The 55835-nt window shown below is 50.3% G+C and carries 37 protein-coding genes, 1 tRNA gene and 1 pseudogene (1 of these 39 running past the window's edge); 22 read left to right on the forward strand and 17 right to left on the reverse strand.

Annotated elements, in window-relative coordinates; translation table 11 throughout:
* A protein-coding gene (locus ABEB26_RS14110; protein WP_345722673.1) for a LamG-like jellyroll fold domain-containing protein crosses the window boundary here: on the forward strand, window positions 1–9337 show its 3' portion. It extends 3731 nt beyond the left edge of the window; 9337 of the gene's 13068 nt are visible here — the last part of the coding sequence; the start codon falls outside the window, past its left edge; its stop codon occupies window positions 9335–9337.
* 314 nt (window positions 9338–9651) lie between these two features.
* Here the strand turns inward: ABEB26_RS14110 and ABEB26_RS14115 are convergent, their stop codons facing one another.
* Window positions 9652–10509: a hypothetical protein gene (locus ABEB26_RS14115; protein WP_345722674.1), complete on the reverse strand. Its 858-nt coding sequence runs from the start codon at window positions 10507–10509 to the stop codon at window positions 9652–9654.
* A 243-nt stretch (window positions 10510–10752) separates the two neighbouring features.
* Window positions 10753–12990 carry an ATP-binding cassette domain-containing protein gene (locus ABEB26_RS14120; protein ID WP_345722675.1) on the reverse strand — a complete coding sequence of 746 codons (2238 nt, stop codon included), beginning with the start codon at window positions 12988–12990 and terminating at the stop codon, window positions 10753–10755.
* Window positions 12991–13289: 299 nt separating this feature from the next.
* Between ABEB26_RS14120 and ABEB26_RS14125 the strand changes: the two genes are divergently transcribed.
* From ABEB26_RS14125 to ABEB26_RS14135, 3 genes are all read left to right on the forward strand, one after another.
* On the forward strand, window positions 13290–14021 hold the full coding sequence (locus ABEB26_RS14125) for a MerR family transcriptional regulator (protein WP_345722676.1): 732 nt from the start codon (window positions 13290–13292) through the stop codon (window positions 14019–14021).
* Between the two features lie 169 nt (window positions 14022–14190).
* Window positions 14191–14469 carry a hypothetical protein gene (locus tag ABEB26_RS14130; RefSeq protein ID WP_345722677.1) on the forward strand — a complete coding sequence of 93 codons (279 nt, stop codon included), beginning with the start codon at window positions 14191–14193 and terminating at the stop codon, window positions 14467–14469.
* A gap of 27 nt (window positions 14470–14496) precedes the next feature.
* Window positions 14497–14730, forward strand: coding sequence for a hypothetical protein (locus ABEB26_RS14135; protein ID WP_345722678.1), 234 nt, complete (start codon window positions 14497–14499; stop codon window positions 14728–14730).
* 68 nt (window positions 14731–14798) lie between these two features.
* On the opposite strand, the gene ABEB26_RS14140 is transcribed toward ABEB26_RS14135, so the two are convergent.
* Window positions 14799–16226 carry a nitronate monooxygenase gene (locus tag ABEB26_RS14140; protein WP_345722679.1) on the reverse strand — a complete coding sequence of 476 codons (1428 nt, stop codon included), beginning with the start codon at window positions 16224–16226 and terminating at the stop codon, window positions 14799–14801.
* Window positions 16227–16409: 183 nt separating this feature from the next.
* Here ABEB26_RS14140 and ABEB26_RS14145 point away from each other — a divergent pair, with 183 nt between their 5' ends.
* Both ABEB26_RS14145 and ABEB26_RS14150 read left to right on the forward strand, forming a co-directional pair.
* The gene (locus ABEB26_RS14145) at window positions 16410–16946 is read left to right on the forward strand and encodes an inorganic diphosphatase (protein ID WP_345722680.1); all 537 of its coding nucleotides are present in this window, start codon (window positions 16410–16412) and stop codon (window positions 16944–16946) included.
* Window positions 16947–17169: 223 nt separating this feature from the next.
* Window positions 17170–18207: an HAF repeat-containing protein gene (locus ABEB26_RS14150; protein ID WP_345722681.1), complete on the forward strand. Its 1038-nt coding sequence runs from the start codon at window positions 17170–17172 to the stop codon at window positions 18205–18207.
* Between the two features lie 3 nt (window positions 18208–18210).
* Here the strand turns inward: ABEB26_RS14150 and ABEB26_RS14155 are convergent, their stop codons facing one another.
* The 3 genes from ABEB26_RS14155 to ABEB26_RS14165 are packed head-to-tail and all read right to left on the reverse strand — an operon-like array spanning window position 18211 to window position 22018.
* Entirely contained in the window at window positions 18211–19266 is a 1056-nt protein-coding gene (locus ABEB26_RS14155; protein WP_345722682.1) for an ABC transporter ATP-binding protein, read from the reverse strand.
* Window positions 19250–20827, reverse strand: coding sequence for an ABC transporter permease (locus ABEB26_RS14160; RefSeq protein ID WP_345722683.1), 1578 nt, complete (start codon window positions 20825–20827; stop codon window positions 19250–19252). The genes ABEB26_RS14155 and ABEB26_RS14160 overlap by 17 nt, the downstream gene beginning before the upstream one ends.
* Before the next feature lie 51 nt (window positions 20828–20878).
* Window positions 20879–22018: an iron ABC transporter substrate-binding protein gene (locus ABEB26_RS14165; RefSeq protein WP_345722684.1), complete on the reverse strand. Its 1140-nt coding sequence runs from the start codon at window positions 22016–22018 to the stop codon at window positions 20879–20881.
* 391 nt (window positions 22019–22409) lie between these two features.
* On the opposite strand from ABEB26_RS14165, the gene ABEB26_RS14170 reads away from it, so the two are divergent.
* The 3 genes from ABEB26_RS14170 (at window position 22410) to ABEB26_RS14180 (ending at window position 27703) form a co-directional block, all read left to right on the forward strand.
* A complete protein-coding gene (locus ABEB26_RS14170; protein WP_345722685.1) occupies window positions 22410–24116 on the forward strand; it encodes a hypothetical protein in 1707 nt (568 codons plus the stop codon).
* A 71-nt stretch (window positions 24117–24187) separates the two neighbouring features.
* Window positions 24188–25714: a hypothetical protein gene (locus tag ABEB26_RS14175; protein ID WP_345722686.1), complete on the forward strand. Its 1527-nt coding sequence runs from the start codon at window positions 24188–24190 to the stop codon at window positions 25712–25714.
* A gap of 333 nt (window positions 25715–26047) precedes the next feature.
* Window positions 26048–27703, forward strand: coding sequence for an FAD-binding dehydrogenase (locus tag ABEB26_RS14180; protein ID WP_345722687.1), 1656 nt, complete (start codon window positions 26048–26050; stop codon window positions 27701–27703).
* A gap of 60 nt (window positions 27704–27763) precedes the next feature.
* Here the strand turns inward: ABEB26_RS14180 and ABEB26_RS14185 are convergent, their stop codons facing one another.
* From ABEB26_RS14185 to ABEB26_RS14195, 3 genes are all read right to left on the reverse strand, one after another.
* Window positions 27764–28726, reverse strand: coding sequence for an NAD(P)-dependent alcohol dehydrogenase (locus ABEB26_RS14185; RefSeq protein ID WP_345722688.1), 963 nt, complete (start codon window positions 28724–28726; stop codon window positions 27764–27766).
* A gap of 22 nt (window positions 28727–28748) precedes the next feature.
* Entirely contained in the window at window positions 28749–29507 is a 759-nt protein-coding gene (locus tag ABEB26_RS14190) for a DUF4386 domain-containing protein (RefSeq protein ID WP_345722689.1), read from the reverse strand.
* Window positions 29508–29611: 104 nt separating this feature from the next.
* Window positions 29612–32215, reverse strand: a complete 2604-nt coding sequence (locus ABEB26_RS14195) for a winged helix-turn-helix domain-containing protein (protein WP_345722690.1) — start codon at window positions 32213–32215, stop codon at window positions 29612–29614.
* Between the two features lie 335 nt (window positions 32216–32550).
* Between ABEB26_RS14195 and ABEB26_RS14200 the strand changes: the two genes are divergently transcribed.
* Complete coding sequence (locus ABEB26_RS14200) at window positions 32551–32973, forward strand: DUF4345 domain-containing protein (RefSeq protein WP_345722691.1); 423 nt, start codon at window positions 32551–32553, stop codon at window positions 32971–32973.
* Window positions 32974–33146: 173 nt separating this feature from the next.
* On the opposite strand, the gene ABEB26_RS14205 is transcribed toward ABEB26_RS14200, so the two are convergent.
* The gene (locus ABEB26_RS14205) at window positions 33147–33605 is read right to left on the reverse strand and encodes an META domain-containing protein (protein ID WP_345722692.1); all 459 of its coding nucleotides are present in this window, start codon (window positions 33603–33605) and stop codon (window positions 33147–33149) included.
* Window positions 33606–33752: 147 nt separating this feature from the next.
* Here ABEB26_RS14205 and ABEB26_RS14210 point away from each other — a divergent pair, with 147 nt between their 5' ends.
* From ABEB26_RS14210 to ABEB26_RS14230, 5 genes are read left to right on the forward strand one after another with little or no spacing between them, the layout of a single operon-like run.
* On the forward strand, window positions 33753–34103 hold the full coding sequence (locus ABEB26_RS14210; RefSeq protein WP_345722693.1) for an STAS domain-containing protein: 351 nt from the start codon (window positions 33753–33755) through the stop codon (window positions 34101–34103).
* 20 nt (window positions 34104–34123) lie between these two features.
* On the forward strand, window positions 34124–34876 hold the full coding sequence (locus tag ABEB26_RS14215; RefSeq protein WP_012188972.1) for an anti-sigma factor antagonist: 753 nt from the start codon (window positions 34124–34126) through the stop codon (window positions 34874–34876).
* 5 nt (window positions 34877–34881) lie between these two features.
* On the forward strand, window positions 34882–37869 hold the full coding sequence (locus tag ABEB26_RS14220; protein WP_345722694.1) for a SpoIIE family protein phosphatase: 2988 nt from the start codon (window positions 34882–34884) through the stop codon (window positions 37867–37869).
* Between the two features lie 11 nt (window positions 37870–37880).
* Window positions 37881–38723 (forward strand): SDR family oxidoreductase, encoded by an 843-nt coding sequence (locus tag ABEB26_RS14225; protein ID WP_345722695.1) that lies wholly within the window; start codon window positions 37881–37883, stop codon window positions 38721–38723.
* A gap of 10 nt (window positions 38724–38733) precedes the next feature.
* Window positions 38734–39369: a class I SAM-dependent methyltransferase gene (locus ABEB26_RS14230; RefSeq protein ID WP_345722696.1), complete on the forward strand. Its 636-nt coding sequence runs from the start codon at window positions 38734–38736 to the stop codon at window positions 39367–39369.
* Window positions 39370–39458: 89 nt separating this feature from the next.
* Here ABEB26_RS14230 and ABEB26_RS14235 read toward each other — a convergent pair whose 3' ends face one another.
* Window positions 39459–42242, reverse strand: a complete 2784-nt coding sequence (locus ABEB26_RS14235; protein WP_345722697.1) for a glycoside hydrolase family 9 protein — start codon at window positions 42240–42242, stop codon at window positions 39459–39461.
* A 226-nt stretch (window positions 42243–42468) separates the two neighbouring features.
* Here ABEB26_RS14235 and ABEB26_RS14240 point away from each other — a divergent pair, with 226 nt between their 5' ends.
* The 3 genes from ABEB26_RS14240 (at window position 42469) to ABEB26_RS14250 (ending at window position 46068) form a co-directional block, all read left to right on the forward strand.
* Window positions 42469–43671, forward strand: coding sequence for a PP2C family protein-serine/threonine phosphatase (locus ABEB26_RS14240; RefSeq protein WP_345722698.1), 1203 nt, complete (start codon window positions 42469–42471; stop codon window positions 43669–43671).
* Window positions 43672–43674: 3 nt separating this feature from the next.
* Window positions 43675–44520: an AraC family transcriptional regulator gene (locus tag ABEB26_RS14245; protein WP_345722699.1), complete on the forward strand. Its 846-nt coding sequence runs from the start codon at window positions 43675–43677 to the stop codon at window positions 44518–44520.
* 120 nt (window positions 44521–44640) lie between these two features.
* A complete protein-coding gene (locus ABEB26_RS14250; protein WP_345722700.1) occupies window positions 44641–46068 on the forward strand; it encodes a DHA2 family efflux MFS transporter permease subunit in 1428 nt (475 codons plus the stop codon).
* Between the two features lie 45 nt (window positions 46069–46113).
* On the opposite strand, the gene ABEB26_RS14255 is transcribed toward ABEB26_RS14250, so the two are convergent.
* The 3 genes from ABEB26_RS14255 to ABEB26_RS14265 all read right to left on the reverse strand — a co-directional run bounded on the left by ABEB26_RS14255 (window position 46114) and on the right by ABEB26_RS14265 (window position 50143).
* Complete coding sequence (locus ABEB26_RS14255; RefSeq protein WP_345722701.1) at window positions 46114–46998, reverse strand: dihydroxyacetone kinase subunit L; 885 nt, start codon at window positions 46996–46998, stop codon at window positions 46114–46116.
* Between the two features lie 162 nt (window positions 46999–47160).
* Entirely contained in the window at window positions 47161–49392 is a 2232-nt protein-coding gene (locus tag ABEB26_RS14260) for an SPFH domain-containing protein (RefSeq protein ID WP_345722702.1), read from the reverse strand.
* Window positions 49393–49540: 148 nt separating this feature from the next.
* Window positions 49541–50143: a hypothetical protein gene (locus ABEB26_RS14265; protein ID WP_345722703.1), complete on the reverse strand. Its 603-nt coding sequence runs from the start codon at window positions 50141–50143 to the stop codon at window positions 49541–49543.
* 262 nt (window positions 50144–50405) lie between these two features.
* Here ABEB26_RS14265 and aspS point away from each other — a divergent pair, with 262 nt between their 5' ends.
* From aspS to ABEB26_RS14285, 4 genes are all read left to right on the forward strand, one after another.
* Window positions 50406–52190, forward strand: a complete 1785-nt coding sequence (gene aspS, locus ABEB26_RS14270; protein ID WP_345722704.1) for an aspartate--tRNA ligase — start codon at window positions 50406–50408, stop codon at window positions 52188–52190.
* A 110-nt stretch (window positions 52191–52300) separates the two neighbouring features.
* The gene (locus ABEB26_RS14275) at window positions 52301–52687 is read left to right on the forward strand and encodes a hypothetical protein (RefSeq protein WP_345722705.1); all 387 of its coding nucleotides are present in this window, start codon (window positions 52301–52303) and stop codon (window positions 52685–52687) included.
* 48 nt (window positions 52688–52735) lie between these two features.
* Entirely contained in the window at window positions 52736–53134 is a 399-nt protein-coding gene (locus tag ABEB26_RS14280; RefSeq protein ID WP_345722706.1) for a FixH family protein, read from the forward strand.
* Window positions 53135–53242: 108 nt separating this feature from the next.
* A tRNA-Gly gene (locus ABEB26_RS14285) sits at window positions 53243–53317 on the forward strand.
* A gap of 313 nt (window positions 53318–53630) precedes the next feature.
* Here the strand turns inward: ABEB26_RS14285 and ABEB26_RS14290 are convergent.
* The 3 genes and pseudogenes from ABEB26_RS14290 to ABEB26_RS14300 all read right to left on the reverse strand — a co-directional run.
* Window positions 53631–54377: an RNA-guided endonuclease InsQ/TnpB family protein gene (locus ABEB26_RS14290; protein ID WP_345722707.1), complete on the reverse strand. Its 747-nt coding sequence runs from the start codon at window positions 54375–54377 to the stop codon at window positions 53631–53633.
* A gap of 657 nt (window positions 54378–55034) precedes the next feature.
* Entirely contained in the window at window positions 55035–55262 is a 228-nt protein-coding gene (locus ABEB26_RS14295; RefSeq protein ID WP_345722708.1) for an alpha/beta fold hydrolase, read from the reverse strand.
* A 156-nt stretch (window positions 55263–55418) separates the two neighbouring features.
* Window positions 55419–55713: pseudogene (locus ABEB26_RS14300) on the reverse strand (VOC family protein); the annotation flags it as partial.
* Between the last annotated feature and the right edge of the window lie 122 nt (window positions 55714–55835).

The raw sequence follows: 55835 nt of genomic DNA on the forward strand, positions 1-55835 counted from the left end.
GATTACGACTGGTGAGGGCGGCAGCATCGCGCTCACGGTCTATGTGGCCTATACCCTCGCCAGCACGATTATCACGGTCTTGATGTTTGCCTTGGAATATGTGCCCGGCATCGGTCAAGTCTTTTCGTTCCTCTTTTTGATGGTCTATTTTGTCGATGGGATTTTAGCGATTTTTGGCGTGCGCACGGTGCAAGATCGTATGACTGAAGCGCTTGCCAAGTTGCTCTACGATGTTGATATTGTGATTAAGAATATGGATTCCTCGGATCGCTTACAGATCGATATTGTGGATCGCAGTTTGGCTGAGCCTGAAGCGGGCTTTGTGGTCTCCAACAGCATCACCTACACCATGCGCGTGACCAATACGTTGCGGTATGGAACGCAATATTCAGCATCCGATGCCAACAAAGCTTCGTTCCTGTATACCCTCGACGATGAGCCAGTTGATTATCACGATCAAATTAGCAAAGGCGATATGCGCGGCGATTGGGATGCGATTGGTGGGCGCAAAATTCGCTTGAGCAAAACGATTGTTTCGGTCGATGCTTTGGATTTAGATCGGGTTGGCACGGGGATTAATCGCTCGTTCGATGGCTTGCTCTATTTGAATGAAGCCTATCAACTGCCCTACACTGGTTGCTGGCTTGATGCCTTCAGTTGTAGCACCGAAACCTTTGGCGGCTCCAGCGAATTGAATATTGGCGCAAGCGAAACGCTGGATATACTCCCATCCACGCTGAGCGAATTCTATGCAATGGAGTGGAATGATCGCGGCCAGTTGAGCTTCCCCAGCCAGCGCGATCACGATGGCGATGGCTTGTTCAGCGTTGCTGCGGGCGGAGTTGACCCCGATGATTTGACCCGCGATGCTGATGCTGATTTGTTACTCGATACCTACGAATTGGCGCAGGGCACTGATCCTGAAGCAATCGATACTGATGGCGATGGGCTTGATGATGCCCGCGAATTGACCCTTGGCACCAACCCATTGCTCAACGATAGCGATGGCGATGGGCTTGATGATGGCACTGAAAGCGCAACTGGTTGGCTGATCAGCTACAGCGATGATTCGGGCAATCGCAGTTATACCCGGGTTTGGTCAAACCCCAATGTTGGCGATATTGATGACGACGGCTTGAACGATTTGCAAGAATTCGTGTATGGCTTCAACCCGTGGGTTGCCACCGATGCCTCGTTGATTGATACCTTGGTGCAATTTGCCGACATGGACGTGAGCGAGAGCGATGCCGCCGCAGTCTTGCTACGGCTTGAGGAAAGCGCCGATGCAAGCGTATTTGCCAATAGCGCTAGCACCAGCAATTTTAGTTGTGGTAGCACGTCAACCTGCCCAATCGCGGCCCAACCTGGGCGGTATGGCAATGCGGCCACCTTCGATGGTGTAAACGATTATCTCCAAACGAGTGTGAGCCTCGCGCCAACAGCCTATACCCAAGCAGCCTGGGTTTATCCAACCAGCTCTGATAGCAACTTCCATGGAATTGTAGGTTATCATGGCGGGATTCTGGCACAACGAGCACCCAGCATCTACATGTTTCAAGCGGGACGAGTGCAAGTTGGCTTCGGCGATGGGACGAATTGGAATAGTTTGTCAACCAGCGGAGTGGTGCTAAGCAGCAATACCTGGAGCCACATCGCTACGACCTTCGATGGCACGACCATGCGGTTGTACATCAACGGGGTTGAGCAAGCCAATTCGGTAGCTGCCGCTGGCAAAGTTCCCTATCCCATCAGTACCTTGCGAGTTGGTCGAATCGATAACTATTTTCAAGGTTCAATCGACGAAGTAAACTTGTTTGATCGGGCGCTCTCGGCTAGTGAGGTGGTGGCGCTCAAAGATGGCCGCTACAATCCGAATGATTTGGTTGTGCAGCCAGGCGCGGCCTTGAGCTATTCAACCAGCGTCAGCAATACCCTGGCAGCTCAAGGCATTCATGGTCAACTCATTGGCACGACCAGCGCTAGTGACCCGCTGCTAGCCCAACCAAAAATTGCCTTACGTTTTGAAGAGAGCGATCGCAAGAGCGGTTTTAGCCCAGCTTCCGGCGAGAGCGAAGCCGCGACCTGTGTTGGCATAAGCTGCCCTACCAGCGACTTGGTAAGCGGCACTGATCGCTCAGTGGCCTTCGATGGCGTTGATGATCAGCTTGCGATTGGCACGCTGGCGTATGAAAATGCCTTTCAAGCCTCAACCTTCTCGTTCAAAGTCAAATTGAATGCGCTGCCTAGTGCTGGCAAAACCATGAGCTTGATCGCAACTGAATCAACTCAGGCCTATGGGTTGAATGCTTCAGTCAATAGCAGTGGCAAGTTGGTTGTTGGATTAAATGATGTTAGCCCAAGTTTGACTGGCGTTATCACCATGGCCACCAATACCTGGATTACAATCACGATTAATGTTAATGATAAGCAGTTGCGGGTTTATCAAAATGGCACGCTCGATAGTGGGCTGAATAACAATGTGCGCTTGCGCTTAGTGGTTGGCGCTGGCAAGTTGGGCAATAGCATCGATGGGGCTAGCCCGCTGCATGGCAATCTCAACGATATCAGCATTATCAACAATAATGCTGAAACCGTGTTTGCGCTTGGTTTTGATGAACATAACACCAGCAGCCTGCGCACCAGTTTTGCCAACACTGCCAGCGGTGGTAGCATCGTAACCTGTGCCTCAACCGCAACCTGCCCAAGTTTGACCGCAGGTGCGACCAACGAAGGTCTGCTTTTTGATGGAACCGATGATTATTTGCCTTTGCCCGCAGCGGTAAGTAGCGCGGCTGGCACTAGCGGCTCATTCAGCTTCAAACTGAAATTGAGTGCCTTACCAGCCAGCGGCTCTTATTATTATTTGCTTGATAATGCTTGTTCTAGTTCAGGCGGAGCAGGCTACTGTTTACGAGCCTATATCGACTCAGCAGGCTTGGTCACATTTGGCTTGATCAACCGAACGTCGAGCAGCGTGGCGTTTGGCCCATTCTCGACAACTGCTTCTGGTGGGTTTAGCGGCAAACTTGGTAGCTGGGTTACCGTGACAATTAGCTGGAGTTTGGCGGCAGCGGCTGGCGCAACCAGCAATTTCGCAATCGCCACAACCCATAATGGCACCACCACCACCGCCACCAGCAGCGGCACCAGCACCTACTGGCCATTGATCACGACCGATAGCAATGCGCGGTTTGGCCGCCGCGTTGGTGGCACATTGCCGCTCAAAGGTGCGCTCGATGATTTGGTGGCAACCAGCTATAACCTGAGTTTTGATCAACCAGCCTTCAATGTTGAGCAAATTAATCAGGTTAACGATGGGCGGGTCGCAGATTGTGTTAGCTTCTACAGTTGCCCCGCAACGAACAGCGCTGGCAAATTTGGCGCAGCCCTTAACTTCGATGGTAGCGACGATTATTTGCTGCTTGATCATACAGTTGCCGATGATTTTACGATCGCTTTTTGGATGCAATCGAGCCAAGCCACGGGCAGCGCTAGCGCTTGGTGGCAAGGCAATGGCTTGATCGATGGCGAAGTTGCTGGTAATGCCAACGATTTTGGCATCGCCCTTGGTGATGGCGGCAAAATCTTGTTTGGGGTTGGCAATCCTGCTGCTGGCGATACAACTCTCAAAGGTGGGAGTGTCGCCGATGGCGCTTGGCATCATGTGGTGGCGACCCGGGTCAAGCAAACTGGGGCAATGCGTTTGTATGTTGATGGCGTGCTAGTCGCTAGTGGCACAGGCAACACTGCTAGTCTGAGTGCGCCGCCCTATCTGCGCATCGGCATGATCCAAACTGGCTACAATGCCTATGCTGGCTTGCTCGATGAAATTGTGATTGTGCCAGCAGCGGTTGATTTGGCTGGTGCTCAATTGCTGATGCAAACCACCTATCCAATCATCGACATCGCCGAAGATGTGACAACCTTCCAACTGAATGCGCTTTCGGCCAGCAGCATCAGTGCCATCGCCAACGTCAGCAGCAACGCAGTCACCAGCCGTCATACATTTACCCACGAAGTTGAGGCAGCGATTGATTTGCAATCGGCGATTGATTATCCGGTGACTGATAGCAACGCTGCCAACTTGCCGATCTTACTGCCGTTCGAAGAAGTGCCAGGCGAAACCAACTTTAGCAACTATGGCACAGTCACAGGCTATAGCCAAAACAACGAAATGAAATCGCCAACCTGCTATAGCTCAATTGGCTGCCCAACCGCTGGCTTGCCTGGGGTAGATGGCCGTGCCGCCTACTTCAATGGCAGCGGCGATTGGCTGAGCTGTACGTATTCAGGGGTTTTGGGCTTGCCCTGTGCTTGGAACGAGGTTAATATTCGCACAGTGGCCGCGTGGGTCAAAGCAGATCGCGGCACAATCGCCGATTTCCGTGGCTCGATCGGGGCCAACGGAATCGAGTTGGATTTCAATAGTTTCAAGGTGACCGTCAATAGCACCACCTATCGAATTGCGATCGACTTGCCTGAAAATGAATGGGTGCATGTTGCGGCTACGGTTGATATGACCAGTCGAATTGCCAACGTTTATGTCAATGGAGCCTTGTATGGCTCGACCAGCCTTGGCAGCACTGGCACATACAGCGGTAGTTTCCCATCGATCGGCGCAAATCGAGCTGGAACCTTTGGCAACCTTGGAGCTGATGGCGATTTCTTCCATGGCTATATGGATGATCTGCGCGGCTATACCGTAACCCTCTCAGCAAGCCAAATCAAACAACTCTACAGCGAATCAGCTCCGGCCATGGCCTTTACGTTTGATGCTGATGCTAGCAGTGCCAGCACGGTGATCGATACCTCGGTCAATCGTTATGCTGGCGGGTTGCGCGGCTCAGTTTGTAACACCGTCACCCTGAATTCAGCCGATTTTGGCAATTTTGGCGCTGCTGGCATTAATATTCGCTTGGAGAGTACTGATCAACTGATCTTGAGTATGCCGCTGATCACAACCGCAGTGCAGCAGTTGAATCTTAACCTGCCAATTTGTGGTATCGATAGCCTCATTATTGAAGAAATTGCCAGCAATGGCACAACTTCGAATTATGGCGCGGTTAGCCTGAATGCGGCAAACTCGGGCACAACCTTCAACGTCAATCTTGGCCCATATCCAATTGACCATATTGTGCTGAATTATAGTTATGCCACGCCGACCAGCAGCAGCGCCCCCAGTCTGACCGCTGGCAAAATTGGCCAGAACATGACCTTTGGTGGTTCAGGCGTGATCGAAGTCCAAAGTCCAACTGCTATTTCAGCCCTCACCAGCACATTTACTCTGATGGGCTGGATCAATCCCGATGATGTTGCCGGCTTCCAGCAGTTGATCGCCAGCGGCACGGATGCCACGAGCAATAATGGGTTTAGCTTTGAACTGAACGACGATCTGTTGCAATTCAAAACCTTGGGAGTCAAAACCTACGCCAGCAGTGCCAGCGTGCGAGCCGGAATCTGGCAGCATGTAGCCTTGGTCTTCGATAGCAATTACGATGCCTTGTTCTATATTAACGGTACATTGCAACAAACGATCGATGGCTCTGCGGTCGCCAAGGCCAATAGCGACGATCCAACCTATATTGGCGGTAGCGCTAGCCCAATTGGCGTATTGCAAGGCTTTTTCCGTGGCCAACTCGATCAGCTAGCAATTTACGACCGCCAAATGACCACAGGCGAAATCTATAGCATCTATTTGCGCGATTTACGCTGGTATAGCGCCCGTAGCACAGTTGAACTTCAAATTGATACTGATGCGCCAGTCATCACCTTGCTTAGCGCTGCCGATTATCTGGCAAACCAACCAACAACCTTGGTGGTATCAACAATCGATGCGACTTCCGGCGTGCGCTTGCTTGATGTTGGAGTCAAACAGCCCAATGCCAGCAGCTACACCTGGTCGAGCGCTGGCCTGTGTGCCGAATCGCTCAGCGTCGCGAGCAATGCTGCTTGGTGCTACAACTTTGATCCAACCACTTTGGGCGGGGCAGGCAATTATAGTTTGCAATTCCGCGCTGTCGATGCCGTCGGCAACCAAACAATCTCACCAGCCTATAGCATGAGCGTCGATACCACTGCCCCGAATGCCGCTAGCAGCTATAACGAAACCTGGCAACAACTCAATGCCAGCAGTACTGATGAGCTTGCTTGGACGGTGGCACTCAACGGAACTGTCAGTGATCCAGGCAGCGGCATTGATCCAAGCTCAGTCCAACTAAGCCTGCTCGATAGCAGCGGAGCCTTGGCTGGGCTTGATCAAGCCCAAACTGCCACGGTGAGCGGCAATACCTGGAACATCAATTATGGCTTTGCCAACAAACGTCCATCTGGTCGCTATAGCCTAAGCCTCAGCGCTACCGACATGGTCGGTAATAATTGGTCGGGAATCGTTGGCAGTATCGTGCTTGATGGGCGTGCTCCCAGTATGCAGCTTGATCCAAGCATGCTCACATCACGGATTATCAGCACAACCCCAAATCTGAATGGCTTGCTGGTTGAGCAACCAGCTTGGGGCAGCGAAGTCGCGGCCTTCCACTTTGCCGAAGCCAGTGGCGCAACCAGCTTTAGCGATTACTCGGATACCAATCTGGCAGCTACTTGTAGTGCAAATGCCTGCCCAAGCGGTGTAAGTGGCCTCTTTGGCCGAGCGCTCAACTTCGATGGTAACAACGATAGCCTGACGATTGCCAGCACTACAACCCTTGATTTGAGCGTGGCAAGTTTCAGCGTGTGGGTCAAACCAAGTTGGGTTTCAGGCACATTGGGCTATACGCCAACGATTTTGGCCCAAAGCAATGCTAGCAATAGCAATTGGCGTTGGCAAATGAGCGCCGATTACCGCAGCATGCAATTAACCAATGGCAGTTCAATCACCAGCTTGCCACTCACCTTGGCCGCCAATCAATGGTCGCACGTGGCCTTAGTGCAAGCAGGCGATCGCTGGACTGGCTACTTGAATGGAGTTGCAATTGGCACGATCGAGCAAGCGTTTGGCTCAAACACTGGTTTGCCACTGCACATTGGCTCAAATGGCACAAGTCAGTTTTGGGCAGGCCAACTTGATCAACTAACGATCTACGAACGTGATTTATCGGCGGCTGAAGTCTATGCCTTGGCCCAAAACAAGGTCGCAGGGGTCAGCAAAGCGCAAGTTTGGCTAGCTCCCGACGAAACGATGCTACCAGCTAGCCCGTTGATCAGCTACGATTTTGCTGAAGTGCGTGGCGCAACCAGCTTTGCCGATGCGAGTGGCAATGGCCATGCAGCAACCTGTAGCAACTGTCCAATTGCCACCAATGGCTGGACTGATGCTGAGGCACTGAGTTTTGATGGAGTTAACGATGGCCTGAGCGCCACGATTACTAACAATCTGAGCTTGGCAAACTTTACCCAAGCAGCTTGGATTTATTCAACTGCAACCGATAATGGCTATCATTCAGTGATGGGTTATCAACCAGGCACGCTCAATCAGCATCGCCCACCAAGCATCTATATTACCCAGAAAACGCGCATTCACGCTGGGTTTGGCGATGGCAGCGTGTTCACATCATTGGAAACTGGCTCCGTCCTAACGCCTAATGCTTGGAATCACATCGCAACAACCTTTGATGGTCAAGTCTACCGTGTCTATGTCAATGGCACGGCAGTTTATACCTCGACGGCCAGCGCTGGTCGCACGCCCTATCCGGTTTCCAAGCTAGAGATTGGTAAGGCTGATACCTATTTCAAAGGCGCGATCGACCAAGTGCGCATCTATGATCGAGCACTTTCGGCCAGCGATATTGGGTTGTTGGCTTCAAGCTGGACGAATGCCAGCCTGAGCGAGACAAATACTGCTAGCGCCGATTGGAGTTATCAAATTCCTAATGGCTTGCAAGGCTTGTACAAACTGAGTTTGCGCGGCACCGATACATTCAGCAACACCGAAAGCATTACCACAATTTGGCGTGGGATGCTCGATAGCGTTGCACCTAACGTCTCGATTAGCGCTACGCATCAAGGCGGTGGCTTTGCTGCCTCAACGGTTTACACCATTACCGCCAGTGACATGTTCCTTGATCCAGCGACATTGATCACGCCATGCCAAACGACCAACAGCACGTTGAGCTATAACCAAATGGGCGGGGTTAGCTCGCTAATTGTGGCATGCAGCGTTGCAGGCCATCAGCAAGGGAACGTCAGTGCAACTGTTCGCGATTTGGCGGGGAACCAAGCCAGCATATCCTTTAATCTCCCAATGCCAAGCACCAGCCCAGCGATTTTGATTAGCAGTCCAACGGGCAGCATTACTGGAACTGCGCCGATCAGCATTACAGGGGGAGCGTATGCGCCGATTGGCATTCAAAGCGTGGCAGTTTTGATTAATGGTCAGAGTTTGAGCACGCTCAGCTATGGCGTTGGCATCACCAATACGCTTTGGGCCACAAATTGGCAGCCGCAAACGAGCGGGAGCTACACCATCACGGCGATGTTAACTGCGAGCGATGGCGGGGTTTACACTGATACAATCATGATCAGCGTGCACGAAGCCTATCAATTAACTGTCAACCGTGCAGGCACGGGCAGTGGCTCAATTAGCAGCGAGCCAACAAGCATCAATTGTGGTGATGTTTGTAGCGCCTATTTTGCCGAAAGTAGCGTTATCACCCTGACCGCCACGCCTGCAAGCAATTCCGTGTTTAGCGGTTGGAGTGGCGCGTGTAGTGGCAATAGCCTGTGTGTTGTGCCCATGACCCAAACGCAGAGCGTTACCGCCAGCTTTAGATTGAAGACCTATCCATTGGGCATTAGTTTTGCGGGCACTGGTGATGGCACGGTCAATATTCTGCCAAATGGCGTTAATTGTACCCGCCAAACCCCAGCCTGTTTGCTATTCTTCAATGCCGGAACCGTAGTGACCTTGACGGCTACACCGCTTGCGAATGCCAGCTTTAGTGGTTGGAGCGGCGATTGTAGCGGAACTGCAATATGTGTATTGACGATCGATCGGGCATATAACGTGTCTGCCCGTTTCGATCTGGTCACGCCAACACCAACCGCGACGGTCACAAGCACACCAACCAATACGCCAACCGCGACGGCTACGCCAACGACAACACCAACCGCCACCGCGACAACGACCAGCACGCTCACTGTTACACCAAGTCCAAGCGCTACCGCGACAACTACACCAAGTCCAACCGCAACGAATACGCCAACGGCCACCGCAACGGTGACAATCACGGCCACCGCGACGGCAACAGTAACGCCAACCCCAAGCGCAACGCCAACCCCAAGCGCAACGCCAACCCTAGGCGTAAGCGAATATCGAGTTTATCTACCGATTGCCATGCGCTAAATAGGGTTGAAAACTGGTTCTCGTGCCCTAACCCCCTCGCCTCTCGCCCACTGCGGCGGGAGAGGGGGTCAGCTTACGGGGGTAGGTTTTTAAGGATTAAGGAATGACGCATCACCGAACCAGCGGTATGATTCGGGGTATGAATAACCAATCAAGCTCCGTGAGGTCGTGATGCGTCATGCAGGATTATTAGCATGGGAAGCCGTCGTGTCATCGGATCGCCACTGAATCACGACATTGATTACGGTTTTGGCCTTCATGCAAGTCGTAGCCTTCGCGATTAAATTTCATCTTGTATCCTTGGAGCAATCAGGTTACCCTCGGCGAATCGCTAAGGCTAAACTACGAAACCAAGGATGCCTCATTGCATGTTCGGTATGCATCCGTTGCGCAAAGGCTTGACGATGCTCACTGGTACATCCAAGCTGATACAAATAGTTCCCTAATTTGAGTGCATCAATTGATTTTGGCTCACGCGGTGGAATGCTCATCGCTGGATCATCCCAACGCCAAGGCGGATTCCAATGCTCATATTTTGGCTGTTGATTGCCCAATTCAGACCACATTCGCCAATCTAGCGATACATTTCGAATCTGACGGGGAGCCAGCTGCTGCGTCCATGCAATCTCATGTTGCCAACGTAAGGTATTTGGGCTAGGTTTTTGTTTGATCGTAATGCCTACAAAATTTAAGCGCCGCAAAATCGCCGGCGCATCAAGCCCTTCATGACCAGCCCAATCAAGCCAAAGCTCTAGCAATGCGCCAAAAGTCCCCCCTGAGCAAACGAGATCAATCAAGCTAATCGACAAAGGCCGTTGGGCAATTTGGCGTGGAGTCAAACCAACTGCGGTTAAATAGTCATACATCGCAGGCAAAGCAGTCGGGTGTTTTCGTCGAATCTGTTCAATCGATTCGTCGTAAATTGAGATATTGACCATAGTGCAGCGCCTAGCCCACGGCGTATCAGCCAAAATCCCACGTAGATAATCAAACAAATTTTCTGGCGAACGGCCAATAAAAATCAGATCATTATCCCCAGCCTGGCCGAGTACGCGCACACAGCATGCTTGCAACGCCGCAATAAAGCTGGGTTTTGGCAATGGTTCAGGCTGCTCAAGTAAACTACCAAGCTGCTCATGTTTCGCAATGTTCCAACGAAATGGCTTACTCATTGATACCTGCTCAAGCTAGAAACAAGCAGGAGCATAGCACGGCGGTTTCGTTGGCAGCATCATTCTATGGCTGTAACAAGCCTCATGCTAAAGCTTGATCCACGAAGATCGAAACCGCGAAGGACGCGAAGAGCGCTAAGTTTGGTCAATCTGGTTTGCTGGGATTAAACACATTCCAAAATTTCAACCAACTCACAATTCGTGTGCTTCGCGGTTACATTTCACCTCTCACTCCTTACTAACTTAGAGGAATTTGGCGGTAATACTGCGTTGACAAGCTTTCAAGGCCAACGGTGGGCCTTCAAAAATAATTTCGCCGCCAGCGCTACCGCCCTCAGGCCCGATGTCGATAATCCAATCGGCTTGGCGAATAATATCCAAATGATGTTCGATCAGAATTACCGTATTCTTGAGATCAACTAAGCGATCGATAATCCCCATCAGCAACCCAATATCCGAGCGATGCAGACCTGTGGTTGGCTCGTCCATCACGTAAACGCTGGCCTTTTTGTGCAATTCGGTTGCCAACTTGAGCCGCTGACCCTCACCGCCAGAGATGGTGCTAAGTGGTTGACCAAGTTTCAAATAGCTCAAACCAACGTCGTTCATAGCTTGCAGCACAGGCTTGATCTTCTTTTCGCTGAAGAAATCGAGTGCTTCCTCGGCGGTCATATCTAACACATCGCTGATCGATTTGCCACGCAGCTGATATTCGAGCACTTCGGCTTTGAAACGCTTGCCTTCACAAATTTCACAGGTTGAGGAAATCCCTTCCATAAAGGCTAAATCGGTATAGACCAAGCCCAAGCCATTACAATTATCGCAACTACCGGTCGAGTTGAAGCTGAATAACGAGGCGCTCACTCCATTGGCCTTGGCAAAGGTCTGGCGAATATCATCCATAATTCCGGTGTAGGTGGCCGGAGCCGAACGGCTATTAGCAGTCACCCGTGATTGATCGATCACAATTGCATTAGGGTGTTGGCTCAAAAAGACTTCATTAATTAAGGTGCTTTTGCCTGAGCCAGCTACACCTGTCACCACGGTCAGCACGCCAGTAGGAATATTGACATTGACATTTTTGAGATTATGTAAATTGGCATTAACAATCGGCAAGTAGCCAGTTGGCTGGCGCGAATGCTGTTTGGTTGGCACTGCTTGCTGCAAATAGCGCCCAGTTAGCGTATTTGAACGCTTGAGATCAGCATAACTACCTTCAAACACCACCTCACCGCCGTGCACACCTGCGCGTGGCCCAATATCGACAATATGGTCGGCAATCGCAATCACATCGGGATCATGCTCAACCACCAGCACGGTATTGCCTTTATCACGTAACTGTTGCAACAAACGATTCAGCCGTGCCACATCACGCGCATGCAAGCCCACACTTGGCTCATCGAGAATATAGAGCATTTCGGTTAAGCTATTGCCAAGATGCCGAATCATCTTGACCCGCTGTGATTCGCCGCCAGAGAGCGTCGAGGTTTCGCGGCTCAAGCTCAAATAGCCCAAGCCAATATCCACTAGTTGCTGCATGCGCTCCAACAACTTGGCCGCCACCCGATCGCCAATTGGATCAGTAACATCAGCCAAAAAGCTAATCAAATCAGTCGCTTCAAAATCGGCTAATTCGGCAATGTTGCGGCCAGCAATCCGACAATTCAGCGCTGCTTGGGTCAAACGCCCGCCATGACAAAGTGGGCAGATTTGCGAGGAGGTAAATTGCTCAAACACCGCTCGATTGCGATCGGACATGGCTGCTGCATCTTTTTTGAGGTACATGCGCTCGAAACGTTCCAGCAAACCTTCATATTTCGAGCTAAATTCGCCCCATGAAACCTTAAGATCAGCGCCATACAAAAATGCTTGCAATTCCTGTTCGTTATAATCGCGAATTGGCTTATCGTTATCGAACAAACCAGAAAGTGGATACATCTTCCACATCCACTTGCCAACTTTGAATTCGGGATGCAAAATCGCGCCCTCATTCAGCGATTTGCTGCGATCAAGCAATTTATCCATATCCAGCTGAACCGTTTTGCCAATGCCTTCACATTCGGGGCACATACCTTGGGGCGTGTTGAACGAAAAGGCATAGCCAGGCCCAACATAAGGCTGACCAATCCGCGAGAATAGCAAGCGCAGCAACACCGCAATATCGGTGTAGGTTCCGACGGTTGAGCGCGAACCACCGCCAACCCGCTTTTGGTCGATGATAATTGGCGAGTTGAGATGTTCGATCCGCTCGACATCGGGCTGGCCATAATGCGGCAAAAAGCCTTGCACAAAAAAGGTAAAGGTTTCATTGAGTTGGCGTTGAGCCTCGGCGGCAATCGTATCAAAGACCAACGACGATTTCCCCGAACCAGAGACTCCGGTAAAGACTGTCACCCGTTGTTTTGGAATATTCAAGGAAATATTTTTGAGGTTGTTTTCGCGTGCGCCATACACCTCAATAAACGCTCGATCCTGCATCATCAGACTCCTTGATAACTACAAATCTCTGGTCGCTTAGTTCATGGCCTCACCCCACCCCCTCTCCCACTGCGGCGAGCGAGGGGCTTTTTGTTTAGTGGTTCCCCCTCGCCTGCTGGGTGGGAGAGGGGGTTAGGGGGTGAGGGCATATAACCACAATCACTAGCTCCGTAACGTGCTACACTTGTGATCCGAATTTATTCTAGAACATAGATGCAAGTGTAGGGAGTTTTAGGTGATCAAAGCTCCTTTTTACGCTCAAATTACCGATCAAAGTCTCAATTTTCATATGAGGGTTTAACATGAATGTTGGGCGTTATTTCCGCACCGTTGACCTAGCTAAAGCGATTAATGTCAGTGTTCAGCAGGTGCGTAATTACCAAGCTGAGGGCTTTTTGCCCAGCGTCGAACGTGGCTCCAACGGCTATCGCCAATATACCCAACACCATATCGATGCGCTCAAAACTGCCCATCAGGTGATCAAGGGTTATGGTTGGTGCAACGCTCAGCAAATTATGGCGGCATTGCATCAAGCCGATCATCAAACAGCGTTTAATCTGATCAACCAACATCATGCCAAGCTCGACACTATTCGTCAGCAGCTTGATCAAACTCTGACCTTGCTCAAAGCCGTTGCTGATCAACTGCCGCCCAGTCCACGCCACACCCAGCGCATCTTGGTCGGTGAGGCTGCTAAAGCGGTGGGTGTGCCCATCTCGGCCTTGCGCTTTTGGGAGCAACAAGGCCTATTGCAGCCGATTCGCCAAGCCTCAAACAACTACCGCTATTACGATGAACGCCAATTGCGCCGTCTACGAATTATCGTTTTATTACGTCAAGCTAATGCCGATTTTAGCTCGATTCGCACAACCTTGGAGACGCTTGATCAACAACAACCCCAACGGGCTGTCGCCGCCATCGAACAGCGCCGTGCCGCTTTGGCCCAACAAAGCTGGGAATGTTTACAAGCAAACACAGCTTTAGTGAGCTATATCCAAAGCTATTTGCCGCTGAAACCAATGAGTATTATTTAGTCATTACTTCAAATTATCAAGTTAATTATAGCACAAATGTTTCAAATATCTCATATCTAAACCACATTTACAGCAATTTTGGCGAAATTGAGCGAAGCGTGCAAAAAAAAATATGTTTCTGCATCTATATACAGCAGAGACTATTGGATAGCTTATCGGAGGAAACGCCATGACCCCTGAGCAAGAACAACGCTTCAACCAATTATTGGCTGAAATTCGCGATCCCTATGCCTCGTTAGAAGGCGCAATTCGCGAGTTAGAACAGCTGATTTGGACGTTGCAAAGCCAACATTCGATTTCAAGCCTGCGCGTGCGTCAAGCCAAAGTTCTCATTCAAATGATGCAATTAACCCTGCACCAGCAAATCCCCGCCAATCGGCGCTTGATTCAGGCCTTATGTGCCAGCGAAAAAGCTTTTGCTCCAACCCGATTGGCAATGTGTGCTTAGTCAATAAAGTAGATAAGGAGCCGATTTATGCAAATGCAAGGATTGTTGGCTGATTTATTTTTGAAAATCGATGCAATTAGCATGACCATCGCAGTTCAAGCTGATCTCTCAAGTGATGTCGATAGCCAAGTTTGCGCCTGTGCTAACCTTTTATTTGCCACCCTAACCAACGAAATCCCTTTTGATGAAACAATGACGACGGTTTTGGAGCAAATGGTTGCCCAATTTACGCCCCCAACGCCACCAACGTTGGCCGTTTAACCGAAAAAGCAGCAGCAATCACCACCATGATTGCTGCTGCTTTCAATCATTATCGGCTTGAACTTGGTTTATTGCTGTGGCACGGCGGCCAACAAATATTCCAACACATCAACCGCACTAAAGCCTTGGGGATGCAATTCGAGCAAGGCCGAGACAGTTTTGATATCATCGCCTAGCGTCACCAAGGCTTGCTCGGTATACTCTTTGCGTTGCTGAGGCATGCCGATATTGGCAAATAAGGCATTACACAAACATTTACGCCCAGTTGTATCGTTGATATCACCGCCCTTTTTGACATATTGATCGACTGGCTCGGCTGGACAGCGAAAGCCCATCGTACCATCTTCACGCGGGTAGGCCACTCGCAAATAACCCAAATCGCAGATCCGTGGCCGTTCTTTGTAGGTTGGCTCCAAAGCTAGCGTCGTATTGAGTTCGGCAACTTTAAATGGAAAACCGGTCGGTGAAGCCAAGGCATCAGTATAAATATTTAAGCTGTCATTGGCAATATCAGTCAACAACGATTGGCGAATCTCAGGGCTAAACCCTGAATCGTTGGATAAAGCGAAAGCTGTGCCAACTTGGATGCCAACCGCACCACTGGCCAAAGCTTCGGCCAAACGCTCAGGCGAACCATATGAGCCAGCCAGCCAGAAGGGCAACCCTAAATCTTGCAACTTGACCAAATCGACCACATCGCGCTGGCCATAGACTGGCTCACCGCGTTCATTGAAAACCGCTTGACCCCGTGGCGGAGCATTGTGGCCGCCAGCGGTCGGGCCTTCGACGATAAAGCCATTAACTTTACCAGTCGCTTTTTTGGCCAAGGCAATCGCCAAGGTGTTCGAGGCAATAATCGCCAAAAATTCTGGGCGTTTGAGCGACGCTGGCGGATTATCGAACATCTCACGTGGATCGAAATGCACAACTAATTTATCATCGGCCCCAGCTTGCTCAACGTAAATATTCAGGCTAGCAGCCTCGCCAACCGCAAACTGATCAAGCACACCAGGAATTTCACGCGGAATACCCGCACCCATCAGTACATAATCAACATCGGCCAACATTGCGCCATACAAAGCCGATAGATTGGGCATTTGCACCTTTTCGAGCAAATTGATGCCCACCACCCCGGCATGGCCCTCTTTAGCCAAAAATACCTCGACAAACGCGGCGACAACATTCAAAATCTGCCATTCTGCCGAAGGTACGGCGGTGTACATCGGCACAGCTTTATACGGCTGATCGGCAGGCTTACCACCTTCTATAAAATAGCGCTCGAGAATGCGCTCGACATAGCCAGCAATTGGAAACTGAGCCAATGCTCGACGCATCGCCCCATCGCGATCGCCCTCTTGCAAACGCCGAGCAAGCACTACATTGATCCCGGTTCCAGAAACTACGCCAAGTTGACCTGCACTTGCAACGGCCTTGGCCAGCCGCCAATCAGATACGGCGACACCCATTCCGCCTTGAATTACAATGGGAAAACGCATGAGGCTGCTCCATGTTTAGTAAGCTATTGCGTGATTGTATGCTATCCTATTAGCCACAACGTAGTGAATTATAGCCCCTTGTGGCAGATTTCTCTACAATGCAGTGCGTCAAACGCATTGCATTAGGCTAAAAACATGGTATAGTTGCGCCGTTTTGACAACGCATTTATGGAGGAATTCCCTGTGAATATTTGGCATGATGTGCCATTTGGCGACGATGCGCCAGAAGTTATTAACGTTGTGATTGAAATTCCCCGTGGCTCACGCAACAAGTATGAAATCGATAAAGATACAGGTTTGGTCAAGCTTGATCGGGTGCTTTCATCAGCCGTTTACTACCCCGGCGATTATGGCTTGATTCCGCAAACCTACTGCGAAGATGGCGATCCGCTGGATGTGATTTTGCTGCTCAACTTCCCAACCTTCCCTGGTTGTTTGGTTGAAGCCCGCCCAATTGGCGTATTCGGCATGATCGACGGTGGCGAAAACGACGATAAAATTCTGGCCGTGCCCGCCAACGATCCCTATTTTGCCAATATCAAAGATTTGGCCGATGTGCCCCCCCACTTCATCAAAGAAGTGACCCAATTCTTTGCTTCATACAAAGCCTTAGAAAACAAAACCGTGCAAGTTGGCGAATGGCAAGGAGCCGAGGCCGCTAAACAACGCGTCCAAGCTTCGATTCAACTGTACAACGAAAATTTCCGCAAAGCTGAATAATTAAGTTTCCCACTTGGCCCCTTGCCCACTGCGGCGGGTGAGGGGCACAGCTGTCGCATAGTCAATAGTCTGCGCTAACGCCTAGCCCCTGACCTCTGAATCCTAAGCCCTCATCTGTAAGTCATGGCCCATAATCAGCCCATTAGCCAAACTGACATTAACCAACAAACTCTTCGTTTTAGCACTACAACCCGCCCAAGCAGAGTTTCCGGAGGATGGATCGATGGCTTCAGTTGGAAAGATCGTAAGTTTGGGCGGATTGATAATTACAGTACTCGCAGGTTTACAATTTCAAACTCCTGCGCTTCAAGCGCAAAGCCCAAATACAGGCTATAGCTACCAAAGCCTTGGCACGCTGGGCGGTCACGATAGCTACCCCAGCGATATTAATGATTTTGGGCGAATTGCTGGTACTGCAGAAACCGAGTTCTCAGAGATTCGTGCTTTTGTATGGCGACGGGGCACGCTGACTGATCTTGGCACGCTCGGCGGCGATCAAAGCTATGGCTATGGCATCAACGACACTGGCTATGTCGTTGGCGAAAGCAGCACCAACGCCAATCAACGCCGCGCCTTCTACTGGCGCGAAGGGGTAATGCTCGATCTTGGCACACTCGGCGGCAGAGTTAGCACTGCGCTCGATGTGAGTAATGGTGAACGAGTGGTCGGGCGCAGCACCACCAGCAATGGCGCAACCCATGCTTTTATGTGGTATCGCGGCACAATGAGCGATCTTGGCACGCTTGGCGGCAATTATAGTACCGCCAACGAGATCAACGACAATAAGGTGATTGTTGGTTGGAGCACCAATGCCAGCGGTGAAACTCGGGCTTGTATGTGGAAAAATGGCGCAATTATTGATCTTGGCGTACCTGGAGTCAAAAGCTATGCCTACGCGGTCAATAACAGCGAACAAGTGGTTGGCATGATGGAATTGAGCGATGGCCAACGCCATGCCTTCTTATGGCAAAACGGCGTAACCACCGATTTAAGCGCGGGATTGAACCAATATAGCACGGCCAACGATATTAATGATGCTGGCACAATTGTGGGTTTTAGTGGCGATGATAGCACTCCACTGGCCGCAACTGTTTGGCGCAACGGCACAGTGTTACGCATGGGGCCATTCAGCCAAGGCCCGAACGAACATCAAACCATCGCAACCTCAATTAACGAAGCCAATCAAATTGTCGGCTACGATATCGCTAGCGATGATAGTGCTTCTACTACTGTTGGTATGCTCTGGCAACTTGAGCCATAGCCATTAAATTGATTGAAATGCGACAACTGGCCCCTGAACACTCACGCTCACCTGCATCTTGGGCGCAAGATCAAGTCGCGGGCCAGTTCGCGCCGCAATCATCAAATCGCCAATCTGGAGATCAAGCAGTTGATCATGGCCATAAAAGCGTTGGCCTAAAATTTGGCCACGACCCCTAGGATCGGGCACAAGATTCAGTGCCTCAGGCCGAATCATCAGAGTCACTGGGCCATGCATTGGTTTAGTTAAGAGCAACTGGCCCAACGCACATTCAACCCGATTTTCACGTGCAACCCCAGGCAAAAAGTTGGCCTCGCCCACAAACTGTGCCACAGCTTGGCTGGTTGGGCGCAAATAAAGTTCATGTGGGCTAGCACTTTGCAGCACCTTGCCACCAAGCATCACCGTCACTTGATCAGCTAAACTCAAGGCTTCTTCTTGATCGTGAGTTACAAACAGGGCGGTCGCCCCAACTTGGCGCAAAATCTGTTTGGTAGCCGTGCGCACTTGGTCACGCAAGCCTGCATCGAGGTTGGAAAACGGCTCATCGAGAAGTAATAATTGAGGTTTGGGAGCTAAGGCCCGCGCCAAAGCGACCCGCTGTTGTTGACCGCCCGAAAGCTCATGGGGCATGCGTTGGGCCAAACCTTCCAAGCCGACTAATTCCAGCAATTCATCAATCCGTTGCTGTTTGTTAGCTTGACGACCCAAGCCATAGCCAATATTCTGGCCCACGGTCAGATGCGGAAACAAGGCATACTCTTGAAACACCATGCCAATCTGGCGTTGCTCAGGCGGAACTTGGCTTTTGCTGTTGGCAATTTCGCGCTCACCAAGCCAAATCTGGCCTTGATCAAGGGTTTCAAATCCAGCAATTAAGCGCAGTAAGGTAGTTTTGCCGCAACCCGAAGGCCCAAGCAATGCCCCCAAACTGCCTTGGGGCAGCTGAAAATCAACCTGATCTAGAACGGTAGTGGCATTGAAGGTTTTGCTAACTCCCCGACAGTTAATGGCTAAATTGGCTGTGTGCATGGTTGTGATCTCACGTCTTGCGTTCATTGGCCAGCAGCAATGCCAACGAAGCACCTGCTGCGACCATCAACAATAACGCTGGTAAGGCGGTCTGGGAAAAACGTAATTCGGCAGTGTTGTTCCAAATATCGGTGGCCAAGGTATGAAAGCCAGTTGGCCCCAAGAGCAAGGTTGCTGGTAATTCTTTCAAGGTCGAAAGAAACACCAAGGCTGCGCCCGAAATAATGCCTGGACGTAATAATGGCAAGGTAACACTCAGCACCACTCGCCAAGCTGGCTGCCCAAGCGAACGCCCTGCTTCTTCCAAGCGCGGATTAATTTGCAATAAACTGGTGCGTAGGCTGCCAATCGCTTGCGGCAAAAAGCGCACAGCATAGGCCAAAATCAACAAGCCCAAGGTTTGGTAGGCCCAAGGCAGATAATTAGCACCCCAAAAGACTAACGCTAGTGCGACCACAATTCCAGGCAGTGCATAGCCAATATAGGTTGCTCGCTCAATCAAACTGGTCAATCGGCTGGGATGGCGCACGGCTAAGAAAACCACTGGAAAGGCCAAAATAATCGTGACTAAGGCCGCTAAACTAGCAGCGAGCAGTGAATTGGCTAAATCTGTTAGTTGCAAGTTCCAAGTTTGGCCTGCTCGTAGGCCGATAATCAGCCACGCTACGATTGCCACAATTGGCAAAACGACCGCAAACACCACCACAATCGCGCAAAAGATTAAGGCAGGCCAACGCCAAACTCCTAGCGCAACCAATTTGGGTTGGCGGCTAACCCCAGCCGACGAGCGATAATAACGGGCACGGCCACGACTCAAGGCTTCGGCGGCCAATAAACCACAGGCCAAACCAACCAGCAACAACGACAACACCGCCGCCCCAGTTCGATCAAACGAAGCGCGATATTGCAAATAAATCGCTCGTGTAAACGAATTGTAGCGCAATAACGAAACTGCGCCGAAATCGCTCAAGGCATACAAGATCACCAACAAACTACCTGCTGCCAAGGCTGGGCGCAACTGTGGCAGGGTGATCCGCCAGAAAATTTGGCTTGAGCGTTGACCGAGCGAACGGGCAGCTTCTTCTAGCGCAGGGTCGAGTTTGCGCAAGGCAACCCGCACATTTAACACAATGTAGGGATAGCCAAACAGAATCAAGGCTCCAGCAGCGCCCCAAAAGCCATAGACTTCGGGCAAGCGCTCAACCCCCAAAGGTTCGAGCCATTGCTGTACCAAACCGCGCGGCCCCAACACTGCAATAATCGCCCATGCCCCGATATAAGAAGGAATCGCCATTGGCAGCATAATTAATGTTAGCCAAATTCGCGCTCCTGGTAAATTGGTGCGGGTGGTCAGCCATGCCAAGGGCAAGCCGATCAAGAGTGAGCCAGCAGTCACCGTAATTGCCAGCAACGCCGAGCCAGTGAACACTCGCAAGGTACTAGGGCGTTGTAATTGTGCCCATGCTGATGAGCCGGCCTCGCTGGTGCGTAACAGCAAGTAGCCAACTGGCAAAACCATGATTAACGCAATTAGGCCAGCACTGATTGTTAAGAACAGTGCTGACCAACGGCGAGATCGAAAGCGCAAATGTTTAAAAACCATAGCTCAATCTAGCAAGCTAGGCTTGCAATCACGTGCTTATTGAATAGCCCCAACATCTTGCAACAATTCTAAGGTTCCTTGCAAATCTTTCAAATTGCTCAGATCGATGTTTGGGGTAATGATTTCGCCCAATGGCTTAATTGCTGGGTTGGTAATAATTCCAGCCACCAAGGGATATTCATTGGTTTTATCGGCGAAATAGAGTTGGGCACCGTCGCTCAACAAATAATTAGCAAAGATTTGAGCGGCTTCAGGATTTTTGGCAGTTTTGAGCACGCCCACGCCAGCAACATTCACCAATGAGCCAATATCGCCATTGCCGAAGTAGTGGTTGGCAGCCTTGGCATCAGGTTGCTCTTTTTTCAAGGCAAACAAGTAGTAGTGGTTGACCAAGCCAGTATCAACTTCGCCACTCGCAACTGCTTTGACAATCGCTGAGTTCGATTCATACACTTTAACGTCGTTGGCAATCATGCCTTCGAGCCATTGTTTGGCTACATCTTCACCTTGGCTGACGCGCAAAGCAGTGACGAAAGCTTGCAACGAACCGTTGGTTGGAGCCCAAGCGACCCGACCTTTCCACTCTGGTTTGGTCAAATCGAGAATCGAAGCTGGCAAATCGGTGCTGGTCAAGACATCGGTGTTATAAACCAAAACCCGAGCCCGACCCGAAGCACCAACCCATGTACCTTCGCTTGAAACAAAACGTGGATCAACCAAATTCAACAATGAACGATCAAGCGTCACAAAGCGATCGCTCAATGCGCCCAAAGCCCCAGCATCTTGGCCGAAGAACACATCGGCTGGGCTATTATCGCCTTCTTCAAGAATTTGCGCGGCCATCTCGGCAGTATCGCCATAGCGCACTTCGACGGCAATCCCAGTTTCTTGGGTAAAAAGCTCCAACAAAGGAGCAACTAAGCTTTCTGAACGCCCTGAATAGACAACCAAACTGCCGCCAGCTGGCTCAGTTGTGGTGGTGGTTGGCACGGTTGGCGAAACCTCAGCAACAGCGGTCACTTCGACCGTAGCGGTAGCCTCGGCTGCGCTCACGGTGGTTGGAGTTGCTGCAGCGGTGGTTGGTGCTGGGACAGCTGTTGGGGTTGCTTCCCCACCACAAGCTGCAATCACAATGCTCAGACAGAGCAACAGCATCAATGAACGCACAAGTTTCACGAAGTACTCCTTAGCCAGCTTGCTCGATTATTGAGCAAGTTTTAGCAAGTATTTATGCATATGCTAAAAACTATTTCTTCTGAAAAAACAGTTTTTATCAGGCGGAAGTATAACGCCCACGATTGCTCATGTCAAATAATTGCGCCTTGGAGACTTCTATTCCAGCACTATAATACACAATTTAGCTGATTATTTTTTAATTGCTAAAACTTAATTAATCATGTTCAAGATTGAATCAAGTGCAACGTTAATTAAGTAACCAGCCATGGAAACATTGATTACCTGCGTTACATCATGAAGGGCATGCCCATTCCAGCATAACCCTAATTCAGTGTGCATGAGACCTGACACAGCGGTTGGGAAGAGCGGTTAACCAAAAGGAGTATGCTCAATGGCAACCTTGGAACGCTTCCACTCGCCGGGGTATCAAGCTGAAAAAGATTTTGGCAACGACCTCGATGGCCTTGACCAGTTCAACGAGCAATGGAACAATAATCTCAATCGTTGGACCAACCAATCGATTGTCGGCAATCCTTGGTCGAACCAGTACGATGATAATCGCTACTATTATGTCAATCCATTAACTACCTCGTTGAATGCTGCAAATCCTGTGCCAATCACTTGGAATCCGTTTCCCAATCGATTATTTAACTTCTTCCAAGATCCCCAAGCACCTGCCAACGAGCAATTGAGCACCGACCAAATTTTTGCGCTAGCCGATGCTGGCGCAATTACGATTAACGGAGTAACAACGCCGATCGGTGATCTGCAAGTACCACAACAACTTTGTCCTAACAATAACTGGCAGGGCAGATTAATTGGCTATACCCCAACTGGCTCACGCGGCTGGCTCGATGAATATTGCGAGTGGAGCATTCGCTATGATCCCGATGGGCAATTGCGTAGTGTCATGTTCACCTGCGAAAATCCCGCCTATTGGTTCACCTTGTGGCAAGTCAATCCTGATCTGGTGGTCAAACTCTATCAGCAAGTGATCAATCCGGCGGTTCAGCGCGAAGATTTGTATTTGCTTGATCCCAATGGCAAGCCGATATTCGACCCATTGACCAACGATTATGCCTATGATCCGACCAACAAATGGAATCGTGATACCACGCAATTGGCAGATCGTGGTGGGGCAATGCATTTGACCAGCGGCCCGAATACCCTTAGCGCCGAAATGTATCTAGCGGCGGCGGCGACAATTGCCCGCACCTGTGGTAACACCGACCCCCAAACGTTGATTTGTTGTAGCCAATATGGCCGACCCCGCCGCAATAGCGACCCACACATTGGGCAATTAGCCAATCAAGTGGCGGTCAATGGCCAAACTGCGATCACACTGACCGATCCCGTTGGCTTGTATATTCAAAGCCCCAATATCAAATTATGGGCGGTGAACAATCAGCCCGATTATCCAGTGGCGAATTTATGGCAAGTAACCCGTGGCGAGGTCAATCGGGTTAGCCCAGGTAATGGCAACGACTCAATCTTGCATGCCATCTTTACCGTTCCCGAAGGTATGCAGGCCAGTGATATTTTGATTACCGACCCACAAACGGGCAAACAAGAGCCATTGCAATGGGCTGGCCAAATTGCTCGCACGTTTATGATTGCCTTGCGAGCAAGCACCGCACCGTTGCCAACCAGCGGAAGCAACCCCGTACCGCAACATCCGCGCCCATGTGTGGTGGTGATGGATAGTACGTATCCAAATTTGCAGCCATGGCCTGTTCAATTTCTGCCCAACGATCTCTACCAAGCCAACAGCCCGATCGATCTCTCACCGAGCGTGCCCCAAGGTTCAAGCACATTGATGGCGCTGGTGGTGCAGGGCGGCTTAGAAAACGCCAGCATCGAATTTTCACCGCCTGATGGAATTGCACCAGTCGTGATCGAACAATATATCAACGATAATTCTGGTTCGCCTGGCCAAACCTCTGGTGGTAGCACCCAAGTGTATCTATTTACCTTGACGGTTGATGCCAATGCGCCGCTGGGTGATCGCAATCTGCGGGTGGTCAATCTCGATAAAGAAGCACCAATTGGCGGTGTGCCATGGATTCCAAGCCTCTTGAATATTGTTGACAAAGCCTAAAATTGGTTGATTAATCGGGAGAATAAGCACGGCGTAGGCCGTGCTTGTTGTTTCAGATCGGAGTAATTGCAATGCAAATCCGCAAACAAAGCCTAGCCAGTTTGCTGTTAATTTGGTGGCTCGTTGGTTGTGGTGTCAGCACGGCCACGGTTGTTCCAGCGCCCAATGCCGTTGGGGTAGTAGCGCCAAGTTTTAGCTGTAGTTTCAATCAACCAAGTATTAGCTCAACGCTACCAGCCGATATCATCATTAGCGAACAAAGTGTGGTTAATTGCTTTGCCTGGCAAAATTTCATCGCCCTCAATTGGGATGCCGACCCCAACGAGCGTGGCCAGCCTGACCAAAATCAGTCTGCTAGCAGTTTTGGTGAGCCAAACGATCTCGCGCCAACAGTTTGGCAAACCTACAAACTTAATACTGATGTCTTTTTGCCGAAAGCCCAAACTCCCGCCGCTTGGAATGCCAACGATCTGATTCCTTCGCCATGCCAACCCCAACTAGCTGGTCGTAACCTACCAGATATCAAAGTATTGAATATGGGTTCAAAATTCGACGATTTGATTCCCGATTCACTCCAAGCTAGCGGTGAAATTCTGGTCGATCAACAGAGCAATATGGTGCATTACGAAAAGCGCATGAATCGCGATGAATTTGAGTACATCACCCAAACCTTGCTCTATAACGCCGATGTGCAGGCCAACGTCGCCGAAACTCAGGGCATTATGCTGCCAGTTGGCACAAGCAGCTATGGCAGCGATGGCGCGATCGAAATTAAGGCGGCTTGGCGCATTCTTGATAATCAGCCAAGCAACATCACCAGCCGTTATAAAACCACCCTCGCCATGCTTTACGATGCTGATACGAATACCTGCGTTGGCCCAACTACTATGGGCTTAGTCGGCTTGCACATCATTCGGCGCACACCGAATATGCAACAATTGATGTGGTCAACTTTCGAACAAATTGACAATGTGCCTCAATCCAGCCTGCCCGATCAACAAGCCTATAGTTTTTATAATCCAGTTTGTGCCTTGCCCGACCCATGCAGCCCGAATGCAACTCCCTTGCCAACCGCCACGCCACCAGGTGTGCCAACCCTAGAACCAGTTCAAGTTGAGCGAGTTTTACCATTGCCTAACGATGTAGTCAGCCTGAATCAAGCAGTTCAAACCTTGATTGCTCAAACCAACAGCGATTCAGTTTGGCAATATTATCAGTTGGTCAATGTACGTTGGCCCAAAGCCAGCCTAGCAGGCCAACCTGGCGCTGGAGCAACCGCACCAATTAATATCAGTCAATTCCAATTTACCTCAAGTGGCCCGCAAAACGTGAGCAACACCACCATGGAAACCTATGTCCAACAGCAAGATTGCTTAAATTGCCATGTCTACGCCAATATTGCAGCGAGCGCCAAGGCTGGTTGCAACCCCAAACTGGCCAGCGATTTTAGCTTTATGTTCGATAACGCCGATACGCCCAACAGCTTTGCCAGCAACAATTGCCAAAGCGCCAAACTAACGCCAAGTGAGCAATTCTCAGTTGCTCAACTTGAGCAATATCATCAAACCCCATTGCTTTGTCGTAATTGCCATCGCTAAACCTTAGGCCGCTACATGTAATGGTTCATTGGGTGGGCAATGAACTGCATGCCCTCACCCCCTAACCCCCTCTCCCGCCCGCGAGGCGAGGGGGAGCCTGAATCCAAAACCCGACTTTAGCAGCGATACCCTCTCCCGCCCGCGAGGCGAGGGGGAACCGCGCTCGGAGTGCGCCCCTCGCCCGCCGCAGTGGGCGAGGGGTTGGGGGTTGGGGAACAGGAGAACTGATTTTAACGCTATAAACCATTACAGCTACACTCTATATTTAAGTGTAGCGGCTAATAAAATGGCGTATAATCAGCCAAATACCTTATGCAGCAGAATGGAGCACCCATGCACTATGATGCCGATGTGGTCATTGTTGGAGCAGGTTTGGCAGGGCTGGTGGCCGCTGCTGAGCTAGCCGATGCCGGCAAAAAGGTGATCTTGGTTGATCAAGAATCCGAGCAAAATCTTGGTGGTCAAGCATTTTGGTCGTTTGGTGGTTTGTTTCTCGTCGATTCCCCAGAACAACGTCGCCTCAAAATCAAAGATTCTTATGAGTTAGCATTGCAAGATTGGCTCGGAACTGCCGCATTTGATCGGCCTGAGGATTATTGGCCACGCAAGTGGGCTGAGGCCTATTTAGCCTTTGCTGCTGGCGAAAAACGCCAATGGCTCTACGATCAAGGGATGCGCTTTTTCCCGGTCGTTGGCTGGGCTGAACGTGGTGGCTATGGCGCAATCGGCCATGGCAATTCGGTACCACGCTTTCATATTACCTGGGGCACTGGCCCGGGCGTAGTTGCGCCATTTGAACGCCGAGTGCGAGCTGCCGCCCAAAAAGGCTTGATCACGCTGAAATTTCGCCATCGAGTTAATCAATTATTGCTCAATGGTGGGGCAATCGCGGGCATCGAAGGCGATATTTTGGAGCCAAGCAGCCTGCCACGCGGTGCACCAAGCTCACGCAAGATCGTCGGCAGTTTCACATTTCAAGCGCAGGCGGTAATTGTAACCTCAGGTGGTATTGGCGCAAACCACGATTTGGTGCGCAAAAATTGGCCTGAACGACTGGGCCAAGCTCCCAAAACCATGGTGGCTGGTGTACCCGATTATGTTGATGGCCGCATGTTGGCAATTACCGAGGCCGCTGGTGGCACGATTATCAATCCTGATCGGATGTGGCATTACACCGAGGGCTTGCAAAATTGGAAGCCAATCTGGACCAACCATGGGATTCGAATTTTGCCCGGGCCATCGTCGATGTGGTTCGATGCGCTTGGTCAGCGTTTGCCTGTGCCGCTCTTCCCGGGCTTCGATAGCCTTGGCACACTCAAACATTTGATGCACACTGGCTACGACTATAGCTGGTTTATTCTGACTCAAAAAATTATCGAAAAAGAATTTGCGCTCTCTGGCTCAGAGCAAAACCCCGATTTGACCAACAAAAGCGTGCGTCAAGTGCTCAGTCGGGTCTTACCAGGAGCTACTCCGCCAGTTGAGGCCTTCAAGCGCCATGGAGCCGATTTTGTGGTGCGCGATAATTTGGGCGATTTGATCAAAGGTATGAATGCCCTGACTGCTGAGCCATTGCTGGATGCGGCGGCGATCGAGCGCGAAATTCAGGCTCGCGACCGCGAAATGACCAACCCATTTACCAAAGATATGCAAATTACGGCTTTACGTGGTGCTCGTAACTACATCGGCGATAAATTAATTCGGGTCGCCAAACCGCACCAAATTTTAGATCGGAGCGCTGGACCATTGATTGCCGTGCGTTTGAATATTCTGACCCGCAAAAGCTTGGGTGGTTTGCAAACCGATCTTTCGGCGCGGGTAATTGGCCAAGATGGGCAGCCAATCAGCGGTTTATATGCTGCTGGTGAGGTCGCAGGCTTTGGCGGCGGTGGCATGCATGGCTATCGTTCGCTCGAAGGCACCTTCCTTGGTGGCTGTATTTTTTCGGGGCGCACCGCCGGAAGAGCAGCGGCTGAGGCCTTGGCTTAATAAAGTGAGCGGCTTCAAGTCTCTAATTGAAGCCGCTCACTAGCTAATTCAGTCCAGCATTTAAAGCACGTTAATCACAATTTTACCCTGTGCATGGCCCGCCCCAAGGTAGCGCAATGCCTCAGCCGCCTCGGGCAAGGTATAGCAGCGATCAATTACAGGCTTAAGTTGGCCTGATTCAAGCAACTGTTGGAGCTTCAGTAAGGTCGTATGGCGAATTGGCGCAACCCCCAGAAATTGCAAGGTCTTGCTACTACCCAACGATAGTATGCGGCCCAAAGCGACTGCTTGCAGAATTTGAGGCAAAGCACCGCCAATTGCAATATACCGACCAGTCGGCGTGAGCGCTTTACGATAGTTGAAAATCGATTGATAGCCATTGACTCCAAGAATCAGATCATAGCGGTGACTATGCTGGCGCAAATCCTCACGGGTATAATCAATCCAATCGCTGGCTCCGATCGATTGAGCAATTTCAGCATTGCGTGGGCTGCAAATCGCAGTTATCTCAGCGCCATAGGCTTTGGCAATTTGGATTGCAAAGCTGCCAACCGCCCCCGAAGCGCCATTGATCAACACCCGCTGCCCAGCTTGAATCTTGCCCAAATCGCTCAGAGCATACATTGCGGTAAATGCTGCCACGGGCGTTGCCGCTGCCGCCTCAAATGCAACATTCGCAGGTTTCAAGACCAGCTGATCTTCGGTTGCACATACATATTCCGCTAATGACCCTTGGGTCGTGCCAAAAACCGCATCGCCAGGCTTAAATTTGGTTACCTGCGAGCCAACCGCCTCAACCCAGCCAGCGACATCTAAGCCAAGTGTGTTAATTTTTGGCTTACGCAAGGCTCCATTCAACAAGCGAATCATGATCGGCCCAGTCAGTTGATGCCAATCAAGTGTGTTGATCGAGGCCGAATGGACTTTGATCAACACGTGATTCGCTTGAAGAGTAGGGCGTTCAACTTCACGTAATTGAAGTACATTTGGGTTGCCATATTCATAAAAAAGTATCGCTTTCATCGAAATTCCTTGCATATTCAATTTACCCAGCGTTCTGACTAGCATCAACCTTCACCCCTTTGATCAGCAGCCAAAGGCAAATCGAGGCTTCGCCCAGAAACGAAGGAATTTGAATCAAGGGAAAAAGACTAGCAGCAACACTTGGGGCAAGGATGCTAATAAAGCAATTGATCACATAGGCTGCGCCACCAAGCATCAACAATACCCCAACCAAGCGCGGTAAAATCTGTGAGCACAGAATTAACATGCCCGCCGTTAAGCAATAACAGCCGACAAAAGCCAAGCTCAGGTTAAAGCCAGTTGTTTCCAATTCGAGGGCACTGGCGGCATGCAAATACAATTGTTCGCTTGGAATTCCGTTGGCATAGCGGACACTTTGCAACAAAATTAATGGCTCAAAGTGATTAAGCAAATTGACACTCTCGATCGCCACGGCCACCAAAATGAAAAACAACACCATTCGCGCTAAGCTCTTGTTTGCCAGCCGAAACAGATCATAGAAAATCGCCGCCAAAGGAATATTGCACAAGGCAATGATTAAATGTACCGCCAAGCCCATGCGATAAAGGCTAGGCTGGGTTTGAATATTAAGGGCAGTTGCCGCGGCATCATTGCCCACAATCAGAGCGGCTGGCACAAATCCGACCGCAAACAGGCCACCAATGATAATTAACAAATAGATTGCGCCAGCCATGCGCGATTTAAACCGTAGCCCAGCCAAATCTCGTTGAGTTTGTTCGGTAGTGTATGCAAGGCCGATTCGTCCAGTTTGAAGCTTCATTGTTATTCTCCATCAAGCGATGATTGCTTGGGCCAGCATAGCCGATGAAGCAGCAGCAACTCATAGCTCTAAAGAACTATTGTAAAGGACTAATCAGTAAATTTCTATAATATGTCAAGTTCTTGGGCTTTGGCCACCGCCAACGTGCGACGATTAACGCTGAGTTTGGCATAAATATTGCGCACATGGGCTTTGACCGTATACAACGAAAGATACAGTTGATCAGCAATCGCCTGATTCGCAAGCCCAGCCGCAATCAAGCCCAACACCTCAAGCTCGCGCTCACTCAATGGCTCGATCAGCGCAGTTTGCGGGTTTGGAATAAACGGCACTTGCGCATAGGCAGCTAAAATTTGGCGAGCATAGGCATTGCCCAAACCACGTCCAATCAACTCACGTAATAGCTGTTTCAGTGGCAGCCCTTCGTCAATAAAAATTCGGATCAAGCCGCCTGGTTCAGCCAAAGCCAAGGCCGCTTGCAACGAGCGGTTTGCTTGCGCTTTTTGGCCTTGTTGCTGCTGCGCTAAGGCCTGCAGAATCAGCCCATGCAGTTGTTGATCAAGCCAGTCCTTGGCTTGGAATTGCTGAATTAAGGGTTGCAGTAATTCCAAAGCAGCAGCCGCATTTGACTGAGCGAGCAAAACTTTGGCCTGAATTAATGGGGCATCAATTGTTTGGGCTAATTCGGCGGCGGCCTGAAGCTCTGCTTGCGCCAACAGCACTCCAATCTGGGTCGTAATAATCTCCGGCAGTCGCTGGCTAAAGTTCTGTTGGCGCACAGTTTGGGCCAGTTGCGCCAGCTTGGACGAAGCCTGATCGTTGGCTCCCCGCGCCAGTTGCAAGCGCACCAGCCAAAGTTCACAAATAATCGAACGATCAATCAAGCGGTCATATTGCTGGGCTAAATCTAGGCTTTGTTGGGCATAACGTTCAGCAGTCTCAAGCTGATTCCATTGATAATAAATCCGTGCCAAGCCCAAGTAAGCTTCGTAGATAAGTTGCAGTGGTTGCTCACCCGCCAATTCAATAATTTGCTGGTAAGTCGCAGCGGCTTGATACAGCTGATTTTCCGATTCTTGCACCTGGCCCAAACCAATCGTCGCCAGAATTCTGATAAAGGTGCTGCCTGATGCTTGGGCGAGGCTAACAGCTTTGGTCAGGGCTTGCCGCGCCGCCGCTCGATCACCATGGGCAAGATAGCCAAACCCCAAAGTCCAATAGGCTGAGGTTAATGAAAATACATTATCAGCCACCAAAAAAGCTAAAGCTCGCTGTGATTGAGCCAGTGTCAGCTCAAATTGATAGTGAGCCAGCGCCAAAATTGCCCGCGTCGCCGCAATCTGGCCAATTAAGTTGCGTGTTTGGTGATCGTTGGGGTAGCTTTGGAGCGCGGCTTCGGCAGCATCAAGTTTTTCGGCGACACCAGTGGTTTGACCAAGCATCAACATCAACGACGCATGCCGCCACCATAACGAGGGCTGCTGCTCAAAAACACTTTTTGGCACAGTTGCTAACCAATCGAGCAAGGTTGTGACCGTACCGCGAAAGTGTAACGAAATCTGCTGATCAATCAGCCGTTCTACCTGGGCAAAATCGTTGGCAGCAGCAGCATGGCGAAAAGCCTCAATCCCAAACCCATGAGCTTCATACCAACTGCTTGCCCGTCGATGCAATGTAGGCAGATCAAGGCCTTGTGGGCTAGTCGCCAAGCGCTGGCGCAGCAAATCGGCAAATAAATGGTGATAGCGATACCAATGCCGTTCATGATCGAGCGGCACGATAAACAGATTGGCGCGTTCAAGATAGGCTAAAGTTGCCGCACCCGAAGCAGGCGCAGCAGCCAAAACCGCCTCACACAACGAGCCACACATCCGATCAAGCAGCGAAGTAATCAACAAAAATGTCTGGATCTCGGCAGGTTGCTGCTGCAATACCTCTTCAAGCAAATAATCCAGTACAAACCGATGATTGCCAGTAAAGCCATCGATCAGCAAGCTTGATGCTTGCTGGCCTTGGATTGAAATCGCCGCCAGTTGCAACCCTGCAATCCAGCCCTCAGTTCGATCGGCAAGGGTTTGGCTTTCGGATACTAAAAGATCTAATTCCATTGTTTGGCTGAGAAATTGGTGGGCTTCTTCGACTGTAAAGCGTAAATCGGCTACACGCAATTCAGTTAATTGATGGCGTGCCCGGAGCCGCGCCAAGGGCAAATCTGGCTCCTCACGACTAATAACGACCAGTTGCAATTGAGGCGGCAAGCGTTCAAGCAGCAAACTCATTGCAGCAGCAATTGGTTTGGCCGTCAGCCAATGATAATCATCAAGCACTAAAATCCAATGCTGTTCGATGGTTGCAAGCTGATTCAGCAACAAGAGCAGCAAGGTTTCAGTCGAAGGCAATTCTGGGGCTTGTAAACGTTGAATGATTTCTAAGCCAAATGCAGGCTCAATTGTTTGTAAGGCTGCGACAACATAGGCCAAAAACCGCGCCAGATCATTATCGTTTTGATCAAGCGTCAGCCAAGCGACAGGCTGCTTGCAACTGGCAATCCATTGGCTTACGAGCATTGTTTTGCCAAAGCCAGCCGGAGCCGACACCACCGTTAAACGCCGATCATGCCGCTCTTTCAAGCGTTCGAGCAACTGCGAGCGCACGACACCATTGAAACGCGGAACCGGAATATAGAATTTGGTCGTTAATATTGGCATCACCATGGCCTCAATTATAAAACAAACTGCTCATGTCAGCCTCGCAAACCAGCACGTTTGCTATAATCAAGGACATTATGTTGCAGCTAATCAATGGCTACTAGCTAAATAAACCTAAGAGCATTGCATGGGGTTGAAGGCATTAATCGTGCAGCCAGCCAATAGCCATGGCGAGTTGCTGGCTACCTATGATCGTTCAAGCAAAATCATTTCAATTTACAATCCGCTACCACGCCAATGGGCATAAATGAACAAATATGAAACAGGCTTGTAGTTAACCCAACGTCAACTTGTATGATGCTCACACAATTTTTTAATTGCTTAGGAGCGGATTGATGCAACGGACAAGTGTAGTTGGCTTAAAAATCGTGTTGGTTTTGGTGGGATTAATGTGTTTGTACATTAGTCTCGATTTTGGGTTGGGTGGCTTCGAAACGCTCGGTTGGCAGGGTGCACCGCCCCAAATCGCCGATTCCAACAATCTGCGTTATGCCGTCCACGATAGCCATTTTCGCTTTTTGGCAGGAGTTTTTGGTACACTCAGTGTGAGCATCCTGCTGGCTGTACGCGATTTGGCCAAATATCGCTTGCTATTGCAAACTATTTTTACGGCGTTTATCGTTGGTGGCTTACTGCGTTTCAGTGCCAATAATCTTGATCTGTTGTTCAGTGACGAATTACTGCTAGCGCTGATCGCCGAAATTGGCTTGATGTTGGGGCTGCACTGGTGGCTGCATCAAGCCTTGAAAACACATTAATCGATGCTGCGCGAGGTTCGAACCTGATGGAACACATAACAGCCTCAGGTTGGTATACCTGAGGCCGCAATACCAGTATTGATGTTACACGGGTAGGTTTTTCATCAATCATTCGCCAAAGAAGGCGATTGAAACCTACCCGTGTACGGTGAAGGGCTAGGGAGCGAGAGAATTTAGGCTTGTTGCACCAATTCGACCACCACTGTGCCACTGGCATCAAGCAAACTCAGCTTATCGCCAGCAAGCTTATAGCTGGTTACTTTTTCTAGTGCCTGAAACAAGGTGGTTTCTTGTTGTTGCAATTCGTTTTCAGCACAAGCCATCTTGGTTGACATCAATGGGCCAAGGGTCAATTGCTCGCCAGCAACTTTGGCCTCGCCCGAATAGCCATTACAACCACTATGGCCTGAAGCGCGGCCATCCAATTCAAAGGTTAAGGGCAAGGCTTGCGTACCTTTAATTGGTTGACCATTGATTTGCAAAACATTCCAGCTTGAGCCAGCCAAGCCAGCAGCGCCAGGCTGCGAGACATCAACGGTTGGCACATTGGTCGGTATAGCGGTTGGTGTGGTCGCACCACCACAGCCAGCCAAAACGGCTAAGAGAGCAAATATCGTAAATGTGCGGCGCATTGGGTATCCTCCAAAAAAAGTATCTGTTATAAAGCCAAAACGTTAAAACTCGGCCAAAAGTTCCCTAAGAAATTAATACCGCTGTGCTATAATAGGCCACAGATTCGCCAAAATGTAACCCGCTTACAATGGTGGCAGGAGGAATGCATGGATATTAGCCATAAAGCCTATAATCGCGTTGATGTTATCACGGTGTCGGGGCGCTTGGCCGCAGAGACCAAAGATGCCCTGAACGATAAGATTAACCAGATTTTCGAGGAAAATCGCCATTTGATCGTCCTCGATCTCGCAAATTTAGAATATATCAGTAGCCCTGGTTTACGGGTGTTGATCGAAGCTCGCAAAAAAGCCCGCGAATGGAAATTAAGCGAACTCGACCGTGGTGATGTGCGGATTGCCAATCTGCCTCAACGGATTCGCGAAGTATTCGACCTAACTGGCTTCACGCCATTGTTCCAAATTTACGACGACTTGGTGGAAGCTGTTGGTAGCTTCTAGACGAATTTCGGTGAGACGATATGGCGCAAACCGCTGAACTTAAACTGCCAGGGCTGCTCGATTCGCTCGGTGCCCTGTGTAAGTTTGCCTATCAGGCAGCACTTGATGCTGGGCTTAACGAACATACGGCGTGGGAAATTGAATTGGCAGTTGACGAAGCCGCCACCAATATCATCCAACACGCCTACTCTGCTGAACGTCCCGGTGATGTTCGCTTGGTCTGCGGACGCGATGGCAGCCGTTTTGTAGTCCGGCTGTTCGATCGCGGGGTTCCTTTTGATCCTGAAACTGTTCCTCCTCCAGATCTCACCTCATCAATCGAAACTCGCGAGGCTGGCGGCCTCGGAATGTATTTGATGGGCAGGATGATGGATGATGTGCAATTCAATTACAATCCTGAAACTGGTGAAAACGAGTTACACATGAGTAAAATCGTTGGGACACGACTGCCCGAAGATGTGCGGGTTGTGCCAGTTCAAGGCCGGATTGATGCCACGGCAGCACCAGCCTTAGCGACGATTGTCCATGAGGCCGCCGAAACTGGCGGGCGGCGCATCTTGCTCGATCTTACGGGCGTAACCTTTTTAAGCAGCAGTGGTCTGCGGATTCTGCTGTTGCTGGCTCGCGAACTCAAAGGCTCCAATGGTGAACTACGCTTGTGTTCATTGCAACCAGCGGTCGCCGAGGTCTTTACGCTGACAGGATTCACCCAAATCTTTACCATTCACCGCACTCGTGATGAAGCACTTGCAGCGTTGGCAGATGTTGAGTAAGGTGCATGTTAGCCAGTTTTGATCGTGGAACCCGACTCTCGAAACATCGCATGGTGGCCCTTAGTTGGGCTACCATGCTCTTTTTGTTGGCAAGTGCCAGCATTATTTGGCAAGGCTTGCCAATTTTCAACTCGGCTACCTTACCAGTAGCTGGCGCGTTATTGCTCTTGCTCGATGGCTTGGCAGTCCGCGATCGTTCAAATCAACCACTTAGCCTCTCGGGAATTGTGCTCTTGGCCGTAGCGTTAATCAGCACGCCGAGCACAACCTTGGTTTTAGCCGCCGCCTCGGGTTTATGCATTCGGTTGGGCCGTTTGGCACGTTCACGCTATGAAGAATGGGGCCGTCGTGCCCTCGAAAGCGGTGCACGCACCTTGGGCATCGCCATCGTGCTGCCATTTATCAACGAGCTTGGGCTGTGGTCAAAACTGATCATACTCATCGTTAGCTATATTGTGGTTGTCCAAGGCGCACGCTTGATCTTTGCCTTGCTCTGGGATGGCAAGCAAATCACCATGGGCACCTGGCAGGTCAGCGCTCCTAATATTTTCTCAATTGAAATTTTGCCCTTGCCACTGGCGGCAATTGGTGCTCAAATGGCCGAAGATTTTCCCTTTAGTTTGGTGGCAATCTCGGCAGCAGGCTTGGTTGGCAGCGCATGGATGGTGCAACGCGCCAGCCGATCATTAGGCTTGCAGCGCCGCACCGTGGCTGAACTTGGTCAAATTAATGCGATCAGCCGCGCGATCATTCGCGCCGAATTAGATGTTGATTCGCTGTGTCAATTGGTCTATGGCGAGGCCAGCAAGGTCGTCGATACCAGCAATTTTCGCTTGGGCTTATTTGAAGGCCGTTTCTTTGAACTCAAGGTGCGGGTACAAGATGGTCATCACGAACCACCATTGCGCGTCGAACTCCCCAACGATCGAGGGATCGTCAGTTGGATTCGACGCACAGGTCGCTCGTTGTTGGTCGAAGATTTTGCCACTGAAATGGATCGCTTACCAGCCCAACCGACTTATCAAGCCGAATACCCGCCACGCTCAGGGGTCTATATTCCTTTGATGACTGGCGATGAGGTTTTAGGCACAATTTCGATCCAAAGCAGCGAACCACGGGCATTCGATACCGACGATTTGCGCTTGCTCTCGCTGATTGCCGATCAAGCCGCAGTTGCGATTGACAAGGCGCGAGCCTACTCAGCAGCGCGGCGGCGGGCGGCCCAACTAGCAACAATTGGCGAAGTTAGCCGCCAAGTTACGGCGATTCTCGATTTGGATCGCTTGTTGCCTTCAGTTGTGCATCGAATTCGGGTGAGCTTCGGTTATTCGCAAGTGCATCTTTTTACTTTTGATGAATTGCATCAACAGCTTTTCTTCCGTGCCAGCACCGCCAGCGATAGCCCATTTTGGCAACGCCAAGGCAAACGCTTACCGCTAGGCCTAGGTATCGTTGGCCATGTTGCGGTCACTGGCGAACCAATGTTGGTCAATGATGTGCGCGAAGAGCCACGCTTCTTGCCCGATCAACATGGCATTGCCGCCGAACTAGCCGTGCCCATGCGGGTTGGCCAACAGCTGCTCGGCGTGCTAGATGTGCAAAGCGAGAGCTACGGCGCATTTGATGAAAATGATTTCTTCGTGGTGCAAACCCTCGCCGATCAAATTGCAATCGCAATCGATAGCGCCTCGGTCTTCCAATCGCAGCAAGAGGAAGCTTGGGTGCTGAACGCGTTGTTACAATCAGCCGAAAATTTTGCCTGGGTCAGCGAGATCAGCGAAATGCTCTATCTCAGCGTGCGTCTGCCAGCCTTATTGGTTGGCTGCGAACGAGCGTTATGTCTCCTTTGGCAGCGTGAAAGCAATCGCTGGATTTTGGCCGAAGGCTGGGGCTTGACCAACGAACAACGTCAATCAATTGGTGCGAGTGCTACCGATGAGCAAGTGCCATGGCTCGAACGCATGCGCTCCGAAGGCGAATCGTTTGCGGCTGAGTTGGTCGATCTCGAACAGCTTTCGAGCGCAGGCTTAGTGCCCTACAGCAGCTATGGCGCAGTGCTGGCCCAACCGCTCAACTCACGCGGGGCCACGCTCGGGGTGCTGTTGCTTGAGCAATGTGGTCACGACGAAACCTGGCTGCCACGCCAAATTACAATTGCCGCTGGGATTGCAGGCCAAGCTGCTGCGGCGATCGAAAGTGCCTTACTGGCCCAAATCGAAGCCGCTCGCCAACATATCGAGCAAGAAATTAGCGTTGCTCGCGAAATTCAAATGAGCTTGTTGCCATCGCGCTTGCCGCAACTCGAAGGCTGGGATAGCGGCGCACATTGGAATTTAGCCCGCCAAGTTGGCGGCGATTTCTATGATTTCTGGAGTTTTCGCAGTGGGCCTTCAGCAGGCGAGATGGGCTTTGTGATTGCTGATGTCTCGGATAAGGGCGTGCCTGCGGCCTTGTTTATGGCACTTTCGCGCTCGTTGGTGCGTGGTGCGGCGCTCGACGGCTCACCACCATCGCAGGCGATCGAACGTGCTAACCGCTGGATTATGCGCGATAGCCAATCGTATATGTTCGTAACGCTCTTCTATGGAATTATTAATCCTGTGACTGGGCGTTTGCGCTACACTTGTGCTGGGCATAACCCGCCGTTGCTGTATCGCGCCGCTACAGGCCAGATCGAGCAATTGCGCACACCTGGCATTGCCTTAGGTGTAATCGATGACGCAGTTTTAGGCGAAGCCGAGACGATTATTGAATTAGGCGATGTTTTAGTCTGTTATACCGATGGCGTAACCGAGGCAGTTGATAGTACAATGGATGAGTGGGGCGTGCCACGCCTGATGGAGACGATTCATCAGACCGCCCACAGCGATGCAGCCACAATGCTGCATACAATTAGTAGTCGCCTTGCGGCGCATACTGGCGATTTACCAGCGTTCGATGACCTTACTTTAGTGGTAATCAAACGGCTGGCCGATGCCAATCAACCTGTTTGAGGAATTTGATCGTGCGTCTCCTAAATAAACATGTGATCATCACTGGTGGCTCCAGCGGCATTGGCTTTGCTACAGCCCAACGCATGTTGGCTCGCGGAGCCTCGGTTTCGTTGATCGCTCGCAATCGGATTCGATTGGTCGAGGCTGCCGAACGCTTGCAACCCTTGATCAATCGGGCTGGACAGCGGATCGAAATTGCCACTGCCGATGTGCGAGTTCGCCATGATGTCAGTCAAGCCATCGCCGATCTGATTCAACGGGCTGGCCCATGTGATGTGCTAATCGCCGCCGCTGGTGGCGCACAAGCTGGACCATTTCAACAACTTGATGATCAGGTTTTTCGTGATCTGATGGATTTGAATTATTTTGGGACGCTGCACGCAATTCGCGCAGTTGTGCCGCATATGCAAAATCGCCGGGTTGGCTCGATTGTCGCGATTTCATCGGTAGCTGGTTTGGTTGGAGCCTTTGGCTATAGCGCCTACACTCCCGCCAAATTCGCGATTCGTGGGCTGATGGAAGTCTTGCGCCAAGAACTAAAAGCTTATAACATCACTGCGAGCGTGGTGTATCCAAGCGATATTCAAACCGAGGTTGGGCAACCGAGCAGTAATGGCGATGGCAGTGTGAGCTATCAGCAGCCAATTAACGCCGACCGGATTGCCCAAGCGATTGTCCGTGGCATTCTCAAACGCCGCTTTATCATCACCGCCGATGCCCAAAGCTCATGGTTGGTGCGAGTTGGCAATTTAGCCGCGCCAATCTTAAACAGGTTCTTTGTTCGTCCTGTGAAGCGTTCACAACAGCAACCAAAGCCCCACGAAGATAACACACCACCAACAGGCTTGGTTTAAGGAGAGCATTATGCAATCGTGGTCGGATGATATTCAGCAACAAGCCGCCGTGTTTAACGCGATTGGGGCCGATTATGAGGTGATGTTTGGCAATAATCAAGATCAGCAGGATCTCAGTCAATGGTTGGCTGATCTGTTGGAGCCAAACTCGAAAGTGCTCGATTCCGGCTGTGGCACAGGTATTCCCACCGCCCAAACTTTGGCCAAAGCTGGCCATGAAGTAACCTGTCTCGAAATTTCAGCCTCAATGCTCAATTTGGCGCGGCAAAATGTACCCAACGGCCAATATGTGCTTGATAGCGTCAATCACGTTAATTTTGAGCCAGCCTCGTTTGATGCGGTTGTATCGTTTTTTGCCTTGCTGATGCTGCGCCGCAGTGATATTGAGCATGCCTTACAGCAATTCCATCATTGGCTCAAACCTGCGGGCTTGTTGCTACTCTCAATGGTTGAAGGCGATTTCGATTATATTCAAATTGTGCTCGGCGATCAGCCAGTCTTTGTGACGGCCTATCCCCAAGCCCAACTTGAAGCCTTGATCACCAAATCGGGCTTTCAAATTCTCGAAACCCGCTTGCAACATTATGTACCTCACCACGGCGCAACTCCCGAAACTCAAATTTTCATCGTGGCCCAACGCGATTAAATTCTCCCTACGCCCTAGTTCCTGCCAGTGCTCCATTAACTAAAAAGCCCCTCTCCCACCGCAGTGGGAGAGGGGTTGGGGTGAGGGGTTTACTTACTAATCAGCGGCAAATACTGCACTGAACTCGTATCATAATCATCAAGATAGGCTGCAACCCACGCTAGCGGCGAATTCCAGTTAATCGTTATTTCATTGGTTGACCACGAATCGATATGATCAACATAGCACTTCAATGCCGCACAACCAGCCAATTCAGCTTGGGCATAGGGGTCTTGAATGCTTGAATTTGGGCCACCAGCCACCACGCCTGGCGGCGTACCAGGATATTCTGGATTGATTTGCTTAGCCCAGAAACGATGGTGTGGATTGGTCAGCGCGACCGAGCCATAGCCCGAAATATACGAGCGATTCAGCGGATTACGTCCTAGCAAATAATCCATGCCTTGGCTAATTGCATCGGCATAGCTGGCATCACCAGTGAAATCGCCAGCCAAACCCATCACAATCATATTATTCAGAATTGATGAGTTGGAACCCCAAGGATACTGTGCCCCAGGATCAAACGGAATGCCATAGCCACTCGATTGTTGCATCGCGATAAATTGATCAGCTGCTGCAATCACTGCTGCACGAGCAGTTTGGCGATTCGCGCTACTCAAATCACTGGGAACCAAGGCCAACGACAACGTACCAAGGCTAGCCACGCCACCCCAATACATGGCGCTACCGCCGCTAACATCAATCCGCAAGTAATAGCTTGATTCTTCGATTGCTTCGCGATAGGTGGCCGAGCCAGTCGTGATATACAACTCAGCGGCAGCCCAATACCATTCATCGCTCAAGGTGTTATCGCCATAGCCACCACCGCCATTGAAGTTATCGCGGGCAATTTCGTTAGGATAAGCCAAAGCTGCTTGCCAAGCTCGTTCAGCTGCCACCAAACAGCGATCGGCAAAGGCTTCGTCGATCTCACGCCAAATCCGCGAACATTGGGCAGCGGTTGCCGCCAAGTTTAAGGTTGCGGCGGTGCTTGGTGGATACAAATAGCGCATTTGGCTATCTTCGTGCGGAGCCATTGGCAAGCCAGTCCAGTTCGCATCGTGAACTTTATGATGCACCATGCCTGTTTTGGAAACTGGCGCAGTCGGCGGAATTTGCATTCCTAGCATAAACTCCATATTCCAGCGCACTTCATCCAATAAATCGGGCACACCATTACTATTTTCGGGAATATTCATCGTGCCATCGGCAAATTGGGCTAGGCTCTCGGGGCCACGTTGCTGCGCTCGTTCATATTGATTCAGCAACGTCCAGACCGAAATACCACTGTTGACTACATATTTGCCATGGTCGCCAGCATCGTACCAACCCTTTGAAACGTTGAGTTGATAATCGCACCCCGGCCAACTTTGACCTTGAGTGTCGGTGCCAGTAAAACAGGTTACCGAGGTATCGCCTTGATTAGGTGCAACCCCGATATGGCCAGCAGGCCGCGTCCATTGTTCGCCACCCGCATAGGGCATGGTAATCGCAATCCCGCTGCGGTTATGATAGAAATAGGCCAAGGCATCATATTTCATGCGCGAATAAATGCTAGCTTCAATCGCAAATGGGTAGCTAGTTTCGCTGCCGACGCTCAAATAATAGCCTTCGCCAACCGTTTGGTAGTTGGAAAAATCGATCAAATGCACATGTTCAGCCGAAGCTGATTCTTCGCCATAAACCGTGGTTTGGCCGCTCAAAACCACCGTATCAGCAGCGTTGTGCAATTGCCAAGCCAATGGCTCAGTCGCAGGATGCACCAAACTTGCCATTTTGCTCATGGTTGGCAAATAGCTGGCTTGGTTGACGCGAATTCCGGTTTCTAACATAGACAAACTCACCTGATCAATACAGATCGTCGGGGTTCCTAACCCACCCATTTGGAACAACAACGAGGCTGCATCGCTATAGGCCGACGTAAAATTATAGACAAATTCTGTCCAGGCTGAGTTGAGCACTGGATCAGCCGCAAAATAGCCAGTGTATGGCTCGGCATTTTTTTGCAAACGCACTGGCAAAGTGACTGGCGCGGTTGATTTGGCAGCAAATTTAAGTTGATAGCTCACGCCAGTTTCAATTGCAATGGTATGTTGACCAAGCTGCACATCCCAAGGATTGGTACCAGCAGCGTTGATCGTCAAACATGCGCCATCATCGGTGTTGACACTGACATCACCACCTGTCCACCAAGGCGGCAGGCCACCAACAAACTCGCCATTTTGCACCAAATTGCCCGATGGCTCAAGCGGGCCAGTTTCGCCCAGCACTTGTACATCATCAATTGTCAGCACGTTTGTGCCTTGACCGCCCATCTGAAACTGAAAAGCAGCCCCAGCATCATCAAAGCCCGAGGTAAAGACAAATTGATGGGCTTGATCGCTCGTGGTCAAAGCAACGTCTTGACTAAAATAGTTGGTATAAGGCGAAGCCTCTTTTTGCAGTTTTACCACCACATTACCAGTGGCCGAAGCACGAATGCGAAAGGTGACCGTGTAGGTTTGGCCTAATTGAAGCGTAACCCCATTTTGGCCAACGATTGCATCCCATGGATTACTACCAGCATTGTTGATGGTTGCGACTAACGCACCACTAGCAGTATCAGTAGCGATCGAACTGGTGGCCCACCATGGTGCAAAACCAGCGCTGAAATCACCATTTTGGAGCAAATTACCAACATCTTGAGGGGGTTGAGCGTAAATCTGAGAGGTGGCTGGCACAATCGCTTGTTGGCAGCCTAAAGCAATAATCAACCAAAAGACGAAAAATCCTCGTGCCCAAAAGCTCCTCGTCGAACGAATACCAATCACGGTACGGCTGTGGTCAGCGCTCATTGCTGCCTCCATGATTCACTTCATTGGAATCGGTCTCAATACATCAGCGTAAATAACAGAAGGTTGTTCAAACGAAAGCTGCTGCTACAGTGCTACACGATAGTTGGTGCTTTCGTCGGCAATTGAGAACGATCTCATAACTAGATAGCATATAATAGCATAGGATTGTGCCGTATAATGCAACCAGCAATTTGCCGCGTTGAAGCTTGATTGGCTTGAGGAACCCATGCAACCCGCCCGAATCAGCCACAACTATACACCCATGCCATTTCGTCGCTTGCTGCGCTGGTCGATGATACTCTCAACCGTTTTGGGCTTTATCATCCTCATTCCAGTTGCAACCTCAGGCTTAAATGTTGAAAATGTGCTTATGACCTTTGGCTCCAGCTATTCGATTGGGATTGCCGCGCCATCGCTGGTCTTTTTTTTGCTGCGCTGGACGATGCCAATCGCGCAAGGCCGCAATTGGTCGCCGATTCGGGCTTGGTCGTTGGCAGCATTTTTGGGTGGACTGATTGCCACAATTATTTATGCAGTGATTTTTGGGTTATTTTTTATTCCCGCGAATGAGCGTTTTAACTTCATTATTTTTTGGACGATCCTTGGTTCGTTACTTTCAGCAGGCACGACTGGTTTGTTTTATACTGCCGAACGTGTGCTCAACGAACTCGACAAAGGCCGCCAAGCGTTACGCCACAACGCCGCACTTTCGGAAGAATTACGGCTCGCTCGCATGATCCAAGAAGGCTTGCTACCTGACCATCCACCTGAAATCAATGGTTTAGCAATTGCTGGCGGTTGTTTTCCGGCTCACGAAGTTGGCGGCGATTTGCTGAGCTACGATCTGACTGCTGATGGCCGCTTGTGTCTTAGTGTCGGCGATGTTACTGGCAAAAGCGTTAGCGCGGCCATGCTGATGGGCATTACGCTGGGCGTTTTGCAATCAGAAATTTACGATCATGAAGAGCCAGCGACTGTGCTCAGCGAGCTTGATCGTTGGCTGCGCACCAAGCGTCAAACCAATAATTTTGTGGCCTTGCAAGTCGCCTTGTTCAATCTACAAACCAGCAGCATGCTCTTGGCGAATGCTGGGCAATTAGCGCCCTTGCGTCGTCGCCAGCACGAAGTAGAGTTTCTAGAAATTAAGGGCAGCTTGCCGCTGGGCATGGGGCCAACGATGCCCCACGTTCAAGAACAACTCAGCTTACAATCGGGCGATTTGCTGGTGTTTTATACCGATGGCGTGGTTGAAGCCCAAAATGCTAAAGGCGAGATGTGGGGCTTTGAAAGTCTCATCACGCTAGTCAAAACGATCAAGAGCAATCACCCGCATGAAATTGTCCAAGCAATTCTCACGGCAATTCGTAGTTATACCCACAACATCGAACCGCACGACGATATTACCTTGGTTGTGGTGGCTGTTCAATAAATTATGTCAAGTAAACACCAGATTGAGCATATTCAACTTGAGCATAATGCCTTAGCGCCAATTTTTATCGCCAAACTTGAGCCACAGCACATCCCCAATGTAGTCAATTTACCGCATCGCCATAGCTTCCACGAGCTTTTATGGATCAAGGCTGGCACTGGTCGGCATTGGGTTGATCAGCAATCATATCCCTTGCAAGCCCACACTTTAGCTTTAGTAGCCCAAGGTCAGGTGCATGTTTTTGAGCAGGCCGAGGAGCTTGATGGCTATTATTTGCGCTATGATCAGGCTTTTCTGTCCGCCCAACCTGATGAGCAGCAACCACTATTTATTACTAATGGTGGGATGCAACTGAGCGCTCCCGATAGCCAGATTATCGATAGTTTGTTTGAATTATTGGCCCACGAATATCAACAGGAAGATTGTTTGGCCAAATATCACAGCCTGCGCCATTTACTGCTGACCCTACTTTGGCAAAGCCAGCGCCTAAGCCAAGCAGCCGATCAACAGCCACAATCAGCCAATTATGCCATCTATCGCCAATTTTTGGCGCTGCTCGAACAAGCATTTCAGCAGCATCACGATATTCACTATTATGCTGATCAGCTTAATCTCAGCAAAACTCAATTTGCTCAAATTATTAGCCAGCACAGCGGCCAACCACCCAAACGACTGATTCTTAAACGAATTTTGCTCGAAGCTCAGCGTTATTTGCAATTTACTAGCATGCCAATTCAACAACTAGCCCAAAGCCTCGGCTTTCATGATCCTTTTCATTTCAGTAAATTTTTTAAGCAAGAGCTAGGTATTTCGCCACGCCGCTACCGCGAACAAAGCTTCAAAAAATGATATGCTCTGCACAAAATTTTTCCATTTTTTCAATCTCCCACAATCGCTACAATAAAGCGATGGCTCGTATTCCAGCAGGTACAAGCCAGCAATGAATTAGCACAATCAAACGAGGGCTTCATGAAACGGATCGTGATCGATCAAAAAATTGCAGTTTGCGTCGTATTTGTGGCGGCGTTGTTTATGAGCATTATGGATGGCACGATTATCAACGTCGCCTTAGCAACCATCCAACAAGATTTTGGCGCGAGCAGCAGCGCAATCAACGCGATCGTGGTGATCTATTTAATTTGTATTGCGGTGGTGATTCCAGCTTCGGGCTGGTTGGGCGACCGTTGGAACACCAAATGGGTCTTTTTAACCTCACTTGGTTTGTTTACCTTGGCCTCACTGGCCTGTGGCTTAGCCCAAAACATTGAGCAATTAATGCTGACTCGGGCAGCCCAAGGCATCGCCGCTGGCGCATTGATGCCTGTTGGCACAACCATGCTCTTTCGCACCTTCCCGCCGCACCAGCGCATCCAAGTTTCGCGGGTGCTGATTATTCCAACAGTGATTGCGCCCGCTGTTGGGCCAGTACTCGGCGGATTTTTAGTCGATCATCTGTCGTGGCACTGGGTCTTTTTCGTCAATGGCCCAATTGGTTTAGCCGCGCTGATCTTTGGGGTCATTTGGTTGCAAGCGCCAGCCCAAGAAGAAGTTGGGGCATTCGATTGGCTAGGCTTTATTTTGGCCGGCGCTGGATTTGCCGCCTTGCTCTACACCTTGACCGAAGGCGCTAGCAAAGGTTGGAGTTCACCATTAATTCTGGCTAGCGCAGCAGTTGGCGTTATAGCGATCACCACGCTGGTAGTTGTCGAATTAGCCAAAGCTCAGCCAATGCTGGATCTACGCTTATTCTCAATTCCATTGTTTCGCGTCAGCAATTTAGTGGCGATTTTCGGCTCGGCGGCCTTTACAGGCATTTTGTTTCTGATGCCGCAATTTTTGCAAAATGTCGTTGGAGCCAGTGCCCTCGAATCGGGCTTGACCACCTCACCCGAAGCGATCGGCGTGGTGCTATCGAGCCAAATCGTGGCGCGGCTTTACCCCAAAGTTGGCCCACGCCGCTTGACCTTTGGCGGGGTTTTGGGGGTTGCCGTGATGATCGGCTTGATGAGTACGATCAATGCTGAAACCAATTTATGGTTGGTACGGGCCTTGATGTTTGGCACAGGTGTGGGGATGGCCTACCTCTTTTTGCCAATTGAGGCCGCCGTGTTTGCCCAAATTCCCCATGCTTCGACAGGCCAAGCCTCAGCCATTTTCAGCATGCAACAACAACTTGGTTCGGCCTTGGGCGTAGCCATTTTGGGTAGCGTGTTGGCACTGAATCACAGCGGCACAACGATCAATCAAAATGCCCAAAGCTACCAGTATGCCTTCTTGGCGGCGGCAGTTTTGGCATTCGTTTCAGCCTGTATAGCCTTGTTTATTCGCGATCGCGATGCAGCGGCGACCATGGCACAACATGGCGAGCACAGCGAATTAAGTCATTCAATCGCTTAAAAAATGGCGGCGCATGATGTTGCTCATGCGCCGCCGATGTTTAAACTAAATAACTTCTTGGTCACGCAAACGCGGCTGTGGATCATCGCCACGACTGCTGGGGCGTTGTTGTGACTGTTGGGGTTGGCCGCCAAATAAACCGCCGCCACCAAACAATTGCCCAAACAAATCGCCAAGCCCACCAAGTGCATCGCCGTAGCCACCTTGCGGCTGTTGTTGTTGCGGCGGCTGTTGCCGTTGCTGACCACCACCAAATAATTCTTCAAAACCGCTGGTCTTACTTGGCTCGCCACGGCCAGCGCTGAGGCCATTGGAAAGCAGGGTCTGTAACAAACTACCAAACAATGAGCTAGCTCCAGCAGCCCCTGGATCGACCTTGCCAGATGTATCGTTATTGCCGAATTGACCAAAACCAGAGCCTTGCTGAGTTGTGCCATAGGCTCCACGTTGCGAAGCTTTGTAGCCATCCATCAAGGCTTCGAGCGTCGATTTGCCATTATTACGCGATTGCATAAAGGTGGTCACGCCTGGCACAAGCCCATCGAGAATGCCGCCTTCGCCCTGTTGTTTAACCCCAGGCGTATTTTGCACCCCGCCGAGCAAGCCGCCGAGCAATTTGACAATATCATTCACCCCAAACGACGTTTTACCTTCTAAATCTTTGGCAGCTTGATCTAAGCCGTTGGCATACATCGGAGCGGTTGGGCCTTTGCCGGAAGTGCGTAAAGCCTTGCTCGCCGCGCGTAAGGCTTGATCAACCGAGCCTTGGCCTTCATTTTGGCGCAATGTATTGGTGATTGTTTCAAAATTGCTGAGCATGTTATCGCCAGCATCGCCGTCGCCAACTCCATCAAGCGCATTCAATGAATCTCGTTCATCGGCTAAATTGCGGGTCATTTCGGCAAAAAGGTCGGTCAAAGCCTTCGACATACAACAACTCCTTTGGTGCTAAACCATAATCCTACTATTGGTATTGCTATTTTCGTACCACCAATTGCCAGATTCTAACAGCTTGGCATGATCAACTCAATGCTTAAACAGCAATCGGCTGCCTGTGCTGAATCAACACAAGCAGCCAATCGAGTGCGATGCTTAGCTATTTTGCACCAACATCAAGACACTGCTCAATGGTTGGTCAGCCAATTGGGGCATCAACTGCAACATTCCCTGTACTTTATGCAACACTGCTTGTTGCTCTTCGCTAGCAATACCCAAGACTTGTTCGAGGGCTGCGCCAACCGTCAGGGTTTGCAATTCTTCAGCATTCAAATATTGGCTGGCAATCAAGGCTGCTTCGCGCAACACTGGTTGGGCAGCAGTCAGATTCAAACCATTGTCGTTGCTGGCAGATTTTTCAGCATCGCCATTGCCATTTGGCAACACCCGACTGATCAAACGATTACCAAGCTCTTTCAATGGAGCAGGCGCGGTGTTGAGCAAACTGCCAACCCCATCAGCCAAACCAATCATGCGCAGAATTTGTTGGGCAGTTTCAGGCGTTCCATAGAGCTTGAAGTCCATCGCGGCCATCGCTTCGCCCATAGCTTTAGCTTGGGCTACGCCAATTTCCACCTTAGCATGCATGCGAATCCGCTCAAGCTCTAATTCCTGAGCAACCCCAGCGTGAGCAGCTAAAGCTTCGGCTAAAGCTTTCTGACCTTCGGCTTCGGCAAGGGATTTGGCACGAACAGCATCGGCTTCAGCCAAACCACGCTCACGAATCGCCTCAGCTTCGACACGGGCGGCATCAGCTTTGGCCTTAATCACTTCAGCTTCGGCCAAACCTTGCGAAGCCACAGTTGCTTTGGTTGCTTCGGCGCGTAAGATTTCCGCATCAGACATCGCTTGGGCTTCAGTGCGACGAGCTTCGGCCATCTTAATTGCAGCACTTGCTTCGGCGGTTGCCTTTTTATTCAAGGCTTCAGCATCAGCTTCGGCCTGCTTAATTTGGCGGAAGGTTTCAAGCTCAACTTCATTTTTACGATTGATAATTTCGCGCTTGGCATCACGTTCAGCATTGATAATTTGAATTTGCGCTTCACGTTCAGCGGCAGCACGTTCTTGTACCGTAACCACGCCTTGCTCAGCGACTTCACGTTCGGCAGCAATCGCCAAACGATCTTTCTCAGCTTGTTCGAGCTTGGCTTGCTCTTGAGCCAAGGCCACTTGGCGTTCGCGGTCGGCCACTTGGACGGCTTGTTCACGCAGAACTTGGCTGCGCTGAACTTCGCGCTGGCGTTCTTGTTCGGCCAACTGAATTGCTTGTTGCTTGCGTTGTTCGGCCAACATAACCGCTTGTTCTTTGAGCTTTTCGGCTTCGGCGATGGTGCGTTCTTTTTCAACCCGACTTAATTCAGCAGCTTGTTGTTGTTCGTAGGCAACGCGTTCAGCAGCAGTGCGTTCCTCAGATTCGCGAATCAAAATTTCACGTTGTTGAGTGGCGCGGGCTTGCGATAAGTTTCGCTCTAAATTCAATTTTTCTTGATCAACATCAGCATTACGCCGAGTAATTTCCAATTCGCTGGAGCGTTCAATATCATTTTGTTCTTGCGAAGTCGAAGCATTACGTCGAGCAATTTCCAACTGTTTTTGGCGCTCGATCGTATTGCGTTCTTGCTCAGCCGTAGCATTGCGCTTGGCAATTTCAGTTTGGGTCATTTGATCAATTTCGTTGCGTTGTTTGAGCGCTTGCTGAATAACTTCGGCATTGGCGCGGGCCACTTGCGCCCCGAAGACATCATCAGTGCCAAAACTACCTTGGCGGGCGCTCTTTAATGTGGTAATTGAAACCGCTTCAAGCACCAAACCATTTTCAGCTAAATCGCTGCGCACCAAATTTTGCACCCGTTCAACAAATTTTTCACGCTCTTGGTGTAATGACATCAAGGTAAAGGTGGCAGCTACGTCGCGCAGCGCACCTTCCAATTTGCTTTCAACCAAACGTTTGACACTATCGGTATTAACTTCTTTACCACCGATAGTACGGGCAGCGCGTTCAATATCTTCAGCAATTGGATTAACTTTGATAAAGAAAATTGCCCGAATATCGGCATATTGGGGGTCGATCGTTAGCAACGCATTGGCTTCCGTTCGCTCGACATCAATATCCATCGTGCGCAAATCAACCCAAGTAATTTCATGAAAAGCTGGAATTACCCAGCTACCACCATTGAAAACAACCTTTGGTTTGCTGCCACCAGTCCGCACATAGGTACGGTCGGCAGGCGCTTTCACATAAAAGTGGTTGACCAAGGCAAAAAACACCACAACCAACAGAATCACGACCAGTAGGGTAATCCCGACTAACACTGCAATCTGTTCCATTAGCAATAACTCCTTATAACCCAGGATGGCAGCAATACTCTACTCAAACAGCCATCCTAGAGACGTTCCCTCGTAAAATGTTCCTTCTTTCAAAAAGCTATAAGCATCACATTCGAGTATTCCTCAAACTCAACCCAATATCTAAATACTAACGACCAAATTGTTTGGCAATAAAACAACGCTTGGTTTGATCGTATTCAACTAAAGCGACCTCAGTGTTGGTTGGTAATGGCTCACCAGTGGCTAATTGAGCAAATACCGTGTGCACTGTGCCATGAAGATCACGTACCTCTACTCGGCCATAAGTAACGCTAATCGTTGGGCTACTAACCCGCCCAACTCGCCCAACCAGTTGCTCAAAACCAACGATCAGGCTATTTTCAGGAGCTAATTTAGCGAATAGGCGACTGGTACGACTGGTTCCGACAAAGGCTAAAGGCAAACTCAACACCAAAACCACCGCAAAAAACCAACTGGGGTATACGCCATCAAATTGAAACGCTACCGCATTCAGCAGTAGCCCAATCAAACCAAACAGCGATAAAAAACTAACGAGGATAAACATCAGGGGCACTTTGCCAACCCCAAGCGTGTCGAGAGCGCCATCAAAAAAATCATGGCCATCGCTATCGATATCAGCATCGCTATCGTGGTCGCCGAAGCCGCCAACAATTTGCAAAACTGCAAAGACCAAGCCAAGGCCAAGACTAATTAAAAATGGTAAGTTGTACCACGTTGTCCATACCTTCATGGGCGTTTTCTCCACATCCTAGTGTAGCTTCTGTACGTGGTAATTATTAAAATGTTGCAGTGTATGAACTGCTGCGAGCGGTACACCAAGCATAGCACAAAAGCCAGATGCGACACAAGCGGCATGCTTGTGTTAAAATACGCAACATTGTGTTGTCGCCCAACGGCTCTAGCCGCGTTATCAACGCTGATTGCACACCGACGTGCTGCTTCTAGGCGTGGCTTTGGCTTTGTTAGTATCCAAACGCGAGGAGAGCAGTCGTATGCTCCGAACTCACACCTGCGGCGAGTTGCGCCGCGACCACATCGACCAAACCGTGACGTTAGCTGGTTGGGTTCATCGCCGCCGTGATCACGGCACGGTGCTCTTTTTAGATTTGCGTGATCGCTATGGCTTGACCCAAGTGATTGTTGATCCCTCGTCGAATCCCGAAGCTCGCGCCATACTTGATAGCATCAAAAATGAGTATGTGATTCAAGTCACTGGGCGGGTGCGCTCACGACTGGCTGGCGCAGAGAATGCCAATTTGGCAACTGGCGCAATCGAACTCGAAGTGCAAAGTGCCAAGATTCTCAACACCGCCAAAACTCCACCAATCTTGGTGAATCGTGATGGTGGCGAGGATGAAGCGCTGCGCTTGAAATATCGCTATATTGAATTGCGCCGCGAACGCCAACAACATATTTTGGGGTTACGCCATCGCACGATCAAATTTATGCGCGATTGGATGGATCGCGAGGGCTTTTGGGAGATTGAAACCCCCATTTTGATGAAAAGCACGCCCGAAGGCGCACGCGACTATCTCGTGCCAAGTCGCTTACATCCAGGCGAATTTTATGCCTTGCCTCAATCGCCGCAACAACTTAAGCAATTGTTGATGGTTTCGGGCATCGACAAGTATTTCCAGATTGCGCGTTGTATGCGTGATGAAGATTTACGGGCCGACCGCCAGCCCGAATTCACCCAACTTGACATTGAGATGAGCTTTGTTGAGCAAGACGATGTGCTTGATGTTGTTGAACGCTTGATGACTGAATTGGTGGCCAATGTTACGCCGCACAAACGCTTGGTTTCGCCCTTCCCACGGCTGACCTACGCCGATGCGATTGAATATTACGGCTCCGACAAGCCCGATTTGCGCTATGACTTAAAGTTTGTCAATGTGGGCGAAATCGTCAAAGATAGCCAATTTGGCGTGTTTACTGGTGCACTCAGCAGCGGTGGCAAAGTTCAAGCCATTCGCTTGCCTGGTTGTGGCAACTACTCGCGTAAGCAAATCGACGACCTACAAGAAGTTGCCAAAATTGGTGGAGCCAAAGGCATGGCTTGGATGGCGATCGAAGCTGATGGCAGCGTGCGTTCGTCGATCGCCAAATTCTTCGAGCAAGCCCAACTTGATCAATTAAAGAGTGCAACAGCGGCTGAAGCTGGCGACTTAATTGTCTATGTTGCTGATAAACCAGCGGTGGTAGCGGCCTCGTTGGATAAAGTACGACGCGAAATGGCCAAGCGGCTCGATCTCGCCGACAAAGATCTGATGCATTTTGCTTGGGTGATCGACTTCCCAATGTTTGAATACAACGCCGAAAGTGGCGAATGGGATGCCGCGCACCATCCATTCTGTATGGTCAACCCTGCCGATGTGGAGAAAATGCAGCGCGGCGAGTTTGAAGGCGTGAGGGCCGCCTCATACGACTTAGTGTGTAATGGCTACGAGTTAGCTTCTGGCTCAATTCGGATTCACGATCGCAGCATTCAGCAATACATTTTTGATCGTTTGCCCTATAGCCCTGAAGAAATTCAAAAGCGTTTCGGGCATATGTTGGAAGCCTTCGAATATGGCGCACCACCGCACGGCGGCATGGCTCCAGGCATCGATCGCTTGGTGATGTTGCTGGCCGATACCGACAACATTCGCGATGTAATTGCCTTCCCCAAAACTCAACGCGCCGAAGATCTGATGATGAATGCACCATCGTCGGTCGATGCCAAGCAATTACGTGAGCTTGGCTTGCGCTTGGCCGATGGAGTTGAACCACGCGGCTAAGTTTAAATTTCAGCACAAATTGCTCATAGTTGCCTAAACTATGGGCAATTTGTGTTTAAAACCCAAAACCTGTGATACGATAACCTGAGTGATTGAACGTGTGGATTGGCATGCAAACGGCGCAAATTTCTTCGATTAATTTAAGTATTCAGCAGCGTTGGCTGATTTGGCTGTGGGTGCTGCTCGGCGGGCTGAATCCGCTCGGTTGCTTGTGGCATTGCGGCGAATTGACCCAAGCAAATGAAATTAATCTAAATCGCGATGCAGGAATGTTTATCTGTTTGCTGGCTGAATCGCAGCCACCCGCCAGCAACCTACACGTCCATGCGCCTAGCTCAAACCCCGATCCAGTCCAGCAAGGAGTAGCGCAATTGCATGGGTTTGATAGCCTCGCATTAGATTTAAACTGGCTTTGGCAACAATCCAACCAGCAACCACTCATTTGGCAGAGCCAACCGATAGCCCCGCCCCTAGCGCCCCCACCAGAATTACGATAATTAAGTTAATTTCAGTATATTCTTGCTATTGTTAAAGGAGTATTCAGCGTGTTCAAACGATTTTTGCTTTGTTTATTGTTATTAACTAGCCTCGTTGCTTGTGGTGGCAATAATTCGGCTCAAGTGCCCGCGCCAGTCGAAAAAACCGTCGATGGCGTGACTCTCAAACTTACCTCAGAAAGCCCATTGAGCCAAAACACCGACCAAACGTGGGTGATTAATGTGACTCAAAATGGCCAACCTGTGGATAACGCCGATGTCTATTTGGATATTGATATGCCTTCGATGCCAATGGGCCAGAACAAACCGCTAGCCAAAAGCGAGGGCAACGGCAACTATCGCGCCCAAGGCATCTACACCATGGGCGGAGCGTGGGCGGTGAGCGTATTCGCCGAATTCGACGGCAAAGAATATCAAGCCAGCTTCGATTTCAACGTACCAGAATAATACCTAGGGCTGGCTCTTCAATCCAAACGAAGGGCTAGCCTTTTTCTGCTTCATTCAGACTTGACAAATTCAGCAACTTCAGGCATCATTGGCGCTAGCAAAACAAATGCGGGAGTAGCGCAATGGTAGCGCATCTGCCTTCCAAGCAGATGGTTGCGAGTTCGAGTCTCGTCTCCCGCTCCATGTACACTACGAAGCTCCAACGGAAACAACGGTTGAAATGCTGTTGTTGGTTGGAGCTTTGTTATTCTCCCAGCCGTAATCCATACCCGATGCAACATGCTTTGAATAATCCGGCGTTGCTCAGGAAACCCAAGCGCTTCGAGTAAGTGGGGTAAATGCTCCAAGAAGGCCCGTGCTTGATCAAGATTGATATGTGGTGGCGCACTTGGTACTGTCTGAAGTTGCTGTTTAAGTTTGGTCACCTCTGCATGGTAAATTGCATCTGGTGAACTACCACACCCACGAGGGGCGTGGCTTCTGCCTTCAACGACGGCTACCAGCGTTTCACTGGGTTTACACCATCTCCAGCAGCGTTTTGGCTTTCCGTCGTCCCAACGGCAAGCAAGCGTAGCCCTTCGTGCAGCATGTTGATCGCGGCGTTGACATCCCGATCATGGGCTGTGCCACAGATATGACAAGTCCACATACGGTCGGATAGCGTCAGGGCGGTTTTGGTCTGGCAGTGGTGGCAGGTTTTCGATGATGCGTAGAAGCGATCAACCTGCACCACCTGCCTGCCATGCCATTCCGCTTTATCATGAAGCATCTGCACGAAAGTCCCTAGGGCGGTATCACTGAATGATTTGGCCAGCTTGGTTTTCACAAGGCCTTTGATATTCAGGTCTTCGATGCACACCACGTCGAATCGTTGAACAATCCCCACCGCATGTTTATGGAGCCAATCCAAGCGCCGGTTTTTGATTTTCTGGTAAATTTTGGCAACCCGCTTCCTTGCTTTGGCGCGGTTTCTACTGCCCTTCTGCGTTCGTGCGAGTTTCCTCTGAGCGCGGGCAAGTTTCTTCTGGTTTCGGCGGTAGAACTTCGGTGGTGCTGTCTTCTCGCTCGTTGACAGCGTGGTGAATGATTCCAGTCCTACATCAATCCCCACAGGCCGATCAGCCGTGAGCAGCACCTTGCATAAGCAAAGGACACCATTGCACCGCATTGCCACAAAAAACGCGTAGTCTACCCCATGAACTGCGCGTTCGCTGTCACGTGTGGAAAGGGAATTGAAGGTCATCCACGGTGATGCGTTTCATCGAATAACACGCATACCCACATCGCCCGTCGTGGACGAGCTACGTTACCACCTTACAAGACTCCTCGTGGAATACCCGCTGGAGGTAAGCCTTGAGTTTGTGGCCACCTATGGATAGGCACACGTCAAAAAATGATATACTCGCGCTATCTCGCTGGATTAATCATCTCCATGATGGTTGGCAAAACCACGCATACAGCAGGTAGCCGTAGCATTGCCACCGGACGCACTGATTCTCAAATAGCAGGTCAAAATCGACACGATGATCGAGGGCTTCGCGCATTTCTGTGATCGCTTAGACCACATTATCACGCGATGTGCCAACTACGGTTAATCGAACCATAGCAGATCCTAAACCTAAAACCACAAACGGCTCGAATAATGGAGCCGCTTATGGTTTTAGTCAGCGATTTCTCTTAGGCAATAAGCATAGTGATGTTTTGAACCGACGATGTGACCGTAGCCCCCGAAGCCCCGATCAAGCAGCTTGATCAGTTAGGTAACACTCATTATCCTAAAATGCAAAGTGCACGTGAGAATTTCCCACATGTACTTGTTCCTAGCGATCATAAATCCATTCCTAACGAAGAGGATTCATCGGAGATGCCGAGCAAAGAAGCTCAGTGCCAATCCACTTGCTTAGTGCTGAATCGATTTCCGATCAACCTCAGGTGCATCAAGGCACAATTCTGGTATCAATTGGCAGCCTGCCTCAGTACATTCAGCCAAAAACACATAGTGCCCAACTGGCCCCTCGAGTAAAGTCAAGGCCACATCCTTGATCAGCGTAGCATACCGATGTGCATTAACTTCGGGTGGGGTATTCGTATCCGCTTCGCCAGCAATGATCATTACGGGAATATCCACCGCAGCCAATCCATCGGAGGTGAATGATTCACCAAGGGCTGATGCCAAAACGAAAACAGCCCGAATGCGCTCATCACGGTACTAATTGCTCAATAATAATTGTCATCATTGCTGAGTGCAGCATACATTCATTTCCACACAACAAAACCATATGCCTTACGTGAGCTGCTGAGCAAGCCCAAGAATAATGCCTTCGGGGCCGCGAATAAAACAGAGCCGATAGAAGTTCTCATACTGGGCAATTTCACCGACAATTTCAGCACCATGCGGGCTCAAGCGAGCAAGAACCGCATCAAGATCATCAACGGCAAACATAATCCTTCGAATACCCAGCGCATTCGAAGGAGCATTGTGTGGTGTAACATTTACCGCTGCTGGAGTATGAAATTGAGTCAACTCGACCCGCCCCGTAACCATCGGGAGTGCGCAGGGTTGCGATGTCGCATGAGACTGTACAATAGCGTGTGTATTTGGTTCCCAACCCAAAGACGAGCATTTCCAGAATAGGCTTGTAAGGGGATACCATGCCACGAGCAAAACACAAACCCGCACCAACGACCGCCGACCAACCCG

This window comes from Herpetosiphon gulosus (genome assembly GCF_039545135.1).
Classification (GTDB): Bacteria; Chloroflexota; Chloroflexia; order Chloroflexales; family Herpetosiphonaceae; genus Herpetosiphon; species Herpetosiphon gulosus.

What these genes read in the sequence shown, in the direction of transcription:
- ABEB26_RS14115 (WP_345722674.1), bottom strand. Translation starts at nt 10,509, where the DNA reads ATGAGTAAGCCATTTCGTTGGAACATTGCGAAACATGAGCAGCTTGGT.
- ABEB26_RS14120 (WP_345722675.1), bottom strand. Translation starts at nt 12,990, where the DNA reads ATGATGCAGGATCGAGCGTTTATTGAGGTGTATGGCGCACGCGAAAAC.
- ABEB26_RS14125 (WP_345722676.1), top strand. Translation starts at nt 13,290, where the DNA reads ATGAATGTTGGGCGTTATTTCCGCACCGTTGACCTAGCTAAAGCGATT.
- ABEB26_RS14130 (WP_345722677.1), top strand. Translation starts at nt 14,191, where the DNA reads ATGACCCCTGAGCAAGAACAACGCTTCAACCAATTATTGGCTGAAATT.
- ABEB26_RS14135 (WP_345722678.1), top strand. Translation starts at nt 14,497, where the DNA reads ATGCAAATGCAAGGATTGTTGGCTGATTTATTTTTGAAAATCGATGCA.
- ABEB26_RS14140 (WP_345722679.1), bottom strand. Translation starts at nt 16,226, where the DNA reads ATGCGTTTTCCCATTGTAATTCAAGGCGGAATGGGTGTCGCCGTATCT.
- ABEB26_RS14150 (WP_345722681.1), top strand. Translation starts at nt 17,170, where the DNA reads ATGGCTTCAGTTGGAAAGATCGTAAGTTTGGGCGGATTGATAATTACA.
- ABEB26_RS14155 (WP_345722682.1), bottom strand. Translation starts at nt 19,266, where the DNA reads ATGAACGCAAGACGTGAGATCACAACCATGCACACAGCCAATTTAGCC.
- ABEB26_RS14170 (WP_345722685.1), top strand. Translation starts at nt 22,410, where the DNA reads ATGGCAACCTTGGAACGCTTCCACTCGCCGGGGTATCAAGCTGAAAAA.
- ABEB26_RS14175 (WP_345722686.1), top strand. Translation starts at nt 24,188, where the DNA reads ATGCAAATCCGCAAACAAAGCCTAGCCAGTTTGCTGTTAATTTGGTGG.
- ABEB26_RS14180 (WP_345722687.1), top strand. Translation starts at nt 26,048, where the DNA reads ATGCACTATGATGCCGATGTGGTCATTGTTGGAGCAGGTTTGGCAGGG.
- ABEB26_RS14185 (WP_345722688.1), bottom strand. Translation starts at nt 28,726, where the DNA reads ATGAAAGCGATACTTTTTTATGAATATGGCAACCCAAATGTACTTCAA.
- ABEB26_RS14190 (WP_345722689.1), bottom strand. Translation starts at nt 29,507, where the DNA reads ATGAAGCTTCAAACTGGACGAATCGGCCTTGCATACACTACCGAACAA.
- ABEB26_RS14195 (WP_345722690.1), bottom strand. Translation starts at nt 32,215, where the DNA reads ATGCCAATATTAACGACCAAATTCTATATTCCGGTTCCGCGTTTCAAT.
- ABEB26_RS14200 (WP_345722691.1), top strand. Translation starts at nt 32,551, where the DNA reads ATGCAACGGACAAGTGTAGTTGGCTTAAAAATCGTGTTGGTTTTGGTG.
- ABEB26_RS14205 (WP_345722692.1), bottom strand. Translation starts at nt 33,605, where the DNA reads ATGCGCCGCACATTTACGATATTTGCTCTCTTAGCCGTTTTGGCTGGC.
- ABEB26_RS14210 (WP_345722693.1), top strand. Translation starts at nt 33,753, where the DNA reads ATGGATATTAGCCATAAAGCCTATAATCGCGTTGATGTTATCACGGTG.
- ABEB26_RS14215 (WP_012188972.1), top strand. Translation starts at nt 34,124, where the DNA reads ATGGCGCAAACCGCTGAACTTAAACTGCCAGGGCTGCTCGATTCGCTC.
- ABEB26_RS14220 (WP_345722694.1), top strand. Translation starts at nt 34,882, where the DNA reads ATGTTAGCCAGTTTTGATCGTGGAACCCGACTCTCGAAACATCGCATG.
- ABEB26_RS14230 (WP_345722696.1), top strand. Translation starts at nt 38,734, where the DNA reads ATGCAATCGTGGTCGGATGATATTCAGCAACAAGCCGCCGTGTTTAAC.
- ABEB26_RS14235 (WP_345722697.1), bottom strand. Translation starts at nt 42,242, where the DNA reads ATGAGCGCTGACCACAGCCGTACCGTGATTGGTATTCGTTCGACGAGG.
- ABEB26_RS14240 (WP_345722698.1), top strand. Translation starts at nt 42,469, where the DNA reads ATGCAACCCGCCCGAATCAGCCACAACTATACACCCATGCCATTTCGT.
- ABEB26_RS14245 (WP_345722699.1), top strand. Translation starts at nt 43,675, where the DNA reads ATGTCAAGTAAACACCAGATTGAGCATATTCAACTTGAGCATAATGCC.
- ABEB26_RS14250 (WP_345722700.1), top strand. Translation starts at nt 44,641, where the DNA reads ATGAAACGGATCGTGATCGATCAAAAAATTGCAGTTTGCGTCGTATTT.
- ABEB26_RS14255 (WP_345722701.1), bottom strand. Translation starts at nt 46,998, where the DNA reads ATGTCGAAGGCTTTGACCGACCTTTTTGCCGAAATGACCCGCAATTTA.
- ABEB26_RS14260 (WP_345722702.1), bottom strand. Translation starts at nt 49,392, where the DNA reads ATGGAACAGATTGCAGTGTTAGTCGGGATTACCCTACTGGTCGTGATT.
- ABEB26_RS14265 (WP_345722703.1), bottom strand. Translation starts at nt 50,143, where the DNA reads ATGAAGGTATGGACAACGTGGTACAACTTACCATTTTTAATTAGTCTT.
- aspS (WP_345722704.1), top strand. Translation starts at nt 50,406, where the DNA reads ATGCTCCGAACTCACACCTGCGGCGAGTTGCGCCGCGACCACATCGAC.
- ABEB26_RS14275 (WP_345722705.1), top strand. Translation starts at nt 52,301, where the DNA reads ATGCAAACGGCGCAAATTTCTTCGATTAATTTAAGTATTCAGCAGCGT.
- ABEB26_RS14290 (WP_345722707.1), bottom strand. Translation starts at nt 54,377, where the DNA reads ATGACCTTCAATTCCCTTTCCACACGTGACAGCGAACGCGCAGTTCAT.